50 protein-coding genes, 2 pseudogenes and 1 riboswitch are annotated in these 52,200 nt (G+C 39.3%); of the genes and pseudogenes, 34 read left to right on the top strand and 18 right to left on the bottom strand.

Annotated elements, in window-relative coordinates; genetic code table 11:
• On the bottom strand, window positions 1-449 hold a 449-nt coding region (locus tag ADA55_RS18180), incomplete at its 3' end, for an MBL fold metallo-hydrolase (protein ID WP_048686458.1).
• A 267-nt stretch (window positions 450-716) separates the two neighbouring features.
• Here ADA55_RS18180 and ADA55_RS18175 point away from each other — a divergent pair.
• Entirely contained in the window at window positions 717-1,460 is a 744-nt protein-coding gene (locus ADA55_RS18175) for a type II toxin-antitoxin system SpoIISA family toxin (RefSeq protein WP_226990501.1), read from the top strand.
• Entirely contained in the window at window positions 1,461-1,640 is a 180-nt protein-coding gene (locus tag ADA55_RS18170; protein ID WP_048686455.1) for a hypothetical protein, read from the top strand. It abuts the gene before it with no gap.
• A 277-nt stretch (window positions 1,641-1,917) separates the two neighbouring features.
• On the opposite strand, the gene ADA55_RS18165 is transcribed toward ADA55_RS18170, so the two are convergent.
• Window positions 1,918-2,877 (bottom strand): sensor domain-containing diguanylate cyclase, encoded by a 960-nt coding sequence (locus ADA55_RS18165; protein WP_048686453.1) that lies wholly within the window; start codon window positions 2,875-2,877, stop codon window positions 1,918-1,920.
• Window positions 2,878-3,406: 529 nt separating this feature from the next.
• Between ADA55_RS18165 and ADA55_RS18160 the strand changes: the two genes are divergently transcribed.
• A complete protein-coding gene (locus ADA55_RS18160; RefSeq protein WP_048686452.1) occupies window positions 3,407-5,977 on the top strand; it encodes a helicase-related protein in 2,571 nt (856 codons plus the stop codon).
• Window positions 5,978-6,037: 60 nt separating this feature from the next.
• On the opposite strand, the gene ADA55_RS18155 is transcribed toward ADA55_RS18160, so the two are convergent.
• Window positions 6,038-6,247, bottom strand: a complete 210-nt coding sequence (locus ADA55_RS18155; protein WP_048686465.1) for a YqaE/Pmp3 family membrane protein — start codon at window positions 6,245-6,247, stop codon at window positions 6,038-6,040.
• A gap of 317 nt (window positions 6,248-6,564) precedes the next feature.
• Between ADA55_RS18155 and ADA55_RS18150 the strand changes: the two genes are divergently transcribed.
• Window positions 6,565-7,236, top strand: a complete 672-nt coding sequence (locus ADA55_RS18150; RefSeq protein ID WP_048686450.1) for a hypothetical protein — start codon at window positions 6,565-6,567, stop codon at window positions 7,234-7,236.
• 76 nt (window positions 7,237-7,312) lie between these two features.
• Window positions 7,313-7,528 (top strand): hypothetical protein, encoded by a 216-nt coding sequence (locus ADA55_RS18145; protein WP_048686448.1) that lies wholly within the window; start codon window positions 7,313-7,315, stop codon window positions 7,526-7,528.
• A 98-nt stretch (window positions 7,529-7,626) separates the two neighbouring features.
• On the opposite strand, the gene ADA55_RS18140 is transcribed toward ADA55_RS18145, so the two are convergent.
• Window positions 7,627-7,938: a hypothetical protein gene (locus tag ADA55_RS18140; RefSeq protein WP_034312065.1), complete on the bottom strand. Its 312-nt coding sequence runs from the start codon at window positions 7,936-7,938 to the stop codon at window positions 7,627-7,629.
• Window positions 7,939-8,149: 211 nt separating this feature from the next.
• Complete coding sequence (locus ADA55_RS18135) at window positions 8,150-8,479, bottom strand: four-helix bundle copper-binding protein (protein WP_048686446.1); 330 nt, start codon at window positions 8,477-8,479, stop codon at window positions 8,150-8,152.
• Window positions 8,480-8,647: 168 nt separating this feature from the next.
• Between ADA55_RS18135 and ADA55_RS18130 the strand changes: the two genes are divergently transcribed.
• Window positions 8,648-9,037 carry a DUF948 domain-containing protein gene (locus tag ADA55_RS18130; RefSeq protein ID WP_048686444.1) on the top strand — a complete coding sequence of 130 codons (390 nt, stop codon included), beginning with the start codon at window positions 8,648-8,650 and terminating at the stop codon, window positions 9,035-9,037.
• A 94-nt stretch (window positions 9,038-9,131) separates the two neighbouring features.
• Window positions 9,132-9,497: a DUF948 domain-containing protein gene (locus ADA55_RS18125; RefSeq protein WP_048686441.1), complete on the top strand. Its 366-nt coding sequence runs from the start codon at window positions 9,132-9,134 to the stop codon at window positions 9,495-9,497.
• 206 nt (window positions 9,498-9,703) lie between these two features.
• On the opposite strand, the gene ADA55_RS18120 is transcribed toward ADA55_RS18125, so the two are convergent.
• Entirely contained in the window at window positions 9,704-9,895 is a 192-nt protein-coding gene (locus tag ADA55_RS18120) for a DUF3934 family protein (RefSeq protein ID WP_034312059.1), read from the bottom strand.
• Window positions 9,896-10,075: 180 nt separating this feature from the next.
• Window positions 10,076-11,407 (bottom strand): oligosaccharide flippase family protein, encoded by a 1,332-nt coding sequence (locus tag ADA55_RS18115; protein ID WP_048686439.1) that lies wholly within the window; start codon window positions 11,405-11,407, stop codon window positions 10,076-10,078.
• Between the two features lie 384 nt (window positions 11,408-11,791).
• Between ADA55_RS18115 and ADA55_RS18110 the strand changes: the two genes are divergently transcribed.
• Window positions 11,792-12,070, top strand: a complete 279-nt coding sequence (locus ADA55_RS18110) for a hypothetical protein (RefSeq protein ID WP_141236111.1) — start codon at window positions 11,792-11,794, stop codon at window positions 12,068-12,070.
• Between the two features lie 260 nt (window positions 12,071-12,330).
• Here ADA55_RS18110 and ADA55_RS18105 read toward each other — a convergent pair whose 3' ends face one another.
• The 3 genes from ADA55_RS18105 to ADA55_RS18095 form a co-directional block, all read right to left on the bottom strand.
• The gene (locus tag ADA55_RS18105) at window positions 12,331-13,767 is read right to left on the bottom strand and encodes an amino acid permease (RefSeq protein ID WP_048686436.1); all 1,437 of its coding nucleotides are present in this window, start codon (window positions 13,765-13,767) and stop codon (window positions 12,331-12,333) included.
• A 368-nt stretch (window positions 13,768-14,135) separates the two neighbouring features.
• Window positions 14,136-15,086 (bottom strand): arginase, encoded by a 951-nt coding sequence (gene rocF, locus ADA55_RS18100; RefSeq protein ID WP_048686433.1) that lies wholly within the window; start codon window positions 15,084-15,086, stop codon window positions 14,136-14,138.
• Window positions 15,087-15,638: 552 nt separating this feature from the next.
• Entirely contained in the window at window positions 15,639-16,370 is a 732-nt protein-coding gene (locus tag ADA55_RS18095) for a hypothetical protein (RefSeq protein WP_048686432.1), read from the bottom strand.
• Window positions 16,371-16,555: 185 nt separating this feature from the next.
• Between ADA55_RS18095 and ADA55_RS18090 the strand changes: the two genes are divergently transcribed.
• From ADA55_RS18090 to ADA55_RS18045, 10 genes and pseudogenes are all read left to right on the top strand, one after another.
• A complete protein-coding gene (locus ADA55_RS18090) occupies window positions 16,556-17,440 on the top strand; it encodes a hypothetical protein (RefSeq protein WP_048686430.1) in 885 nt (294 codons plus the stop codon).
• Window positions 17,441-17,737: 297 nt separating this feature from the next.
• Window positions 17,738-19,357 carry an amidohydrolase gene (locus ADA55_RS18085; protein ID WP_048686428.1) on the top strand — a complete coding sequence of 540 codons (1,620 nt, stop codon included), beginning with the start codon at window positions 17,738-17,740 and terminating at the stop codon, window positions 19,355-19,357.
• A 102-nt stretch (window positions 19,358-19,459) separates the two neighbouring features.
• Window positions 19,460-20,692 carry a Zn-dependent hydrolase gene (locus ADA55_RS18080; RefSeq protein ID WP_048686426.1) on the top strand — a complete coding sequence of 411 codons (1,233 nt, stop codon included), beginning with the start codon at window positions 19,460-19,462 and terminating at the stop codon, window positions 20,690-20,692.
• A 134-nt stretch (window positions 20,693-20,826) separates the two neighbouring features.
• Entirely contained in the window at window positions 20,827-21,027 is a 201-nt protein-coding gene (locus ADA55_RS18075; protein ID WP_105718858.1) for a DUF3311 domain-containing protein, read from the top strand.
• Window positions 21,024-22,508, top strand: a pseudogene (locus ADA55_RS18070) (sodium:solute symporter family protein). The gene ADA55_RS18075 and the pseudogene ADA55_RS18070 overlap by 4 nt, the downstream one beginning before the upstream one ends.
• Before the next feature lie 52 nt (window positions 22,509-22,560).
• Window positions 22,561-23,427, top strand: coding sequence for a carbon-nitrogen hydrolase family protein (locus tag ADA55_RS18065; RefSeq protein WP_048686424.1), 867 nt, complete (start codon window positions 22,561-22,563; stop codon window positions 23,425-23,427).
• A 322-nt stretch (window positions 23,428-23,749) separates the two neighbouring features.
• On the top strand, window positions 23,750-24,067 hold the full coding sequence (locus ADA55_RS18060; RefSeq protein ID WP_034312026.1) for a DUF3870 domain-containing protein: 318 nt from the start codon (window positions 23,750-23,752) through the stop codon (window positions 24,065-24,067).
• A gap of 161 nt (window positions 24,068-24,228) precedes the next feature.
• On the top strand, window positions 24,229-25,389 hold the full coding sequence (locus ADA55_RS18055) for a DUF819 domain-containing protein (RefSeq protein ID WP_048686422.1): 1,161 nt from the start codon (window positions 24,229-24,231) through the stop codon (window positions 25,387-25,389).
• 15 nt (window positions 25,390-25,404) lie between these two features.
• Entirely contained in the window at window positions 25,405-26,487 is a 1,083-nt protein-coding gene (locus ADA55_RS18050) for a dipeptide epimerase (RefSeq protein ID WP_048686420.1), read from the top strand.
• Between the two features lie 16 nt (window positions 26,488-26,503).
• The gene (locus ADA55_RS18045; RefSeq protein WP_048686418.1) at window positions 26,504-27,514 is read left to right on the top strand and encodes an NlpC/P60 family protein; all 1,011 of its coding nucleotides are present in this window, start codon (window positions 26,504-26,506) and stop codon (window positions 27,512-27,514) included.
• Between the two features lie 330 nt (window positions 27,515-27,844).
• Here ADA55_RS18045 and ADA55_RS18040 read toward each other — a convergent pair whose 3' ends face one another.
• Window positions 27,845-28,219: a DUF2294 domain-containing protein gene (locus ADA55_RS18040; RefSeq protein ID WP_048686417.1), complete on the bottom strand. Its 375-nt coding sequence runs from the start codon at window positions 28,217-28,219 to the stop codon at window positions 27,845-27,847.
• Window positions 28,220-28,462: 243 nt separating this feature from the next.
• Window positions 28,463-28,604: riboswitch (cyclic di-AMP (ydaO/yuaA leader) on the top strand.
• 600 nt (window positions 28,605-29,204) lie between these two features.
• Here ADA55_RS18040 and kdpA point away from each other — a divergent pair.
• The 6 genes and pseudogenes from kdpA to ADA55_RS18010 all read left to right on the top strand — a co-directional run bounded on the left by kdpA (window position 29,205) and on the right by ADA55_RS18010 (window position 39,576).
• Window positions 29,205-30,877 (top strand): annotated as a pseudogene (gene kdpA / locus ADA55_RS18035) (potassium-transporting ATPase subunit KdpA).
• 22 nt (window positions 30,878-30,899) lie between these two features.
• Entirely contained in the window at window positions 30,900-32,939 is a 2,040-nt protein-coding gene (kdpB, locus tag ADA55_RS18030; RefSeq protein ID WP_048686415.1) for a potassium-transporting ATPase subunit KdpB, read from the top strand.
• Window positions 32,940-32,968: 29 nt separating this feature from the next.
• Window positions 32,969-33,526, top strand: a complete 558-nt coding sequence (gene kdpC / locus ADA55_RS18025; protein ID WP_048686413.1) for a potassium-transporting ATPase subunit KdpC — start codon at window positions 32,969-32,971, stop codon at window positions 33,524-33,526.
• A gap of 53 nt (window positions 33,527-33,579) precedes the next feature.
• Complete coding sequence (locus ADA55_RS18020; RefSeq protein WP_048686411.1) at window positions 33,580-35,892, top strand: histidine kinase; 2,313 nt, start codon at window positions 33,580-33,582, stop codon at window positions 35,890-35,892.
• A gap of 116 nt (window positions 35,893-36,008) precedes the next feature.
• Window positions 36,009-37,808 carry a S9 family peptidase gene (locus tag ADA55_RS18015; RefSeq protein WP_048686409.1) on the top strand — a complete coding sequence of 600 codons (1,800 nt, stop codon included), beginning with the start codon at window positions 36,009-36,011 and terminating at the stop codon, window positions 37,806-37,808.
• A 217-nt stretch (window positions 37,809-38,025) separates the two neighbouring features.
• Window positions 38,026-39,576: a histidine kinase N-terminal 7TM domain-containing diguanylate cyclase gene (locus tag ADA55_RS18010; protein ID WP_048686407.1), complete on the top strand. Its 1,551-nt coding sequence runs from the start codon at window positions 38,026-38,028 to the stop codon at window positions 39,574-39,576.
• 119 nt (window positions 39,577-39,695) lie between these two features.
• Here ADA55_RS18010 and ADA55_RS18005 read toward each other — a convergent pair whose 3' ends face one another.
• Entirely contained in the window at window positions 39,696-40,409 is a 714-nt protein-coding gene (locus ADA55_RS18005) for a class I SAM-dependent methyltransferase (protein ID WP_048686405.1), read from the bottom strand.
• A 409-nt stretch (window positions 40,410-40,818) separates the two neighbouring features.
• Here ADA55_RS18005 and ADA55_RS18000 point away from each other — a divergent pair, with 409 nt between their 5' ends.
• The 5 genes from ADA55_RS18000 to ADA55_RS17980 all read left to right on the top strand — a co-directional run bounded on the left by ADA55_RS18000 (window position 40,819) and on the right by ADA55_RS17980 (window position 45,049).
• Window positions 40,819-41,616: a DUF2935 domain-containing protein gene (locus ADA55_RS18000; RefSeq protein WP_048686403.1), complete on the top strand. Its 798-nt coding sequence runs from the start codon at window positions 40,819-40,821 to the stop codon at window positions 41,614-41,616.
• A gap of 160 nt (window positions 41,617-41,776) precedes the next feature.
• Window positions 41,777-42,427 (top strand): GntR family transcriptional regulator, encoded by a 651-nt coding sequence (locus tag ADA55_RS17995; RefSeq protein ID WP_048686401.1) that lies wholly within the window; start codon window positions 41,777-41,779, stop codon window positions 42,425-42,427.
• A gap of 113 nt (window positions 42,428-42,540) precedes the next feature.
• A complete protein-coding gene (locus ADA55_RS17990) occupies window positions 42,541-43,329 on the top strand; it encodes an SDR family NAD(P)-dependent oxidoreductase (RefSeq protein ID WP_048686399.1) in 789 nt (262 codons plus the stop codon).
• Window positions 43,330-43,363: 34 nt separating this feature from the next.
• On the top strand, window positions 43,364-44,116 hold the full coding sequence (locus tag ADA55_RS17985; protein ID WP_048686397.1) for an SDR family NAD(P)-dependent oxidoreductase: 753 nt from the start codon (window positions 43,364-43,366) through the stop codon (window positions 44,114-44,116).
• A gap of 48 nt (window positions 44,117-44,164) precedes the next feature.
• Complete coding sequence (locus tag ADA55_RS17980) at window positions 44,165-45,049, top strand: glucose 1-dehydrogenase (protein ID WP_204375308.1); 885 nt, start codon at window positions 44,165-44,167, stop codon at window positions 45,047-45,049.
• Window positions 45,050-45,138: 89 nt separating this feature from the next.
• On the opposite strand, the gene ADA55_RS28700 is transcribed toward ADA55_RS17980, so the two are convergent.
• Window positions 45,139-45,294, bottom strand: a complete 156-nt coding sequence (locus ADA55_RS28700) for a DUF4021 domain-containing protein (protein ID WP_082609346.1) — start codon at window positions 45,292-45,294, stop codon at window positions 45,139-45,141.
• A 156-nt stretch (window positions 45,295-45,450) separates the two neighbouring features.
• Between ADA55_RS28700 and ADA55_RS17975 the strand changes: the two genes are divergently transcribed.
• Window positions 45,451-46,101: a lysozyme family protein gene (locus tag ADA55_RS17975; RefSeq protein ID WP_048686395.1), complete on the top strand. Its 651-nt coding sequence runs from the start codon at window positions 45,451-45,453 to the stop codon at window positions 46,099-46,101.
• Window positions 46,102-46,188: 87 nt separating this feature from the next.
• Here ADA55_RS17975 and ADA55_RS17970 read toward each other — a convergent pair whose 3' ends face one another.
• From ADA55_RS17970 to ADA55_RS17955, 4 genes are all read right to left on the bottom strand, one after another.
• Window positions 46,189-46,740, bottom strand: coding sequence for a DUF402 domain-containing protein (locus ADA55_RS17970; protein ID WP_048686461.1), 552 nt, complete (start codon window positions 46,738-46,740; stop codon window positions 46,189-46,191).
• A gap of 153 nt (window positions 46,741-46,893) precedes the next feature.
• A complete protein-coding gene (locus tag ADA55_RS17965) occupies window positions 46,894-47,394 on the bottom strand; it encodes a VOC family protein (RefSeq protein ID WP_048686392.1) in 501 nt (166 codons plus the stop codon).
• A gap of 283 nt (window positions 47,395-47,677) precedes the next feature.
• Complete coding sequence (locus tag ADA55_RS17960) at window positions 47,678-48,091, bottom strand: VOC family protein (protein ID WP_048686391.1); 414 nt, start codon at window positions 48,089-48,091, stop codon at window positions 47,678-47,680.
• A gap of 58 nt (window positions 48,092-48,149) precedes the next feature.
• A complete protein-coding gene (locus ADA55_RS17955; protein ID WP_065421185.1) occupies window positions 48,150-48,617 on the bottom strand; it encodes a DinB family protein in 468 nt (155 codons plus the stop codon).
• 163 nt (window positions 48,618-48,780) lie between these two features.
• Between ADA55_RS17955 and ADA55_RS17950 the strand changes: the two genes are divergently transcribed.
• Together ADA55_RS17950 and ADA55_RS17945 are read left to right on the top strand one after the other, a co-directional pair.
• Window positions 48,781-49,116 (top strand): hypothetical protein, encoded by a 336-nt coding sequence (locus tag ADA55_RS17950; RefSeq protein WP_048686387.1) that lies wholly within the window; start codon window positions 48,781-48,783, stop codon window positions 49,114-49,116.
• Between the two features lie 354 nt (window positions 49,117-49,470).
• Window positions 49,471-49,851 carry a VOC family protein gene (locus ADA55_RS17945; RefSeq protein ID WP_048686386.1) on the top strand — a complete coding sequence of 127 codons (381 nt, stop codon included), beginning with the start codon at window positions 49,471-49,473 and terminating at the stop codon, window positions 49,849-49,851.
• A gap of 98 nt (window positions 49,852-49,949) precedes the next feature.
• Here the strand turns inward: ADA55_RS17945 and ADA55_RS17940 are convergent, their stop codons facing one another.
• Window positions 49,950-50,270, bottom strand: coding sequence for a 2Fe-2S iron-sulfur cluster-binding protein (locus ADA55_RS17940; protein ID WP_048686384.1), 321 nt, complete (start codon window positions 50,268-50,270; stop codon window positions 49,950-49,952).
• Window positions 50,271-50,527: 257 nt separating this feature from the next.
• Between ADA55_RS17940 and cdaS the strand changes: the two genes are divergently transcribed.
• Window positions 50,528-51,148, top strand: coding sequence for a sporulation-specific diadenylate cyclase CdaS (gene cdaS / locus ADA55_RS17935; protein ID WP_204375309.1), 621 nt, complete (start codon window positions 50,528-50,530; stop codon window positions 51,146-51,148).
• Window positions 51,149-51,373: 225 nt separating this feature from the next.
• Window positions 51,374-52,120, top strand: a complete 747-nt coding sequence (gene map / locus ADA55_RS17930) for a type I methionyl aminopeptidase (protein WP_048686380.1) — start codon at window positions 51,374-51,376, stop codon at window positions 52,118-52,120.
• Window positions 52,121-52,200: the final 80 nt, after the last annotated feature.

Below are 52,200 nucleotides of genomic sequence, written 5' to 3'. Positions count from 1 at the left end.
ATAGGAGGAAGCACATCGATATCAAAAGGCAGCTCCCCGCTAAAGCGCTTGTTCCCGAACCATGGAAAGGGAGTGGGTGCTTTGCCAAACATGGGATCCACTAAAATGGTTTTCCCATCTAACTCCAACATGAATGCAGAATGACCAAACCAGGTGATTTTATTGGAATTCTTAGAAGCGGGTTCTTTTGTTCCAATTACAATGGGACTGTCGGGCCTCCTCTTTGGATTAGGTTTTATGAAATCACGTAAAATGGAACCAGTATGTTTAAGACTCATCGCTTGACTGGCAGGAATCTGATTTTGGAATTTCCCTTTGGAAAAATTCTCTTTAGTAGTGAAACTTCTTACTTTTTCTTTGTTTGTCCGTCTTCCAAGCGGAGGATAGAGGTTAAGGAAAAGTAACAATAGTATAAAAGTAGAAATGAGGATCTTAATAATTTTCATCATGATAGCTTCCTCCAATAGTAATCATAGCTTTTATTAATACATATCATATCACAGAATTTATACAGTTATTTACTATGATGTCCCACAAGATAAATGATAAAGATATGATTCATAAACTGTAAAATTACATTGGGTGGAGAGTTTTTTCTTATGGCAAATGTTTAAGTTTCACCCGTCTCAGGCAGGGAATAGAGATATATATAATGAATAATATAGAGGACATAAGGAATGTAGCAGCTGAAGGGTAGGGTGATAAATCGATTGTTAATGTTTTTCAGAGTCTTTGTATGGGTAGTATTTATTGCTTTATTAGCCTATGTCATTCTTTCTTGGAAATATAAAGACAAGGTTAGTAAAAGGATTGAAGCGATTCGAAAAACCTGGTATATCATTTTTATACTGGGAGCACTGATTTATTGGAATTTCTATCCGATGAGCATTTTTAATGAGTGGAAAAATTTCTTGATCATGGCTATCGTATTCATCCTGATTGATATGTTTGTGTTCTTGAGCATGTATATATCGAAGATTGGCGATAACGAGCTATCCTATGCAACAAAAGCCGTTGCGGAAAGTGATAAACTATTAACGGATAATAGGGAAAAGGTCAAGAATATGTTTCATCTCCTAAAGAAAGAAGGAATACCTGAGTATTATCAAACGAATAAGGAATACTTGGCTTATTTGAGCATTCTCCTTCAAGCATATGCAGCAAAGGAAGGGATGAACGTGAAAATCCTTCCTTTCAAAACCGAACAGGACAAGCAGTCGGTGATAAATGGGCTTCCGAACTTGAATGGCAGTACCATTCGTGCTACATTGGAAAGAGAAGATACGTATTATAATGATGAAGAGAAAATGGCTTTGCAGCCTGTCAGTATTTTGATGGAACCCTATATCCTTGACGTTAAATCAGAAAGCTTCGTTTCAGAAGTCGATTGTTTATTGATAGCATTATTAATCATGATGTTCGATATGGTCATAAAACAAAAACCAGGTGGTGAAGGATAAATGAGCATTTATGATAAAGCCGGCAACGACGTGTCAGTTACCGTAATCAAACCACAGGTTAAAATACCCGATGTAGGTTTAAGTCCCCACACTAAAAAAGTGATGAAACAGAACGAACGCATTATCCTGAAACAAAAAGAAAAAGCTGCACGTTTCAGCCGGTTAAAAAATGTTTTATAAGAAGGAAGGGGTTTTTCCTTTCCTTATGATATTTAATGGTTAACCCGCATATACTATTCATAATCAAAGAATAGGAAGGGTCTTTCAGAATATGAACAAAAAGCCCGAGAGAGTTAACATCCCGGTCCCCTCCGCTTCACCATCCGAGAAACGGATACATAAGGCAAATGCCGACCTGCTCAAGCTTTTGCAAAGGCTGAAAGCGAAACGTTGGATTTTTTTAAGGTGAAAGAAAGCCAGTCTCCTAAGGAGACTGGTTTTTTTATTTTTTACATGATCACTCAGGGTGGAAGTATTGAATATTTTTCCGTCCAGACTCTTTGGCCATATACATGGACCGGTCCGCTTTTTTCAAAAGTGAGTCCATTTCCGTACCATGATGAGGATAAAAGCTAATCCCTATGCTAGCTGATACAAAATGATCATTTCCATTAATGGTAATGGGCATGGTGGATAAACTGTTCAATAATAATTCAGCGTTTTGCTGAGTGCTTTTCATTAAATCCTCACAATGCGAAGGATTTAATAATACAATGAATTCATCACCACCGATTCGAGCCACCTGACTGCCTTCGGGGACGGTTTGCAAAAAACATTCGGCAGCCTTTTTGATGACGTCGTCACCAGTAACATGTCCAAAGGAATCATTGAAAAATTTAAAATGGTCAAGATCGATGTAAAGAAGGGCCATTTCTTCGTTCGTCTTATCTTGATGATAATCAAAATAATTATAAATGAAGTTCCGATTATAAAGACCTGATAAAGGATCCCTGATAATCCCTTTTTCAAGATTGATGGCATGACTAATCAAAGCTGCCATAGACTTAATGAGGGTTAGGTCATATTCTTTAAAAACATGAGGATTAATGTCGAATGCACATAATGTCCCAATGATTTCACCCTCATTTATAAGGGGAGCTCCCATAAAACATCCATTCCCGATAATCCTCGTTGCAGGGTGGCCACTAGTCAATTCATGTTTCCCCAAATTCGGGATAACGAGTGGCTCCAAGCCATTCTCAACAACTAATTTACAATAAGCCATATTATAAGGAAGGATGTCACCTTCACAAATCAACTTTGCATTTCTATTGAAGGACTTGATCATGAAACTCTGGATGGGATTCACTATAGAAAGGAAAAATGTATTGACCTCAATGGTTTGAGCTAATAGTGCTAATACTTCTTTAGCGATGGAATCAAAATTTTTATAATAGTTGATATCTTGCTGAATCATTCTCAGGCTCCTTTTTTGTCTATATTCTTTTTAGGTTTTCTGGTGATATTTCTTATATTCAAAGCAAAGAAACAAAAGCGTAATCTGAATATCGTGACAGTTGCCCGGATTTCCTCTAAACTCAATTAAGGGGTTGGAATTGTATTATGGATGAATCATGTATCAAGAAAGTTGAAAAATGGACCTTTACTTTATTTTCGGCTTTTTTTTATTATCATTAAATTTTCCTGATTACAAAACGATTCTGGCCAAGGCTGGGTATCTCTTCATAATCCATAAATTCTGATCAGTATTTATAGCATTATACTGTAAATGAAAAGGTTAGAGTAACTTTAATGTGCATATTTGGCATATTTATGATATTTACCTAGAGAGTAAAGCAACCTGGCATTTTTGCATCCTCTCATGTTAACGGAGCTCATGAATTTAAATGATAAAACGAATGTACCAAGCTCATTTTAAACAAAAATTTGGGGAGGATAAAAGGAAGTAATAAAGTACATATTGGATAATTCAAAAGGGGATCACTATGGGAAAATTAGAAAGTATATATCCTATTGCTATAGAGAATACAAAAGAAAAAATCATCCAGGATATTGATTTTTATTTAGAGAATCAAGAGACAATGCCTTCTTATTCAGCATATATTTCAGACAGGACGACTTTTATTGAGCAAATTTGGATTAATGTTTGGATAAATAAAGCATCAAATGATGTGCCTAGAAAGGAAAAAAAGGCTTTTTTAAGCGAAAGGGGATTTGTAACGGAAGGTTCAGATCATAAGCTGATCAATAGCATGTTCCGGAACGAATTAAAGAAGTATCGCCCATTTGATGGCTTAACGTGGATTAAAAAAACCTTTGCCGACAATCAAGAGGATTGGCTGAAGAGATATAAAAATGCAAGGGAGAAATTCTTTAGGCGACAAGAAGAACAGCGGCTTGCCAAGCAGCGTTGGAAAATACGCGCAAGGCTGCAAGAAGAGGCCAATTCATTTTTCGAAAATAACTCACTTCTTTTATATTTACATGTCAGGTATTATATTGCCGGTATTTTGGCAAAAGATCTTAAGAATAAGCCGAAATTCCAATATGTCGATCCGTACTTGCTTGAAGAACAATTGGTTGAAGAGGGCGGCTTTCAAGCTGCCGAATACCTAATGGTCACTGACTTTTTCGAAGAGCTGACAGGCGATATCCACTCGTTAATCGGTTGGGGCAGGAACCGTTATGAATATGAAAATTACTACTACAGGTATGAAAGGTTAGTTTCGGATTTCATAATGAAATTAGCCCCTGACAAATACTTGAACCATCTATCTGCCGCACTGCATCAGGATTTTTTGGAGTCCTATGGGGAAAGGCTGACGGTTGATGCCCTTCAAGGTATACTAAGCGATGAATTGGCCGAGTTGTCTCAGTCCTGTTTTGATGAGCTTCAGGAAGAATACCTTTCTGATTTACTGAAGCTTGAAGGAATTCCTTTTAATGAAATATTGCACGAAGAAATATTTGAAATAGACGTGGAAAACAGAGAAAGAAGAAAAGCTGAAGTATTGGCAGAAGAAGCCAGGAAGCGGGCAGAAGAGCAAAGGATGATCGATGACATCATCGGTAAGGCCTATACTCCATCATTAGGAAAAAAAGTTAGATATGTTTTGCATATCGGTGAGACCAATACAGGGAAGACGCATAAGGCCCTGGAAAAAATGAAACAAGCGGAAAGCGGTATGTACCTGGCTCCACTTAGACTGCTTGCACTTGAAGTGTTTGATAAATTAAATGCGGATGGTGTACCTTGCTCATTAAAAACCGGTGAAGAAGAAAAGGCTATTGAGGGTGCTAATCATGTCTCCAGTACCGTTGAAATGTTTCATGAAAAAGACTACCATGAAGTAATCGTCATAGATGAAGCCCAAATGATTGCCGATAAAGATCGAGGCTTTTCTTGGTTTAGGGCAATTACGCAAGCTAATGCGAAAGAAGTACACATAATCGGGAGCAATAATATCAAAAAGATGCTTCTGAACCTTCTGAATGAAGCCGACTTAGAACTTCACGAATACAGACGGGAAATACCGCTTGAGGTGGAACAAAGGGAGTTTGGACTGAAGTATACCAAAAAAGGGGATGCCCTCATTTGTTTTTCTAGAAGGCAGGTACTGGAAACAGCATCCCGGCTTAAAGAGAGTGGACATAATGTCAGCATGATATACGGCAGTATGCCTCCTGAAAATAGAAAACGGCAAATAGAATTATTCAATCGCGGTGAAACATCAGTTGTCGTTGCGACCGATGCGATTGGAATGGGATTGAACTTGCCAATACGCCGCATCGTCTTTCTTGAAAATGAAAAATTCGACGGGACACGAAGAAGAAGATTGACTTCTCAAGAAATCAAGCAAATCGCAGGCCGAGCGGGTAGAAAAGGGATTTATGACACGGGGAAGGTAGCTTTTACAGCAGAAATCAAAATCATGAATAAGTTGCTGGAACAGGTAGATGAGCCAGTTCAAACCTTCACTATCGCACCAACCTCTGCTGTATTTGAACGTTTTCAAAAATATTACCGGAACCTGGGGACATTTTTCGAAATGTGGGAGAGGTTTGAGCCTCCTAAAGGCACGAAAAAGGCTTCGCTATCGGAAGAAAGGGAGCTTTACGAACTGATACGGGATACAGAAATCGAAGCTCGTTTTTCTTTAATGGATTTATACGGTTTCCTGCATATTCCTTTTTCGGCAAAAGAACCAAGTCTGATCAGACAGTGGCTGGAAACGGTCGAAGCGATTGCCGAGAACAGTGACCTTCCTGAACCGATCATCAAGACAAGGAATCTTGAGGAATTGGAGCTATCTTATAAAGCGATAGGTCTTCATCTATTATTTTTATATCGGATGGGTAAGCGTACGGAAGCTGTTTATTGGGAGCGTATCCGTGAAGAAATCAGTGATGGCGTTCATGATCAGTTAAAAGATGAAATGTTGAATTATCAAAAAAAATGCAAGCGCTGTGGAAAAAGGCTTCCTGATGACTCACGTTTTCAAATATGTGACGCTTGTTATCATAGAGGGATTAGAAAGACGCACAGATTCAATTAAACGAATTCTTTTGATAATAACCCGAATGAATTGCATTCGGGTTATTGGTGTTTGCATAAATCACTTAGTCGTTCGTTTCGATTTAGCTATAATTACTGCTTGCTGCTTCATTCGTTTATCCGCTTTCTTGTCATGCACCACTAGGATTGCATGAATTAATCCAGGGACATAAAAAAATAGTGTGAGGACCAAATTAAGCACAGCCTGAATGGGTTTACCGGCCAATAATACGGCTAATGGAGGGAAAATAATCGCAATTAAGTAAAGAATGGTGAACACTCTCCAATATAATGATTTTTATCTGACTTCGGTTTGTTTCTCTTAATGGTTACTTTACTTTAAATGAGCAGCAATTTGATTACTGATGTTCCAGTTTCCTGATGATTCCTCTAGTAATCGCCTTGATAAATATATGCTCAATAGCCCGATTCATACCTACTGAGCAATCTGGCTCAAAGAAGCAGTCTTTTTACCCCGATATAACAGGAGGGACATGGTTAATCATCGTTTTTGCTGCCATCGGTCAATGTGTCGCGGTTTTTTGTGTTAGAATAATCAGAATACTAACTGACGAAAGCGGGAGATTTATGAAAAAAAAGATAGGCTGTTTGCATGCACACTATACAAATATAGAATACATAGAAACCGCATTCTCGAAATTCGATATTGAATGGCTTCATTTTGTAGATCCGGGATTAATGCAGAGGGTGTCAACGGATGAAAATTTTAATTATTCGGTTGCTCAAAAAAAGGTTAAACAACAGGTCGAATGGATTGCCGAATGTAAAGTGGATGCCATCCTGATTACCTGTACAAACTATATTGCTTTATTAAACGAAGAACAACTATCTTTACCCATGCCCGTCATTAAAATCGATGAACCATATTTTGAGCAAATTTGCCAATTGCAGCAACCGCATATGATATTATTCACGAACCCTGCCACTGTTGAAGGAACAGTCAAACGTTTAACTGCACATGCTGAAAAATATGGGACTGTGGATTTTGAAGTCATCATTATCGACGGTGCCTTTGAATTCATTATGCAAGGATTGGGAGAAAGATATAATCAGGAAATCATGAATTGCCTATCCCAGTTTAAAAACGAAAATAGACGGCTGTCTGTAGCTCAACTATCAATGGTCGAAGCAGCAAGGAGATATGAACTTCAGACAGGACAGACAGTTTTAAATCCATTGCATGCATTAGTTGATTCCATGATACATCAACTAGAACTAAGTTCCTTGAGTGGCGTTTAAATCCTAGGGTGTATGGTGCCGGATGAACGGAATGATTGTTAAATTCAAAAAATGTCTTTGAGTATGAAAAAAAATCATGCATGATCTGGTTTATCGCAATGCAGGGATTTCAGACGACAAGCTCGAAAAAAAGGCGAGTTTGACTGCCGTTTTTTATTTAAAAAACGTTTCAGTTGATTTCGGAAATCCATTCCCTTTCCGCCTATTGTCTGCCAAGCCACATCAAAGCGGCTGCGGTGTCCGGCTAGCCAGTAAATCGGCAGGAGTGTCGCAAATTTGTTCAATCCAATAAGGATTACAGTAAAAAAACATGAAGGATATTCTAGTCTTATTATATATTTTAGGTAGCACACCATTCTACAAACTGAAATCCCTATGCAGGGATTTTTTTTATGCCTTTGTACGGATTTGTTCACGGATGTTTTCAAGTTCTTCAAGGGATAGATCCGTTAGGGAATTTTTAATTTCCTCTTCGACCCGTTTTCGGTCAAGCTCCCTATATTCGCTCCACCAATCCCGCAGCCCTTCGGTGTTTTCGAGAAGATACTCTATATCTATTTCTTCTTGCTCATCATCTGATAAATATCGCATGACCGCACCTAATAATCGATTGAGTTTAGCTGCTTCACTTTCCTTATCAGGTGAAGCGGGGGTATCTTTCACTTCTAAATCATCTTTAGCAGGAACATTCCGAGGTGTCATAATATCCTCCTGTTTTTAGTACTAGTGTGCCTAAAAAGGGTGGTTTTCAATAGCTGTTTTTCGTATTTTTGAAAAATTCTTGGTATATAAATTTCAACAAATACCTCGCTAGAATATATAAAAAATATCATCATCCTTTAATAGGTTCAAAAAGTAGTCGGTTAGTAAGGCGAAAGGATAATAAAAGGAATAGCTAATGCTATTCCTTACATCAAGCGACTAATTTTCTGCATTCTTCTGCGCATCTCAAACAAGCCTCGGCACATTTTTGACAATGTTCATGATCGTGTTTTTTGCATTCATTTCCGCAGCTTTCACAAATCTTGACACAAACTTCAGCCAACTCTGAAATAAACGGGGTTCCTCTCCCTATCGCCTGTGCTAAAAAAGAGCAAATATCCGCACATTCCCGATCCAAGCGAATGCATTTCACCATCATGTTTACATGTTCTTCTTTTAAGCATGCGTCGTAACAATGATTACACGCGGTGATACAATCATTTAAAGTTTGGATAACAGATGAATAATTTTCATGTGACATGAACAATCTCTCCTAATATGGTCTTCCCTTACTATTATCCATTAAACTATCCTTTAAACTTCTATTGGGAAAAGGTAAATGGTTCTTTAAAACTGATTGGACAAGTAATGGACTATAGGGAATGAATGAAAGGGACAATGCATAAATTTAAATGAAAGGAGTGGATATATGAAAATGTTCATTAAATTAAGTGTTGCCAGTGTCTCCGGAGCCGTCGTGTATTTGATATATAATGTCAACCAGACGCTGCGTAAAGGAATGGGAACGCTGGAAGAAACAAATAAGACACTGGAAGAGGTAAGAAATGCTGTACATGGATTGACGCAAGAGTCCAAACAACTGATCCACTCTGCCAATCAAATCACATCGGATGTAAAAGGGAAGATGGAAAATGTAGATCCATTGTTGGAATCCGCTCAAGATGTTGGGGAAATGATTCATAATGTAACCAATTCCATGAAAGAAGCCAGTTTGGAAAGCCGACCCAAGGATTTATCCACACCGTCAGCTCCTTCAACTCGAACTAAAGGTGGGGGGGTTCAAATAAAACTCAAATAGAATCATCATTTATCTTTAAAAACAGGCACCCCGGGATTCACTAACCTATTAAAATAATCGTTTCTACTATTTAATTCAGAGGGGGAGCTTTATCTTGATTATTCAATATAGTGTGGCTGCAATCGCTTTAGCCTTCATTTGGTTGGTCGTATTTTTAATAAGTACACTTCAAAAGGGAATGGTCACGATAGGGGAAGCCAATCAAACATTGGCTGAGGTGCGAAATGCCATCCACGATTTGTCCGGCGAATCGAAACAACTATTGCAAACTGCAAATGAAATCACCGACGATGTAAAAACTAAAATGAAAACGGTTGAACCATTATTGGATTCTGCACAGGATGTTGGTGAAGCGATACATTCAGTTACAAACTCTGTTAAAAAAGCCACTAACGGCTTCCGTACAGAGTTTTCCCCGAAAAAAATCAATGCTATCAAACCCAAAAGCCAAATTAGATAAAAAAGAAAAAAATAAAAATGAAAGACACTGCCCTGTTTTGGAGTGTCTTTTTTGATGGTATGTATAATGGCCGTACTCTTATGCCTCATATGGATATCGCCAGTGGTTTATATCTATAAGACCCATTTCTCTCATACAGATCTCTTAACACCCTGTATGAGAATATGGAACAAACATAAATTTTGTATGTTTTGTAGGACAAGAAATTATTTTTCTGTCTTGTCACCTGTAGAATGGCCGGATGTTTTTGAATCACTGGAATGCTTGACGCCTTTACTAACATATGGTTTGGCGCTTTTTTTCTTGTTGGCACTTGTTTTCCAACGATTCCAGCCCTTCTTGCCCGTTCCAGTGCCCGTACCTTTACCTGTTCCGCTCTTAGCCTTAGCTTTACTCATGAAATCACTCCATTACTATTGTATGGTTAGTTTAAACCATTTTACTTGATTATTACCCAAGTATGTTGAAATATACAGTAACGAAGGGGATATGTACAGGGAAAGGCTCAATATTTTTAATCTAAATCTTTATAAACCAATAACAGCAAGGTTTTTGCCGTGCGGAACTTGCTTTTGGCTTCACTTTATCGATATCGATCTTGATTTCGTCAGTAAGATGCTTATGCCGATTTTTTTGCAAATGGTCAAGTAGTGCATGAAGGTTAATAATACCGCACCAGTGTTCATTCCTAAAATGATTCCTCCCATATTAAGAGAAGCCTGAGACCCTAGGATATACATCATTAAAAAGGCAACAATATGGGACCATACCGTATGGATGAAAGCATCTTTCACTAAACCCAGGCCGATGAGATAGGCTTGCATGGGAATGACAAAAAAATGAAAAAGGAAGTAAGGACATAATAATTTTAAATAGTATGCGGCAGATGTTGAAGAAAAAAAGAGGGAGGTCAAAGGTTCCGCAAAGAAATAAATGAAAATCACGGCCGGAACTCCATACAATACGGTGAAAGACATCGATTTTTGCAATAAAACCCTCAATTTTTCTTTATCCTGCCTCTTGTAAGCATTCGAAACATTCGGAATGAGCATGATCATTAAGGAATGCGCGATAAAGGCTGGAAAGAAGCCGATCGTCATTGCAACTCCAGTAAGCATCCCAAAATGCTCTGTAGCCACTACCGCACCGAATCCTGCCGAGAGAAGGGCAGTGTGGATCAAAAAAGGTTGGATGGCATTTGTTATCGCATGGAATATCCTTAACCCCATGGTGGGCAGAGAAACCGCCAATAACTTTTGCCGTGCATGTTTACCGGTTGTCCATGAGTTCGTACCGCGCCTCATGATCCGCATTTGAAGAATCAAAAGGTTGATCAAGTAAAGAAAAACGAGGAACTCACTGCCGATCAAAACAAAAAAGGCCATCAATAATGACTTTTCCTGGTTAAAATGAAATAAGTTAAAGATGAGGAAAAGCAAGCCGAATTGAATGATATCTTTTAAAAAGTTGGAAAAGGCGATCTTCCCCATTTGCTGGACACCCATGAAATAGCCTCTTGCAATCGACGAAAAGGCAACTATTGGGATCAATGTGATGAGCAGCCATTTAATATAGGGATGGTATTTGTCCATTATGGATGAGAAGGAAAGTATGAAAGGCATGACTACACACATTACCAATACGACGACTGCAGCCATCTTAAGTGCATGAATGATAAGATTATAATGCATGGCCTGTTTATTTTCCGCAACGAATTTCGAGATGGAAATATGTAATTCAAGGCTGGCGATCACATATATCAAAAAGAAAATTGGCAATATGGACATATAAAGCCCCATGCCCTCCTCGTGTAATTCCCTGGCTAGGAGCATGTTCACTAAAAATTCGATACATTCACCAAAAAACGCTGCGACAATCAAGATGAGCGTTCCTTTATAAAAAGATTTCATGTTGGTCCACTCCTAACAAGGTGTTTGTATAAAGATATGAGACATGCCATGGAATATTCATGAGGAACTGCAGATCTCGGCAATACAAAATGCGATTATGCCTATGGCAATCCTTCTTGATCGCTGTTGAAAGATAAAAAATTAAATAAGGGTAAGCTCGGGAATTGGAAATGAAATCGATTTGGTTACATTCATTTCTTATGGAGAAATCATTAGCCATGACATTTATCAAAAGGCTTCATAAGGTGATATTCCAAACGAGGGCTTTTCTGTTGCCATGGTTCCTTCGGTCGAAAGTGTCAGAAGAACATAAGAGTGGGACACGAATTTCGCTTTGAAATTCATGCTTTATTTTGCTATCCTTTAGCAGAGGGGATGATCAATATGAAATTCACATCTATTAGTCAATCAAATATAGATGAATTGTGCATTGCGTTTGAAAGTTGTCTTACGAAACATGACATTGCATTTAAATATGTAGATATGACGGAAGATAACGGAATCATATCGTTTATTTTTTGTGATGACCCGGAAAATGCGAGATCGGTCGACATGGAAAGTGAACGCTTCATTGGATTGGATACCGATTACATAGCCAAGGAAATTTTAGAGCCAATCCTGCCTAAATTAAAGGAATTTGCACAATATAAAATCATCGATTAAGATGATTTTTTTGTTTTGATATTTGTTTTTATTGCCCAGATGGAGCTTGAAATTTAACTTCCTATTTATATACAGGGGCAGTTAGGGGAACTAAAAAAGCTGGAAAGCGGTTTACCATTGGGTAGCTCGCAGGAATGGTGACTAAATAAAAGAAATACCCTGGGTGTGTAAACATCCAGGGTATTTCTTCTTTGAAAAGCAATCTTGATGGATTGTAAAAATCGCTTTTCACCACTTACTATACTTCGCAGCGTTCTGGATTAAATGACCATTTTTTTACCGGCATTTAATTCAACTTCCTGCTTAGGCGTTTCTATGGTCTTGTTTTTCTTCACTCTAAAGTGATAAACCGCATAACATCCAAGGAAGAATGCTCCCCCGCAATACAAGGCCATTCGCTGCTCAGGAACAAATGCTAAACTGATCATGACGATGCAGTTTGTTACTAAAGCAAGAATGGGGATGAATGGGTATAACGGAACTTTGAATTTCAGATTTTCTATCTTTCCACCTTGGCGGGTATATGATCTTCTAAAAGCAAGAAGACTAGCAGATATGGCAATCCAGCCAATTTGTGCACCTAATCCTGCAAGGGAGAGAAGAAAGACAAATATAGTGTCTGCAGCTACTACACTAGAAAGTAAAGACAAACCGGCAATCGCCAGGGTGATGAGCAGGGCATTAAGCGGAATTCCTCTCTTATTCACCAAACCAAGCTTCGGACTTGCCATACCTTCCCTTGAAAGCGAGTAAAGCATACGCGTTGCAGCGTAAAGGCCGGAGTTCGCCACTGACAATAGTGCTGTAAGAATGATGAAGTTCATGATGTCAGCTGCATACGGAACCCCGATACTATCCAGTACAACAACAAATGGACTTTCTGAGATACCTGCTTTTTCCCTTGGAATCAACGCCGAAAGTACAGTGACCGAAAGAACAAAGAAGAAAAGGGTTCTCCACACCGTTTGTTTGATGGATTTTGGTATGACCTTTTCAGGGTTTTCACTTTCTCCAGCGGCAATTCCGATTAACTCTGTGCCCTGGAAGGAAAAGTTCACTGTAATCATTGTGATTAGCAGGGCCGATATCCCATTAGGGAAAAGACCCTCAGCGAAAAAGTTTGAGAAAAATGGAGTCTCTTGTCCACCTTTCATATCAATCAAACCAAACATAGCAGCACCGCCAACGATGATGAACAGAATGATGGCCAATACTTTTATGCTAGAAAAAACAAATTCCGATTCGCCAAATGCCTTTGCTGATAAGGCGTTTAGTGAAAAGATGAGAAAAGCAAAGATTGCACACCACATCCAAACGGGTGATTCAGGGAACCATCTTTGCATAAGCTGGCCAGCTGCCAGGAACTCCAAGGCAACTGTAACTGCCCAACCTAACCAGTAAAGCCATCCAATGGCAAACCCGGTGCCAGGACCGATGAACTTTGTTGCATATGTCTGAAACGAACCGGAAACAGGCATCGCAACGGAAAGTTCACCTAGACAAAGCATCGTTAAATACATGATGAAGCCGCCGACTATGTAAGAGAGGATAGCGCCGAAAGCTCCTGCTTCATGAATGGTATAGCCCGAACCGATGAAAAAGCCCGTACCAATACATCCCCCTATTGAAATCATAAATAAATGTCTTGCTTTCATGCTCCGTTTTAATTCATTTGGTTGATTTTCTGCTGTTTTCATTGAAAAACTCCTTTACCTGATGGGTGCAAACGGTTTCATTTATGGACGTTATTAGGGAATTTTTGTTTTCACAAGTCTAATAGCTTAGAATCTGATTCTTAGATGATGTCGAATTCCCTCCGAAAGGAGATTACTTCTGCATTAAATAAGCATGAGTCAATATACATAGGTACCTATGCAGAATTAATTTCGAAAGCGCCGCTTATTAAAGAAAAGGAAGCCAAGCGTCAGGAAACTAGGGATGTAAATTGATTCAAGTCGATCATCCGCCAATGGAGGAAGAAGCTCATAAATGAAGTATGGGCTTTTTCCTATGGAGTATCACTTTAAAGGACTCTCTATCTTTCTATCAAAAACAAAGTGTCCGATTATTTAACTTGAGCCAATAAATCAGGAGTGATATGTTCTTCCGCTCCATAAAGTAATTTTTCCCCAAGCAATGAGCCTATTAATGCGACAGCAACTTCAGCCGTTTTATTATGCTCGTCCAATATTGGGTTTATCTCAACAAACTCTGCCGATGTAATGATATTAGCTTCAGCCAGCATTTCCATGGCAAGATGGCTTTCACGGTAGCTAATGCCTCCCATTACAGGCGTACCGACCCCTGGTGCATCATCTGGATCAAGACCATCAAGATCAAGTGATAAATGTACAAGATTCGTACGTTCTTTCAGATAGGCAATCGATTCTTCCATCACTTTTGTCATACCCATTCTATCAATCTCATGCATCGTATAGACTTTAATTCCTTTTTCCCTGATTAACTCTTTCTCACCTTGGTCTAAAGAACGGGCACCAATGATGACAATGTTCTCTGGTTTGACTTTTGGAGAATATCCGCCGATGTTAGTCAGTGCAGGGTGGCCAAGACCCAAACTTACGGCTAGGGACATACCGTGTATGTTTCCTGATGGGGAAGTTTCGGCAGTATTTAAATCTCCATGTGCATCATACCATATTACCCCTAAGTTTTCAGTAGACTTCGCTAAACCGGCTAATGTCCCGATAGCAATGCTGTGATCTCCCCCTAAAACTAAAGGAAAACGATTTGCTTGGATGACTTCATCCACTTTTTGACTTAATTTTTCATTACCTTCTGCTACATCCTGCAGATTCTTTAAATTTGTGTCACTATCACTTTGTGCTCTTTCCTGTATTTCTACTTTAATATCACCTTCATCACGGACAGTATAGCCAATGTTTTCAAGTCTTTCACTTAATCCTGCATATCTGATGGCACTTGGCCCCATATCCACTCCTCTTCTAGTTTGACCAAGATCCATTGGCACACCAATGATTGAAATTTCCTTTTTCATATGTAATTCCTCCTTCGATTTTTCTACCCTAGTATAAGGGTAAAAGGATAGATGACTCAACTCGACATTTTTTTGAATATTTATACGATTGAAAAAAGGGTAAAAGTCCTGGGTTAAAATTCCTATTATTGATTATTTATGAATAGAGTATATTACCACCGAGGGTATAATGAGGATTGGCTGAAATCCTTTGAAATCTGAGATTGTTAAGATTTTTATTCCAGGAATGGAAGTGATAGCGTTACCAATCGGAATCGGTGGCCGAAGGAAGATTCTGAAGATATTGAATATATTTTACTAGTTACATTTATTCATAAAAAGTAGCGGTTTCACCTTAAATGCATGGAAGGATTCTTCGTTTTTATATTAAAAAAATTTTTTTGACGTGAGAATAAGAACTTTTCGCCAATGTGGTTAACCGCGATAAACGATTCATTTCAAAAAATTGGATAGTTTACTAGAGGAAAGAGCCATTTTGAAGGGTTTGTTTCCCATATACAAAAAAGGTAAAGAGCAACTGCTCTTTACCTTCCTGTTAAACTATATGATGGTTTAAAACTTTTTATGCCATTCGTCATCTTCAAGTGGCACACCATTGGTACTAATATTTTCTACAATCATATTTCCATGTTTAAGGATTCTATCTTTTTTTAGGGCATTGATAACTGAGGTAAAGCGGTCTTCATCTGCATCCTGTTTCTTACGTGAAAGGGTAATCCGAATGGTTGGGGAAACTTCGTAATCTTTATAGCTGGCTGGTTTATTCGGATCAATCTTCAATTCTTTACCGATCCCCTCATCAAAGACCAAGAGTAATTGATTATAATCGCCTATTTCTTCTTGAATCTCCTCCCAATCTTCGCTTTCTGCAATATCTTCCATTTCTTTCGAAATCAACACGTCACCCAGTTCTTTTTCAACATATGGCCTAATTTCCTTCTCTGCATCATCTTGCCATTTATCAGAAAGAAATGTATCCTCCATTTCCCCTGTTTCACCATTAAAGAAAACGAGAAATTTCGTACCATATTTTTCATGTTTCACTTTAGCTGCGTATTCAAAATAGCCCCGGTTTCCCATATTGTCATATAGGACATCATATATTTCGGTTCCTTCATCAAAAGTTTCCTCTAAATATCTTTCAGCTTGAACCCGGATCTTCTTTTCTTCATCAGGATCTGCTTTCATGCTCTGTGTGAATGAAAACAAAAGGATCACCACACCGACCAAGATGATTGAAAAAACACCTAATAAAGTAAGTAAAATCTTCTTTGTTTTGCTCAAGGAACACCCTCCTGTAATTACTTAAAATAATTCCCATATTATTCTAACATCTTTATCGCTCATTTTTCTATGGAAATTGAGCCTATCTTTTCCCCAGTGCGAAATCTAAATTACCAGCCCTCCAAAAGATCGGGATACTTTGTTACAATAAATAAATCCTTAGTACCCTAAAGGGAGAGATTGACTTGGAAACCTATCAAAGAAAAATGAACCATAATCGGGATGAATACAGAAAGTTGCGGTGGAAACAGCATCGTATACAAGTTACAGGTTTATTCGATGCCGTTTTTTCGAAAAAAGCGTTCGTAGATAAAGTGGCAATCGTCGGAGCAGGCAATTGCGATGATTTGGATATAGAGTATCTGGCAACTAAATGTAACTCCATATTCCTATTTGATATTGATATGGAAAGTATGGAAAAGGGTACGGCAAATTTGCCTGAACGGACCCGGGAGAAAATTCAACTTATTGAAATTGATGTAACAGGCCTCGATAAAGTGGATTTTGATCACCACCTATCTTCCATGCTGAATCGTGGTGAAACGGCAAAGGGAATTATTCGGTATCTAAAAGATACCGAGAATCGGTTAGGTCAGCTTTCTGACCGTGTTTTTGCTAATTATTATAATGATTTTGATATCGTGGCAACTTCCGCCATTTATACTCAACTATTTTATAATTGGGCCATGGAGCTTCTTTCCGATCATGCAAACCACTATCGGAAAGAAGATGCAGAAGAGATGAAGAATGGAATTTTGGATGTAAGGGATGAAATCGTTCGTACAGTGAATCACTCTATTTCTAAATGTACCAAGCAAAATGGATTCTGTATTACATGGACTGATATCTTAAAAATCGAACCTGAGTATATGGATACCATTAACGAAGGGCTGAATGCCATCTTTGCATTGGCCTCGAACGTGGGATATGGGGCAGCCTTGATAGGGGTAAAAACGTTTATTGAAAAAGTGGATAAAAGCGAATTAACCCTTCGATACTGGCCATGGGATTTTCAAGAAAACAAACAGTATTTGACCATTGGCATTATCGGGAGAAACAATCGGTTGTAATTGAATAATGGTGGGATAGATAAGCAAATAAGCAGCTGAATCTATCCTTTTTTGATTGGTTATAGTCCCCTTAGGAATAGAGGGGGCTGGTGCCAGCAAACCATGGGAAATAAGACATAATTATATAAAAGGTATAAAAAAACGATGATATTTTTAACTATTTGTCTAATGATTTCACAATCTGTTGTGGATATAATGAATCTGTTGAAAACAGAATATTCCGATAAGTGGCGACGGGGACAGCAAAGGAAGAAGTGGCAGAACTGAGGGTGAAACAAAAAGGAAGGGGTGTGTTGGTTGAAAGCTCATATCGTGTTCATAAACGGCGAAGTCATAACCGTAAATCAAAAAAATGAAGTCGCGGAAGCCCTGGCAATTAACGGTGACCGTATCTCGGCAGTCGGAACGAATCAGGAAATCAAGGTATTTATCGGAGAAGAAACAAATGTGATTGATTTACAGGGAAAGTCATTACTTCCTGGGTTTATAGATTCACATATTCATCTTATCTTGTATGGTGTCAATCAATTGGCAGTAAGCTGTAAAGCTGAACATATCAAATCTGTAGAAGATTTGTTAATCGATCTGAAGAAAAAAGCTTCGACGATCCCTAAAGGTGAGTGGATCCGCGCTTGGGGCTTCAATGAGACCACAGTGAAAGAAAAACGTTATCCAACAAAAGCGGAATTGGATACTATTTCAACAGACCATCCCATTATCGTGAACCGCACATGCAGCCATATAAGCGTGGTGAATAGCAGGGCGCTAGAGATTGCTAGAATTGATGAAAACTCAGAGAATCCCACTGGAGGGATCATTGAAAAGGATGGAGCGGGGAGGATTACAGGAAAACTCATTGAAACAGCAAATATGATAATGGCCGACAGCGCAAGCTATTCAGAAAGTGAACTGTTGAAGGCAGTCAAAATAGCATCGGAGCATTTCATTGAAGCAGGCATTACAAGCATTCATGAAGCTGGTGCTCATGGTCCTGAAAGTTTCCGTTTAATGCAGCAGGCCATAAAAAATAAGGATATTCGTGTCCGTATCTATGCGATGGTCGGTTCATTGAATAATTCTCATGAATTCGTGAATAAAATGGTAGATTCGGGAGTGATAACCGGAACGGGGGACGAAAGATTCAAAATCGGACCAGCCAAATTGTTTACGGATGGCAGCAGTACCGGTCCGACAATTGCCACCCGTGAGCCTTATACGAGTGATCCTGGTTATTCCGGCATTCTTTATTATAAAGAAGAGGAGATCTATCAAGTATTAGGTCAGGCACATAAAAGAGGCTTTCAGATCACAGTCCATGCCCAAGGAGACAGGGCAATAGAGATGTATTTAAATTGCGTGGAAAAGGCTTTGAATGAATCGCCCAGAAAAGATCATAGACATAGAATTGAGCATGCTGGAATAGCTTCGCCAGATTTACAAAAGAGGATGAAAGAACTTGGAGTCATCCCAATCCCCAACCCCCCATTTCCTTATGAATTCGGTGATATATATATTGAACATTACGGCAATAGGGTCAACCATATGTACGCTGCCCGTGATTTTATTGATAATGGCATCTTGGCCGCAGCCGGTTCAGATGCTCCCGTTACTGATCACGACCCTATATTAGGCATACACGTTGCTGTTAATAGAACAAGCAGGTCTGGTACGGAAATAGGTGCGATTCAATCGATTAGCGTATTGGAAGCCATTAAACTTTACACATGGAATGGTGCGTTTGCTAGTTTCGATGAAGAAGTCAAAGGCAGCCTAGAGGCAGGGAAGCTGGCCGATCTAGTAGTATTGAATGATAGTATATTGAAAGTGGATTCCCAAAATATCAAGGATTTGAAAGTTGAATCGACGATTCTGAATGGGGAGATTCTTTATCATAGGGAAACAATGGTGGAAATATAATCTAGCGTGACTATTCTAAAACAACAAGACCTTCACTTACATTTTTTTGGCTTAAGCGAACGAAGAGGATTTAGCAGGTTATCTAAAAGGGGGATATTCGCTATGAAAAAGCAAAAATTATTAATTAATGGTGAGAGGCTGAGTCGTACGCTAGAGAAATTTGCTGATTTTGGACGCACAGAAAACAACGGGGTCACACGGCTATCCCTTTCCGACGAAGATCGATTAGTCCGTGATTATTTTTGCGCTTGCTGTAAAGAATTGGGTATGACCATTAAGGTTGATGATATGGGGAATATTTACGCCACTTTAGCGGGACTTGAAAACAAACCACCTATTGTAATGGGATCCCATATGGATACAGTAAAAAAGGGCGGGCGGTTTGATGGTATCTTGGGTGTAGCTGCAGGCTTGGAAGTCGTGCGTACTCTGGTCGATAATAATATCCAGCCTAAAATTCCGGTAATGATCGTCAATTTTACGAACGAAGAGGGAGCCAGATTCGAACCTTCCATGATGTCTTCGGGAGTTCTTTCGGGTAAATTCGAAAAATCCGTCATGCTGCAAAAGACGGATAGTGAAGGAATCACTTTCGAAAGTGCTTTGAATGCCATTGGATATGCAGGGGATCAAGAGTCTCGTTTAAAAGAAGCGACTGCATTTCTAGAGTTGCATATTGAACAAGGGCCCATTCTTGAACGTGAATCTCTCACGATCGGTGTCGTTGAATGTGTCCTTGGTATGGTGTGCTATGAGATAGAAGTTACAGGCGAATCCGATCATGCAGGAACCACCCCGATGAATATGAGAAAAGATGCTTTCTTCACTGCGAATAGCTTGATTATGGAGGCTCGTCAGAAGCTAGGCATGCTTGGTGACGATTTGGTTTTTACGATGGGCAGAGTGAATGTGTTTCCGAATATCCATACGGTCATCCCTAATAAAGTGGTTTTTTCGCTAGAGGCAAGACATAAAGATTCCAAAGTCATCGAAAAGGTGGAGGAAGTCATTAAAAGCCTTATAACTACAGGTTCAGAAGACGGCTGTGACATCCAAGCGAAAAAATTGTGGGACAGGGATACCGTTTGGTTCGACAAATCCATTTGCAATTTGCTTGAGCAATCGACCAATTATCTAGGCCTACCCTATAAAAGAATGGTAAGCGGTGCAGGACATGATGCACAGTTTATAGCCAGTTATATACCTACTGCCATGGTTTTCGTCCCAAGCATCAACGGAAAAAGCCATTGCGAAGAGGAACTTACTACTTGGGAAGATTGTGAAAAAGGCGTCAATGTAATATTGGAAACGGTCCTTGCCATCCAGTCATCTTAAGCGGAAATATGGTTGGTTGAATACAGTAAATAACAGTGACCGAAGGGTGCTATCAAACCATCAGTTCAGTATGAAAGTCAGCTTGACTGATGGTGATGCATCCTGTAAGGAACCTAAATGGGGGAGGGTATAATTTGGATGCAATTAAGCTATTGCTTTTTGTTCCATTTATAGGGTTTTTAGGTTTATTGCCCTATGCAAATAAAATAGAACCGTACATATTGGGAATGCCTTTTTTGTTATTTTGGGTTGTATTTTGGATGGTGATGGCATCGATTATCTTAATGATCGTCTATAAGTTCGATCCTGATAATAAAGGGAGTGAATCTGAATGAATCTCTCATTGTTCATTATTGCCATATTCTTGGTTCTAGCACTTTATTTAGGGATTAAAGCAAGAAAAGGGAAGGATATGGATATGGAGCAATTTGCCGTAGGGGGCAGGGGCTTCGGTACATTCTTCATTTTTCTCTTGATAGCAGGTGAAATTTATACTACTTTTACATTCCTGGGCGGAAGTGGGTGGGCATACTCAAAAGGTGCCGCTGCTTATTATGTTCCCGCCTATATTTTCTTAGCTTATGTCCTATCATATTGGCTCGTCCCTAAAATATGGAGATATTCAAAACGACATTCCATTATCTCTCAACCAGAGTATTTTGCATCTAAATATAAAAGCAGGTCTATGGGGATGATCGTTGCTGTATTGGGAAGCTTAGCCCTCGTGCCGTACATAGTCATACAGCTCAAAGGATTGGGTATCATTGTTTCAGAAGCATCATACGGAGCAATTTCACCAGTTGCTGCAAGTGTGATCGGTGCTGTGGTCGTAACTACCTATGTAATGATTTCAGGCATTCATGGTTCCGCATGAACAGCCATACTGAAAGATTTCATGATTTTGGTGGTCGTCATCTTTTTAGGGATTTACATTCCAGTTCATTACTTCGGAGGCATACAGCCAATGTTCGAGTCCGTGCAAGCTGCTAAACCGGAAATGTTGGTTTTGGCGGATCAGGGATTGAGTCAGTCCTGGTTTGTGTCCACCGTTTTGCTGAATGCACTAGGATTTTATTTGATGCCACAAACATTCATGGTCGTATTATCGTCCAATGGGGAAAGGACCCTTCGCAAAAATGCGATTGCATTACCCTTATACACATTGTTGCTGCTGTTCGTTTTTTTCATTGGATTTACAGCCATCATGGAAATCCCGGGTTTGCAAGGGGCGGATGGTGATCTCTCACTTTTAAGGCTGGCGATTCAAACATTCGATCCATGGGTGATAGGGGTTATCGGAGCTGCAGGTTTATTGACGGCACTAGTACCGGCTTCAGTCATGCTAATGGCTGCATCTGTAGGTCTGACAAATAGCTTTTTCAAAGTTCTGGTCCCTGCTGCGACTGAAACACATCAATTGATTGTCTCAAGGATAATCATTATTGGTATCTCAATCATTGCTTTAATTGTAACGGTTACAGGCGGCGAGGCTTTGGCCATCCTGAATATCATGTCTTACAGTTTAATTACGCAACTGGCCCCGTCCTTGTTTTTCAGTTTGCCAAAAACCAATATAATCAATAAGTATGGTGCGATGGCTGGAATATTGGCAGGTGTCCTGATTGTTTTATATGCGACAATTGCAGATGTGAAGGTTGCTACATTCCTGCCAAATACCCCACATGTAATTAATGATATCAGTACAGGCGTCATTGCTTTGTTGATTAATTTACTAGTAACATTCCTTGTAAGTGCCCTGACTAAACATATCTCCATGCAACAGACCGAAATGACTGATTTGGACAAGATATCCTGATTTCATTTAAAAGTCTGGAAGAACTGAAAAAACATGATATGGGAGGGCTTTTGTGAAAATTAAAATAACGGCTTGTCAATTTCGTGTAGAAAAAGTGTCAACTTTCCTTGAATTTCAGGAACAAGTAGAAGACTTGATCACCCAAGTTCCCGTAAACTCGGATTATATCATTTTTCCTGAACTGTTAACTATCGGATTATCAGCGGCCTTTGGAGAACAGGATGCTTCGTCCGTTATCAGGATCGATGAATATACCAATCAATACAAAGATCTTTTCAGGTCACTTTCAAGAAAAAGAAAACAGGTCATCATTGCAGGCACTCATCTGGAGCGCCGCGAAAATGAATACTACAATATTGCTTATATTTTTGATGAAGACGGATCAGTCGTTGAGCATAAAAAGACTCATATCTTTCCTGCTGAAGCGAATTGGCATACTTCTGAAGGTGATGAACTGGAGGTTTATTCCGTGGGTCCGGTCAAGATAGGAATAGCGGTATGTTATGAAGCGGAGATACCTGAAATTTCAAGGATATTATCAGTGAACGGGGCCGACATCATTTTTTGCCCATCATACACATTTACAGAGGCTGGTTTTTGGCGAGTTCGCCATTGCGCACATGCGCGTGCAATCGAAAATCAGGTATATTTTGTTCATTGCCCCACTGTTGGTGAACCAGGATCACCCTTACCAAACGGATATGGCCGTGCCAGTATCCTTAGCCCCTGTGACAGCGCTTGGCCTGCTAATGGAATAGTGGCCGAGGCGGTAATGAATGAACATACCATCATTACCGGTACAGTGGATATGGACGAACTTTATGAGAATCGAAAAAGTGGTGCAGCAACCACCTTCAAGGATCGTAATCGCCGAAAAGGTATGTATGCGAAATATGAGCCATACGAAGGGCTGAAATGATGTGTTGGATCCCGAACCATTGTCGTCCGAATGTAGGTCCAATAAAGTGCGGGGGTAGGTTAAAAAAAATGACCCCTGAAACGAGTCCTTTTACAATACCTGGTTATTCTTCGTGATTTTCCAGTTTGATAGGTGTATTAGTTATAGAACTTATCTATGCTCTGGCCGAAGGAATCGGAAATTGACTTAATATACAAAATATATTGTCAAATGATTGCTATATATATTAAAATATATATAACCATTTCATATTGTAATAATATAGATAGTCACCCTATTTATACCTGTTATGATGTCTGTAATGGCAGGAGGCACAACAATCATGTTTCAACAGAATACAGTATATATAGTTGGCGAATCGAAGGCACCGTCCAATAATCCAATTACACAGCAATTCAACTGCTTTTTCATCGGGTTCGTCATTGATCGTGATACGCATGAAATAGTGGATGCGGAATGCTCGACCACGATATCGATTACATCACGCTTCATTCAATCCATGTTAGTTGGTAAATCCATTCTTCGGCCCGATGAATTGGAGACAGAAATTGAGCAACGGTATTTTGGTTCATCTCAGAAAGCACTGACCGTCGCCCTAAGGAATGCCAGCATCAAATATCAGCAACTTTATAAGTTATAGCTGCTTCTTTTGTCAGTCGCAATTGAAATCCAGCTGTTAAAGAGTGCGTACGCGCTCTTTGGCAGCTGGATTTTTCTATTTAGTGCCATGCAAGAATTAATAGATGAGTGTGAATAAAATGGAAATTACCTTATGTTATAAAATTTAAGGAGGTATGGAATATGATTCAAGATGGTGTGATGTTTGTCTGCTTTTTATTGGCATTTACTGCCGTGATTGCGGTTGTGGAAAAAAAGATAGGAGGAAAGTTCTTCAAGTATGTTCCTGGTATTGTCCTTATTTATATTGGAGCGGCTCTGATGAAAACATTCGGGGTCTTTTCAGATAGTGAGTCAGTCGAAAGTGCATATGGCACCATACGGGGGCTCCTGCTGCCTGCCATGTTGATGCTTATGCTTTTACAATGCGATATGCGGAAAATCATCAGGCTTGGACCAAAGATGATTTTAACTTTTTTTGCGGCTTCATTCAGCATTATTGGAGGGTTCACTCTTACTTACGTTTTAATGAACGGCTTTTATGCGGAAGGAACTTGGAAGGCATTCTCGGCTTTGAGCGCAAGCTGGACAGGGGGCTCTGCCAATATGGTGATCTTGCAAGGAATACTCGATGTGCCTGAAAATATTTTTGGCTATGCGTTGATCATGGATACAGTCAATTATTCCATTTGGGTCATGTTCTTGTTTTGGCTGGTGCCTCTTGCTGGTAAATTCAATATTTGGACAAAAGCGGATACATCTTTCATTGATCAAATGACTTCCGAGCTTGAAGCGGGGGAAACCGCCAAGACGGAATTTGGATTCGTGGAATTGATCGGTTTCTTGGCGCTAGCTTTAATTGTTTCAGCAGGTGCAACCAAAATTGGGGAGAGACTGCCGGTACTCGGTGCCGCTGTGAATGGAACCACTTGGACGATCATCATCGCTTCGACCGTAGGATTAATTCTGGCTGTCACGAAGGTTGGGCGTATTGCCGGTTCCATGGAAATTTCCAAAGTCATGCTTTATATCGTCATTGGTTTAATTGCTTCCCATGCCGATTTTTCACAGTTGTTTCAAGCACCTGTGTATATTATTTCCGGCTTTATGATTCTATTCTTTCATGGATTGATCATGGTCATTTTGGCCAAAATCTTTAAGTTGGATCTATTTACAATGGGAGTTGCCTCTTTGGCCAACATAGGGGGCGTGGCATCGGCCCCCATATTGGCAGGTGCATTCAACCGGGCGCTAATACCGGTCGGGATATTGATGGCAGTACTTGGCAGTCTTCTGGGCACCTATTTTGGAATTCTTACATCATATATCCTCTCAAGCTTTTAAGGAAGGGTTGTTAATATGAAGATTGAAAGTTTACAAGTATCAGTGGAAACCTTGCCACTTGTCAAGCCATTCAAGACTGCATTGCGCACTGCAATGGAAATTGAAAACATCATGGTTTCCGTAAAATTGGAGGATGGAACGGAAGGTTTGGGGGCTGCAGCCCCAACGGTTGCCATCACAGGTGATTCTACAAAAGGAATCATGACGGTCATTGAAGAAGTAATCACACCACATCTAATTGGCCGCAACATCGAGAATATCAATGCATTGTCTCAGCTGATCCAACGATCCTGTGTAGCTAACACAAGTGCAAAAGCTGCTGTTGAAATCGCATTGTACGACGCAGTCAGCAAACGATGGCAGCTCCCATTATATCAATATCTTGGCGGTAAATCTAATGTCCTGAAAAATGATATGACAATCAGCGTTGATGAACCTGAAGAAATGGCAAAGGCGGCATTGTCCCTTATCGAAAGCGGATTCTCTACGATGAAGATAAAACTGGGGAAGGATTGGAAGAATGACGTGGAGCGCGTTGCCTGCATTCGTGCTGCCGTTGGCGAACAGGTTATGATCAGAATTGATGCAAATCAAGGGTGGACAACAAAACAAGCGATTTCCATCATTCATGAAATCGAAGAAAGAAAGCTGAACGTTGATTTGGTGGAACAGCCCGTGCAAGCCCATGATATCGAAGGATTGAAAGAAATAAAACGCTCTGTCCAAGTGCCGATCATGGCCGATGAAAGTTTGTTTTCCCCACGTGATGCCATGAGGCTCCTGAATGAACATGCTGTTGATTTCCTTAATATCAAATTAATGAAAACTGGCGGAATTCGACGTGCACTCCAAATCGCCGATATGGCAGAAGCAGCCGGGGTGGAATGCATGATCGGGAGTATGATGGAATCATCCGTTAGTGTAGCGGCCGCGGCTCATCTGGCAACCGCCCATCCAAATATAACGAAGATTGATTTAGATGCCCCATTATGGATTAAGAATGAGCCATTTGAAGGCATTCAATTTATGAAAGATCAACTTCTCATTTCCGATAAACCTGGACTGGGAGTCAAGAGGAAATCCTCTTTTACTCAATAAAAACAATTTCGAAAGGGTGAATGATTTGAAAAGGTTAACCGTTTTTGTTTTATCTTTATTTGCTTTTGGTATTTTAGTATTCAGTCCCAATGAAGCTAGTTCCAGGGAGAAGCAGAGAATTGCCTATGTTGATGTGAACGTGGCCACTCTTTGGACTGAGCCGGGATTATTAAGGGAAATCGATGCCCCTTCTGCATCGAATCCCGCTGATTTGAATGAATGGATCGGCTCAATGAAATATGAAGACAAGCTGTGGCTTGTAGGTAACCTGGAAACACAAGCTTTATATGGTTCTAAAGTGACGATTCTTGAAGAACGGGGTGGATGGGTGAAAGTAGCCGTTGCCAATCAACCTACACCCCGTAATGATATTGGTTACCCAGGATGGATGCCAAAGGCACAATTAAAAGACGGGCATTCTTTTGAGAAGCAATTTAAACGAGGATTTGCCCTTATAAATGCCCCAAAGACATGGCTTTATTCGGATTCGAAACTTCGGTCCAAATTCATGGAAGTCAGCTTCAATACCCGCCTTCCGCTATTGCAGGTGAAAAGAGATAAAGTGAAGGTGATGACACCGGGTAATGGGGCAAAATGGATGGAAAAGCAAGACGTGTCAGTCTATCAAAATGAAAATCAAATACCAGCCCCGACCGGTAAGGACATCGTTGAATCAGGAAAAGCTTTTTTGGGGCTACCTTACCTATGGGCTGGAATGTCCGGTTTTGGATTTGACTGTTCTGGATTTACGTATACGATGTACCATGCTAATGGAATAACGATCCCAAGGGACTCTTCCATTCAGGCTCAGCATGGCAAAAAGGTTGAAAAAGAAAATCTACAACCAGGTGACTTACTATTTTTTGCCCATGATAAAGGGAAAGGAAAGGTGCATCATGTCGGAATGTATATTGGTGGCGGCAAAATGATCCATTCTCCTAACAGCTCAACACATGTAAGGATAGATGAAATAAAAACATCAGGATACGGAGAGGAATATGCCGGAGCAAGAAGATATATCGATTGATGCTCAATGGAGATAAACTAGAAATAGATTATTATTTTAATAGTTTAAATTACTACAGAATCCAAGGTGATGATTCTGACAATAATCGAAAAATAAGAATTTTTATTGGTATAAGAATTTTTGGAATTTTAAAAGAAGATTAATCTACCGTTTATATTCGTTTTTTAGCAGGTGGTTTAATGGGAGAATGTATGAAAGATGGTTAAAAGAAAAATTATCCATAAAAACCATCAGTAGGGGAAAATAATGATTTTCCCCTACTGATGGTTCTAAATACAAGTTCAGTTAAAAATATTTTAATATAATATTTAACTAGAAGAATTGCACCTTTTATTTGATGGTTTCAAAAAGACGTTCCAAATCCTTATCCATAATGAAAACTTCGATTCTTTCACCTGTTTTAGTGCTTATATCACTGTGAGATGAAAGTACTTTACACCCCGTAAGATCTTCAACTATTTTTTCATAATCCTTAGTGTACATTTCACGAAGTAATGAACGCATTTTTTTCACAAGTTTTTTGCCTGAATTGTGACTCACAAGGTGCTTTTCCTCTACAGTAAGGACTCCCTTGAAGCGGGTTATCAACATATCATTGATTATATAAGTTTTCGTTTCCTGAGGTCCTCTTCCAATCAATTCACGCTGGAATTTAATGAATGCTTCGCTTATTTCAGCTTCGATCCTTTTCTTTGTACTTGACATAATGCCTCCAGTTCATCGACGAATTTATGGGATTTATCATAATGCCACGTCTAAGTTCCTGTCAATAACTGTTTGTAAAACTTTAGAAAAAAGTGAAAAAGTTAGTAAATTGAAGAAATACATCATTTTTAACGATGAATTGGGTGAATATCGTCTTAATTAATCAAATATGAAGGTTTTTAATGGTTTTTATGAGTTTACAAACCTTGAATGAGGAGCGTACAATAATCCTCATGAAAAACAATTAGATACCGGCCAAATCTCAAGTGATTGAGAACGGAGGACCCACTATTTATGGGGTTAATTCTGCATTTGCAGAAGGGATGAGATACTCTTTCGCCATCCTACCCGTCAGCTAACTTCGTCGGCTAAAGCGAAGGAGGTCATAAGACCACCTTGATTCAGGAGGCTTTTTTGTTATGCTATAGCAAAATGGCAATCTGACATTTCCGTAGGTCTTTTTATTATGCCTATAATTGAAAAGGTTTCTTGGAAGACGGATCGTGGAGTAGGCGCTAATGCTTGCTGGGCGTTAAGTAGACCAATGATTACTTTTTCTCCAACTAAATGTTTGTTTCTGTATATCTTTCTTTTTCTGATTCGTCATGGTTCATGACGCTGTAGGAAGGAGATTGCATTTGTGCAGTGCTGCAAACTTGGGGAAAAGTAACATTGGTCTATTTTTTTATGCCTTAAAGGACGTCTGTCTGAGCAAAAGAACAGTTTAATGGAACCTATCTTAAAGGAGGTGAAGGAGAATATAGGCTTTATTATTGCGGGAAAAGAGAAGGGGATAGATAATATATCCATTTCGTTGGTGGCTATTACAAAAATGAATGAATCCTAAAAAGAATATAAACGGTAATTGCAAAGGGAGCGTAGGGAGATGTTCTTATTGATAATCGTCGGGGCGGTAACGTTGTATTTAATACATGCCTTCATATATCCGGAAAAATACTAAGGGTGACTTACGGAGGAGAAGTAAATGGATTTATTGCAAATCGTTGTGGTATTGGCAATTGCGGTTGTATTAGCGATACCAATGGCTAAATATTTAACGGATGTTTATTCCCTTGAATTAACGAAACAAGATCGCGTGTTTGGAGGGATGGAAAGGTTTATCTTTAAGCTATCCGGCTTAAAGACGGGAGATATGAAATGGCAGCAGTACACCAAGGCACTTCTGATAAGTAATTTAGTGATGTTTATTATCTCTTATATTATCATTCGCTTCCAAGGGGAGTTACCTGGCAACCCCAGTAAGATTGCCAACATGGAGCCATTGTTGGCATTGAATACGGCTGCAAGCTTTCTTACGAATACCAATTTACAGCATTATAGTGGGGAATCGGGACTTACTTATTTATCTCAAATGGCAGTGATCATATTCCTGATGTTCACGACCCCAGCTACCGGCATTGCTTTATGTATGGCTTTTTTTAGGGGCTTAACCAGCCAGCGGAGTCTAGGAAACTTCTATGTGGATGTAATACGAACGATTATCCGGGTTCTGCTACCATTATCGATATTGATTGGTTTAGTCCTAGTATCCCAAGGCGTACCGCAAACATTTAGCCCGACGGCAGTAGCGACAACATTGGAAGGAGACACCCAAAATATAGCAAGGGGACCTGTAGCGGCACTAGAATCCATTAAGCACTTAGGCACTAATGGGGGAGGGTTCTTTGGGGTCAACTCTGCCCATCCATTTGAAAATCCTAATGGTTTCACGAATGTTTTGGAAATACTATCCATGTTTCTTATACCCGCTGCCCTTCCGTTGACTTTTGGATATATGGCGAGGAATAAGAAACTAGGCTGGATCCTATTTTCAGCGATGGCATTCATGTTATTTATCTTCTTAAGCATTACGTATATTAATGAGAAAAATGGTAATCCAGCTTTGGAGCAAATTGCCTCTCACAAACTGAGGGAAGTATGGAGGGGAAAGAGGTGCGCTTCGGGGTGGCTCAGAGTGCATTATTTACAAGTATAACTACAGCTGCAACTACAGGATCGGTAAATAATATGCATGATACCCTAACACCGCTGGGAAGTATAGCTCCACTTGCAATGATGATGTTGAATTGTGTATTCGGCGGGGATGGTGTGGGTACGGTCAATATTCTCATGTACTCAATATTGGCTGTATTTCTTGCCGGACTTATGGTGGGACGTACACCTGAGTTTTTGGGTAAGAAAATTGAAGGCCGGGAGATGAAGTTAATAGCTATAGCGATTCTGATCCACCCATTGATCATATTAGTTCCATCTGCCATCGCTTTAGCGACACAAATGGGTTCAGCTGCTATATCAAACCCGGGCTTTCATGGTATTACTCAAGTAGTTTATGAGTTTACTTCATCAGCAGCAAATAATGGTTCGGGTTTTGAAGGATTAGGAGACAATACCCCTTTTTGGAACGTTTCCACTGGTTTAGTCATGTTATTCGGACGTTATTTTTCAATGATTGCCATGATTGCCGTCTCAGGATCATTACTGGTAAAGAAGCGTGTTCCTGAGACTATAGGAACGTTCAAAACGGATAATGGTACGTTCTTTGTCATTCTTTTGGCTTCAGTTTTGATTATTGGAGCTTTGACTTTCTTTCCAATCATTGCGCTTGGACCGGTTGCTGAGTGGCTTACGATAAGATAAATGTTGAAAAGGGGCATTTCAAATGAGCATAGAGCAAATAGCGAATGTAAATAAGAACATGGTTTACGAGGCTGGTATAGATGCACTTAAAAAAATGAATCCAAAAGTTATGTCACGCAATCCCGTCATGTTTGTAGTAGAAGTGGGGTTTGCCATTACGCTTCTTCTATCAATATTTCCTGCGCTTCTTGGCGGAGTGTCTGATAGAGGGTATAACGTTGCAGTATCCATCATTTTATTTGTAACGATCATTTTTTCTAATTTCGCCGAAGCTCTTGCAGAGGGACGTGGAAAAGCACAAGCCAATAGTCTCAAAAAGACAAAGCAGGATGCTAAAGCTAGGTTGCTTCAGAAAGATGGTTCCGTAATGATAGTCGATGCCTTGCAATTACGCAAAGGCGATATTGTTTTAGTGAAGGCAAACGATATAATACCGGCGGATGGAGAAATCATTGAAGGAGTGGCTGCTATCGATGAATCAGCGATTACGGGTGAATCGGCATCCGTAATAAAAGAACCAGGGGGGGATTTCAGTTCTGTGACAGGAGGTACAAAAGTCATTAGCGATTTTATCAAAGTGAAAGTCGGTGCAGACCCTGGTGAATCCTTCCTTGATCGCATGATTAATTTGGTTGAAGGAGCAAAAAGGCAAAAAACACCGAATGAAATCGCACTTGGTACATTACTGATTAGCTTAACCATCATCTTTATACTTGTATGTACCACTCTGGTACCGATTGCGTCATATATTCAAGTTACCCTTCCAACCGCTACCCTGGTAGCTTTGCTGGTTTGCCTGATTCCCACAACAATCGGGGGCTTACTCTCGGCGATAGGAATAGCAGGTATGGATAGGGTAACTCAATTCAATGTAATTGCGAAGTCTGGAAAATCGGTGGAAGCCGCAGGCGATATTAATACGATCATCCTTGATAAAACAGGAACAATAACACATGGTAACCGGATGGCATCTGCCTTAATCCCGGCTATCGGCATTAGTCAGGAAGAGCTTAACCAATATGCCGTATATGCATCTTTACATGATGAAACCCCAGAGGGCCGGTCTGTTTTGGAATTAGCCAAAAAAAATGGATTACCTGAAAAATGGCTGGATAAAAACGGTACGGAAGGTATTGAATTTACGGCGGAAACCAGAGTGAGCGGAACGGACTTTCCTGACGGAAAAAGGGTCAGAAAGGGTGCAGTTGATACGATAATGAAATATATAGTGCAAGAGGGAGGGAAAGTGCCTATCGGTTTGAAAGACACTTGTGATGAAGTGGCCAAAAAAGGCGGCACTCCATTGGTTGTCACAGAGGGATGCCGTATTCTTGGCACTATATATTTGAAAGATACAGTGAAACCAGGCATGAAGGAACGTTTTGATGAATTAAGGAAAATGGGTATTAAAACCATTATGTGCACAGGGGATAACCCGTTAACAGCTGAGACAATCGCCAAAGAAGCTGGTGTCGATGATTTTATCGCCGAGGCTAAGCCTGAAGATAAAATCTCTGTAATCAAGCGTGAACAAGCGGATGGCAAGCTTGTTGCTATGACTGGAGACGGTACAAACGATGCGCCAGCATTGGCGCAGGCAGATGTGGGATTGGCGATGAATACAGGGACAAACGCAGCGAAGGAAGCCGCTAATATGGTGGATTTAGATTCAGATCCCACCAAAATCATTGAAGTGGTAGCAATTGGTAAACAGCTGCTCATGACCCGGGGGGCATTGACAACCTTTAGCATCGCTAATGATGTAGCTAAATATTTTGCGATAATACCAGCCATGTTCATGCAGGCAATACCTCAAATGGAAGCCCTGAACATTATGGGATTGGCGACACCCCAAAGTTCCATATTGTCAGCTTTAATATTTAACGCCATCATCATTCCCTTGCTTATCCCCTTGGCAATGAAAGGTGTTAAATATGTTCCCATGAGCGCATCAAGATTATTGACCAGGAATTTGTTCTTGTATGGATTAGGAGGCGTGTTAGTCCCCTTCTTGGGAATTAAATTAATTGATTTGCTTCTTGTAGTCTTAAAAGTGGCTTGAAAATATAAAGTAAGGACGGGTGGAAATACATGTTGAAAAATTTCCGATTTGTTATGGTGCTTCTAATCATTTGTGGAATGGCCTATCCGATTTTGATGACAGGAATGGCACAGTTGATGATGCCCGCAAAAGCAGAGGGCAGTTTAATTAAAAATAATTCGGGTGAATTGATCGGTTCGGAAATGATCGGTCAAACTTTTAAAGATCCTGGGTATTTTCATGGCCGTGTATCTTCTATTGAATATAATGCGGCTGGTTCAGGTACGCCGAACTTTGCTTCTTCAAATGAAGAATTCATAAACCGGACAAAAAAAGACATTTCAAAGTTTTTAAAAGAAAACCATACTATCGATAAGGCAGAGATACCTTCTGACTTAATGACGAATTCGGGTTCAGGTCTTGATCCCAATATTACCCCAAATGGTGCGAAGGTACAGGTTCCTCGTATTGCTCTTAAAAGGGGATTATCCGAAAAAACAGTATATCTTCTAGTGGAAAAACATACGAGCAGCCGATCACTTGGGATTTTTGGTGAACCCCGAATTAATGTTTTGGAGTTGAATATGGCATTGGATGAATTGAAATAACCATGTTCTGGAGAGTTTAGTAGACTTCCTTTTACTAGAATTGGAGGGCCAATATGTCGGAACAATTTCGAAGGAAAACACCAGGCGAAATTCTAGAGTCGATTTCCAATATCAAAAGGGGAAGGCTCAAAATTATACTTGGTGCGGTAAGCGGTTCAGGCAAGACCTACCATATGCTGCTTGAAGGAAATGAATTGAAGGAACGTGGGATTGATGTAGTTGTCGGTGTGGTCAACAAGTCCTGTAGTGGAACACTTAAACAATTAGGCAGTCTTGAACTTATTCCGACTATAGAATGGGAGCAAAATGGACACATAGAACAGGATATTGATTTGGAAAAGATTTATAAACGGAATCCCGAAGTTGTTTTAATTGATCGATTGGCACATAAAAACCATATACATGCAAAAAACGCCACCCGTTTGGATGATGTAAAGGAATTAATTAATAATGAAATCAGTGTTATTACTACCTTGAATATATATGAGTTGAAAGGAGTGAAGAAAGTCGCAGAGCAATTACTGAATGTTTCACTCCACGTAGAGGTTACGCTTCCAGAGGATACATTGACCAAAGCTGATGAAGTACGTTTATTGGACGTCACCCCTGAAGCCATATTAAAACGTCTGCAAAAAGGGGAGATAAGTGAACAAGACGAGTGCCCATTACAGTTTTACAACAATGGTAATCTAGCCACTCTTAGGGAATTGTCACTCAGGTTTTTAGCGGAAGAAGTGGAAGTGGACCTGACTGAACACAGGGAACAAGAAGGGCTAATGGGGCCTTCTGGTGCTACGGAAAGAATATTGGTCTGTGTACAATATCATTGGAATGGCTCCATATTAATAAGAAGAGGAGATCAAATTGCCAAGCGGTTGGGCGGTGAATTTTTAATCGCCAGCTTTATCCCACTAGCAAAAAAATTATCAAAAGAGGAAGAAATCTTTAAAAGCTCCATGCAAAAACTGATCAATAAATTAAATGGGAGATTTTTTGAGATTATAATGAATGGAGACGAAATAGCTGAAGGAATAGTCGTATTTTCCATGCAGCATCGAATAACACGAATTATCCTGGGTCAATCAAAAAAGTCAGTGTGGGAAGAAGCGGTCAACGGTTCAATAGTCAATAAAATAATGAGAAAGTCCAAGAGCATCGATGTATATATTATGGCAGACCTTGTAAAAGCATTTGGTGAGAGGATTATCCCCGCAATCAAGACGGATAAAAAGAAGGAAAATCCATATCGCAGACTCTCCAATGATGAAATGCACGATAAAGTGGAACGGGTAAAAAAAGGGACATTTAAGATTTTTATCGGAGCTGCTCCTGGTGTTGGTAAAACCTATACAATGCTAAGGGAAGCAAATCAGTTGAAGGAAAACGAAATGGATGTAGTGATTGGTCTATTGGAGGCACACGGTCGAAAAGAGACAATTGCCCAAGTGGGAAACTTGGAAATCCTGCCTAAAAAACGAATTCGATATAAAAACGTATTATTGGAGGAAATGGATCTAGATGCCATTATCAGTCGGAATCCTGAAGTGGTCTTAATTGATGAATTAGCACATACGAACGTACCGGGTAACAAAAATCAAAAAAGATATCAAGATGTTATGGACATTTTGGACGCTGGAATTTCGGTTATTTCCACGATGAATATTCAACATATAGAAAGCTTGAAAGATAGCGTAAAGCAAATTACAGGTGTTTCTGTAAGAGAAACAGTACCAGACAGCATTCTCCAATTATCGGATGAACTTGAGCTGATCGATATTTCACCAAATGCGCTTAGAAAAAGGATGGAGGAAGGTAATATATATGCCATGGATAAAGTGGAACAGTCCCTTAGCCATTTTTTCAAGACACAGAACCTTATAGCGTTGAGAGAACTTGCGCTCCGTGAATTGGCGGATGATGTGGATGACAGATTAGAATCAAAGAAACGTAAGGAAGGAGTAAGGGGACCATGGCGAAAAGATGAAGTGATTTTTGTCTGTGTCAATCTTAGAGCGGATTCTGAGCGTTTAATTAGAAGGGGATTCCGCATAGCCTACAGACTTAAAGCGGAGTGGTATGTTATTTTCGTCAAACATCCAAATGAACGGCAAACTGATGAAAAGTTGATACTTGATAAACTGATAAGCCTTACACACCGCTTAGGAGGCACTTTTGAATTATATACAACGAGGGATAGACGATCTGTGTTCAAGGAGATCAAGAAACAATTACAGACCAAAAAAGCAACACAAATCATTTTAGGACAATCAGCAAGAACGAGATGGCAAGAAATTGTCGGTGGATCTATTGTAGCTCGTCTTCTACGAGAAGTCAGACATCTTGATGTTTTGATCGTAGCTGATTAATTCATTTATCAGGCGGCAATTTTTGCGGGAGTATATTTACCTGTAGCACAAGGAAAAATATGGTATAATTATTTACAGATATTTCTTAATATTATAAAAGTAAGGGGTTGCCAATGATGATCACTTTTCCAAAACCTGATGTTGAGCAATTTTTACGAACGTTTTCCATTGCTGATTTTGCTGTAAGTCCAGATGAAAAACATCTGGTTTTCAGTACCAATTTGAGCGGCAAGTATAATTTATGGGGAATGGATTTGCCAAACTCCTTTCCTTATCCTCTAACATCCATCGATCAAAGCTGCCAAGGGCTTATATATGATAAGAAGAGCCGGTTTATCATTGCTGGTTTCGATCAAGACGGTAATGAAAATACCCAGTTTTACGGAGTTCCTTTGAATGGAGGGACAATGAAGGAAATCGTTAATCATGAAAATACACGTAATTTCATGCCAAAATTATCGAATGACAGTAAAAAGCTCTATTACACGACATCCAGAGGAAACCCTTCCTTTCTGAATTCCTATTGTTTGGATTTAGAATCAGGACAGGAAAGGCTGGTACTGGAGGGGAAAGATGCAGCGACCTATTTATTTGGCTTCAGCCCTGATGAAGAAACCTTACTTTACTATAAACACTTTGCTAATACATATACTCTTCTCTATGCAAAAAAAGGGAACGAAGATATCCTGCTCACTCCGCCGACAGAGAAACAACACACAGTGAATGATGGGGTTTTTGTTTCGGATTCGATGATATATTTATTGACTGATTATGATTCGGACTTTACCTATTTGGCTTCATACAACCTTGAAACAAACAAATTCTGTAAAGTTAAAGAATTGGAGAATGAGAGTTTTACTGCCATTACTTATAGTAAAGAGAATCAATTATTATATATAACCAGTCAAAAGGGTGTAGAGGATCAATTATATGAAATCAATCTGCAAAATGAAAATTGGAGAAACATCCCCGTGCCATGCAGTGTCATTAATAAACTTGAAGTTGCTGCATCAGGCACGCTTTACTTATTTGGCATGAGTGCAACCATGCCTCATAATATCTATAAAAATACAGGTGATGAGTGGGTATTATTAACTAAATATACTGTTCCTGGCGTCGATTCTAATGAATTGGTTGAACCGGACATCATTACATACCCTTCCTTTGATGGCCGGGAGATCGAATCGTTATTTTTTAGGGCAAAAAAGGAAAATGACAATGGTGAAGTCATTTTTTGGCCTCATGGAGGACCTCAAGCTGCAGAACGGAAGTTTTTTAGAGCTTCATTTCAATTTTTCCTGAATAACGGTTACAGTATTTTCGCGCCAAACTTCCGTGGTTCTACTGGTTATGGTTTGGAATTCATGAAAATGGTAGAGGGAGATTGGGGAAATGGACCGCGACTTGATAATGTAGCCGGCCTTGATTGGCTGATAGACCAAGGGCATGCACAAAAAGGCAACATTCTTTTGATGGGCGGAAGCTTCGGAGGCTACATGGCCCTTCTGCTGCACGGGCGACATGCGGATTATTTTAAGGCGGTTGTCGATATCTTCGGCCCATCCAACCTATTCTCATTTATCAATTCTGTACCTGAAGACTGGAAGCCAGTCATGGACCAATGGGTAGGAAACCCGGAAAAAGATAAAGAAAAACTAATCGAGTTTTCGCCTATTACCTATCTAGAATCCATGATAAAGCCAATGCTTGTCATTCAAGGGGCAAATGATCCCCGTGTCGTCAAAGAGGAATCGGATCAAATCGTTCAAGCGTTGAAGGATAAAGGAAGAGATGTCGATTATATGCTTCTAGAAAATGAAGGACATGGATTTTCCAAAAAAGAAAATGAAATTGCCGTCTATCAAAAAATACTCTCCTTCTTAAAGCGATTCACAGCAGTAACAGAGAAGGTATAATACGTTTTTTTATAAGTGAAGAAACCCTGCCGCTCACGTTCAAAGTGATGAAGCAGGGGTTTTTAAGTTTTGGGAGTTAGTAAATAGCTTCCTAATACGGCATATAAATCAGTCATTTAAAATTCAGAATTCCCCGAATAAACGCTAGTCACCTAGTCATAAAGTGCTATATAATATACGAAAAAAGTATTTTTTTGTTAAACGGAGTTGATTCGCAATGCCACGGGAATTATCGTTATACATACTCGTTATTATATTGGCAGGTGCTTTAAGTTTGTTCCTGTGTTTATTTGCACTATTAAAGATCAAGGATGCACCTGGAGCAAAACCCTATATTATCGTGACATTATTGTCTTCCATTTTTACTTTTTCCTATGCTTTAGAACTTTCCAGTACATCTTTGGAACAAATCATATCCTGGTTAAGGGTCGAGTACTTGGCCTTGCCTTTCATTCCAGTCTTCCTTTTGTTGATGTGCATAGAATATATAGGGCATAGAATCAAGAAGGTATGGAAATATGCACTCTTCATCATACCGTTCATCACCATTTTCATGCATTATACAAATGATTCTCATCACTTTTATTACAAATCAATGGGATTGAGAGGCGATAGCCCTTTTCCAATAATTAAACTGGTGGGCGGCCCTTGGTTTTACGTTCACTCCCTGTTTCTTTTTTTATGTGTGATGATAAGTATAATCATATTGCTAAGGCAGTTGAAAAATTCTTCATTCAGATTCAGGATGCAAATATCAATGATGGTGGCAGGTCTGCTTATTCCTATATTAGCAAATTACTATTATATAAATGGATTAAGCTCATATGGTATCGATCTTGGTCCTGTATCCATGAGTATCACGTTTATCTTTCATGGTGCGGCACTATTGACTTTTCAAATGTTCAATGTAGCACCGATCGCCAGGGAAACGGTTTTTGAAAGTATGAAAGAGGGTGTCATCGTTTTAAATCAACAGGGTTTGATTGTTGATTATAACCATCGAATGCGCAAAGTCATACCTTTGTTGGATGAACATACTATAGGTAAATCGATTACAAGTTTGCTAAATGGGAATCAGCATCTTAGGGAAATAATCGACCTTAAGCAAGACAGTGATTTTACATGCAGCATAAATGGTGATATGGTACATTACCATATTGGTTTTTCACCCGTGTTCAATAAAAGCAACCTGCCTATCGGACAGATCATTACCTTCGCCGACGTAACTGAAAGAGTGCTCATGCTGGAAAAGTTGAAACAACTTGCCAGCTTGGACGGATTAACCCAAATATTGAATAGAACATTTTTCATCAAAAAATCGGAAATTTTATTCGATGCTCTAAGCAGGGAAGGCGGCAGTGTTTCAATCATCATGTTTGATATCGATCATTTTAAAAATGTTAATGATACTTTTGGACATGAAGCAGGGGATGCAGTCATAATGCATGTTGCAAATACTGCAAAAGAATATATTCGGGAAGGAGATCTATTGGGGCGCTATGGTGGTGAAGAATTTATCGTAAGTTTGCCGAATACCGCTTTACCCACTGCATATGAGTTGGCCGATGTTATAAGGGAAAAGGTTTCTGAAAGTATTTCAGAGGTTAATGGAGAGAAGATTTCCGTTACCTGCAGTTTCGGTGTGACTCATGCATCAATTGAAGCTGGAGATCGAGGCCATTCCATCCAAACATTGATGCCACTGGCCGATCAAGCCTTATATGCCGCAAAGAAGAATGGCCGAAATTGTGTACGGATCATAGCCTAAGACTATATTATCATTCCTTTAAACCTTGAACTTGTTCTAGGTTTTTTCATTGTGCTCATAATTGCTATATTCAGTAACCCGTGTATAAAAACAAATTCCGTATCTTTTGAATCTGGAGATTACTTTTTACTAGCTCTGTATACTCTATAACCGAGGTTGTTTCCGTAAGAAAAAATGAGGCGGTAATGTTCGTCCATGACTCGTTCCAAAGATTCATTCAAAGGCTGAAGGGGGCTATTTGGAGCTGAAGAATTCATTAATTCCTCTAAGACGGTACTCGATCTCAAGATTTTTACATCTGAAAATCCGTTTTGTCGGAAGGAATTTAACCATTCGGATTGCATCAATAATTCTCTTAAATGATAAAAGTTCATGATTTCCTTTTTTGAGGCAGAATCAAGGCTGGCTTCCGCTGTCATATCAATGGATAACAAAGTTCCTTTTAGTTTGAGGACCCTGTAAAATTCACTGAGTGATTTTTGTATATCAGTGAATGCAGTCGTTGATTCGGCTATGATCAAATCAAAAGAATTATCGTCAAAAGGCAGTTCTTCTATTGAATGCTCATATAGGTCGATGCTTAAGTTAGCTTGTTGGAATCTTTTTTTTGCATGTTTCACCATTTCAGGGTGATGATCAAGCGCTGATACTCGGCAAAGGAACGTTTTTGCCAAGAAAGCTGAGGTTTGCCCAGTTCCGCATCCGGCATCAAGGATTTTTGACGAATGATCGATTTTTTCATTTTTTAAGAGTTGCTTAGTCAGTTCAAATCCACCAGGGTGTGCCCCTTCGATTCCAATAATGGCTAGTGCGTCTTGGTATGAATGGTTCATGGAATTATCTCCTTTGCAAATGTATAAATGTATTTTATGCTTTGGTTTTAAAGAGTGATTAAACCATTGACAAGGAATATGGGAAAGGCTTTTTCATTAATTCCTTTGACAATCTACCTTCCTCCTATCGACCTGATTTGCAAATTTCACCACTCGAAGAACACTGGTTTTTTAGTTATACTGCCACAGATTTAATTTAGAACACAAATGAACGTTTTGGGAGAAGGATGAACACGTTTGACTCACTGGGGATGTGACAGGATTTTGTCTCGGTCGATGTACAATCATGCGGTTAATGAATCAATTTTAGATTGATTACGCCCCATATAATTTATATTAATATGTTTGTAGGTTTAAGAATACAAATTATAAGTGAGTTTCTTATACTTTAAATTATGGGGGAGAGCAAATGAACGAGTTTTTGGAGAAAACAGCAAGATTCGAGCATCGGTTTTGGCTGCAAATCTTAGGAGACCATGGCAGGTTCATCCATGAGTCATTAGCTCCGGTCGAAGTGGAATACATTGAAATTGCCTCAGAATTCATTCGAATTTTTGATACTCTCCTTGGTAAAGCCAATTCGGAAGAGATTTCGCAACTTACTGCCACAGCAGAACAAGAGACATTAAGATTTCGGGAGTTTAAGCTATGTCTTATAAAAGAGCATCTGGTAGGTAAAATTAAGATACATCTTTCACCTTCATTCATTAATCATATGGTGAACGAATTAGAAGAATATTTAAGATTATTGAAATATTTCAATGCAAATCAAATGCCACCGGTTTTTCATGAACTTCATCATCATTTGCTTTGGCTGCTAGATGCAGCAGGACATGCAGGTGCAATATCATCCAATATGGATGATGTTGAAAAAAGATTAAAAGAGAAAAGTGAGCAATATAAAAAACATTTTAATGATTTTTATTTAAAAGCTGTTGAAATGGGTGGATTTTTACGAACCAATCTGTCAACATTCCCAGCATTGGAAAAAATGAATGCGGACGTCACATTGGAAATTAAATTCTTCCAGCACTTCCTGCTTGAATTGGAGGAGCTTGACCTCAGTGCGCAGGCTCTTGGAACTCTTTCGCCATTAATGGCCGATCATATGTGGCGCGAAGAATGTTATTATTTAACGAAACTCGCTGAATCGACAGACATGGAAAAGCCAAACTGCGATCCAGCGAAACCGAGGCTAGTCGAATAAAAAAGCACCTCATGGAGCCCTTTCTTAAATGGGCTCTTTATATGTGCTTTTTTTTGTTGATTACCATTAATGGATGTGATTTATAAAGGAAGTTAATTCCTATCCTTATGTTATACTAGAAGAACTAAAATTAATTATAGATGTATAGGAGTGCTGAAAGATGTTTGGAAATTCTTCCAATTTGACAGATGGCATTTATTTTGGAGAATCGTTACCACAACAAATCGCTAAACACATTTTAAAAAAAATCATTGAAGGTGAAATAGAAGCTGGAGAGAAAATCGTCGAAGAAGACATTTCCAAAGAATTGAACACTAGCCGTGCACCCGTACGGGAAGCCCTTTATCTATTGCAGGTTGACGGTATTGTTGAGAGGATGCCGCGGCGAGGAACGATCGTCAAGCCATTTTCACAAAAGGAAATCATTGAATATAATGATGTTACGATCGGGCTGATCCAGATGGGCATTGATTTTTCCAAAGGGAAGTGGCACGCAGAATATAAACAATCATTACAAAGGCATTTGGAAAGTGCGACAGATGAGTGTGAAAATAGCAATGTAATCGAGTATCAGAAAAGGGCAACACAGATATTTCGCTATATTTTTTCAATCGCTAATAATAAAGCATTATCAAGATTTTTTGAAGAAGCCAGTCATATTCTCATGGTTTTTGCCCAAAGTCAATGGAATACGGAAACGATGGAAAACTTCCATTTCAGATTAAAAATGTCCGTTGAGGCCATTCTAGAAGATGATTTCGTTAAAGCAAAAAATGAAATTCATGAAGCCTTGAGTCGTGGAGTGATGTAGAGTCTTTGACTCTAAAATCAAATTGTCGACAATCGACAAAATTAATGTTATGATGTAATCGTATTCAAACAAGAATATCATCATCAAGATTAAAGGGAGAAAGGGAGAATATTATGCAAGCATTCGATTTTACAGAAAAAGTAGCAATTGTTACCGGCGGCGGCGGGGGTATCGGCCGGGCAGCGTCTATTACACTTTCAGAAAATGGAGCCAAAGTGGTTGTTGTAGACCTTTCCGAAGAGGCTGGCTTGCTAACGGTAAATAAAATCAAAGAAAACGGCGGCGAAGCGAAATTCGTAAAGGCCGATGTTACAAAGGAAGACGACATTAAAAATTATGTTCAAAAAACGATAGATTCCTATGGCAAAATCGATATTTTCTTGAATAATGCCGGGTGGGAAGGCAAAATAATGCCTCTTATCGATTATCCTACTGAGGTTTTCGATCAATTAATGTCAATAAATGTACGCGGCGTTTTCTTGGGCTTAAAACATGTATTGCCCCATATGATTGAACAAAAAAGCGGGGCAGTCGTGAATACAGCTTCTGGAGCGGGTTTACTGGCAACGCCAAACATGGTGGCGTATGGCGCAAGTAAACATGCGGTTCTTGGAATGACGAAAACAGCTGGTGTCGAAGTTGCTCCACATGGTGTCAGGGTGAATGCGGTCTGCCCAGGTGTCGTCAACACGGCTATGATGCGGTCGATTGAAAGCGGATTTGGCCAAGGTGATTCCGCGGCAGCAGAAACGGCTAGAAAACAGTTGGAAGCAACGACTCCGGATGGCCGGTATGCTGAGCCTCAGGAAATCGCAAATCTAATGATGTATCTAGTATCCGATCTTTCCAGCCACATTACTGGTCAAGAACTTGTAATCGACGGAGGGGCCATTTTAATCTGATAAGCAAAAATCTTTATTAAAGGGGGACCCATACATGAGTTTAAAAGGAAAAGTCATAATAATTACAGGAGCGGGCAGCGGAATTGGTAAGGAAACGGCATATAAATTAGCTGAACAGGGAGCTATTGTCGTAGCGGCTGATTATAATGATGTTGCCGCTAAGGAAACGGCTGAATCTATTCAACAAAAGGGAGGTACGGCATCTTTTGTGAAAGTGGACGTAGCTAAAGCGGAAGAAGTGGAAGCGATGGTCGAATCAGCAATTGCCAATCATGGCACCATCAACGGCATATTCAACAACGCTGGAATTGGGCTAGTAAAACCATTTTTGGAAATGGATCCAGAATCATACCACAGAGTTGTTGATGTTGACCAACACGGCGTATATTATGGCATGTATTATGCAGCAAGGAAGATGGTGGAGCTTGGTGTAACTGGGGCAACGATCGTTAATACTGCTTCTATATATGGGACGATGGTTTCAATTGGCAGCTTTAATTACCATGCCGCAAAAGCTGCAGTCATCGCCATGACTAAATCCGGTGCAATTGAACTTGCGCAATATGGGATTCGTGTCGTCGGCGTTGCACCAGGTTTTATCGAAACGCCGATCATTGGTGAAGATCCAGAGTTCCTGCACAGTTTGGCTCAGCTTCATATGAGGAAAAAATTGATTCAGCCAGAAAAAGTTGCTGAAGTTGTAACGTTCTTGTTCTCTGAAAAAGCGGACGCCATTAATGGACAGGTCATCCCTGTTGATGATGGATTCTTAAGCTTTAAAGGATAATTATAATCAAAGGATTTTCGAGAAAACTTAAAAAGGGAGTTTTGACAAATGAGCGAACGATTCGATGGCAAAGTTGTAATCATTACTGGGGCAGGCTCAGGCTTAGGACAAGCAGCCGCATTGGAATTGGCTAAAGAAGGGGCTAAACTTTCATTAGTTGATTTAAACGATGCATCTTTGGAAGTGACAAAAAAATTAATCTTGGAAATTGCACCAAAAGCGGACGTGCTTCTGGTCACTGCAGATGTATCGGATGAAGAAGCAGTAAAGAACTATGTAGGCAAAACAGTCAGCAAGTATGGCAGAATCGATGCATTCTATAATAATGCGGGTATTGAAGGTAAACAAGCCCCTATGGCTGAATACGATAGCAAAGTTTTCAACAAAGTAACGGACATCAATATCAATGGTGTATTCTATGGTATGAAATACATTCTGCCAATCATGAAAGAACAAGGATCAGGGGCAGTGGTAAACGTGGCTTCCGTAGGTGGAATTCGTGCTGTGCTTAACCAAAGTGCGTACGTTGCGAGTAAGCATGCTGTTGCAGGCTTAACGAAAACAGCTGCCATAGAATATGGTCAATATGGAATCAGCATTAATGCCATTGCACCAGGAGTTATCTTAACGGCAATGGTAGAAGGTTCATTCAGGCAAATAGGCGGGGAAAATTGGGAAGAAGCAATGGCGGATTTCATCAGTGTGAATCCTATGAAACGCTTTGGTAAACCTGAAGAGGTCGGCCGTTTAGTCGCCTTCCTATTATCAGGGGAATCGGAGTTCATCACGGGGCAGTCATTCCGATTGATGGCGGACAATCTTCACAATACTAAACGTGTAAAGGGAGTGACAGTATTAGGTCACTCCCTTTTTAATCGTATCCTTTTAGTTAATGACCAAATGAATTCAAACTTTAAAAATCAAAACATATGAAACGAAATAGGAACCATTAGAATAGTAACGGAACTCATAAAAAAAAACGCCATATTAAGGCGCTTAACAAACATTTAAGAAGCCAATCGTTACTTTTCTTTATCATGAAGCTTATCTTCATATTCAGTTTCCAACATACCATACAGACCGTTCATTTCTTGTTCATCCGGATCTGCTCCAAACTCGTTTCTATATTTTTTCTTTTTATCATCAAGGATTTCTTCTTTTTCATTCTTCTTGTCCATACATATCACCTCCAACCAATAGGGTGTCTCATTGTTCGATAAAATATGCATGGTAATCTCATTTGCAAAACATTTAATTGGGTATTCTAAATAGTTATTAGTCTTACTATTTGTTAAGATATAAATATATTAACTTAGAGATATCGGAGAGAGAATGTGAAGAAGAAGAAACGTAAGAAATCAAAGAAAGTTTTTGTCATATTTATCCTGGTTTTTGCATTTTTGCTCATTAAGGAAATCATGAAAACCCCCTATTCCGAAAATGTTTCCACATCAGTAAATAAGCTTGATTCTTTCGCGAACGTAAAAAAGTATAGCTCACTTCTTCAAGGGGAGTTGGCTAAATACGGACTTGAGGAGCATACTTCGACATTGATTGCTTTGATGCAGCAGGAAAGCCGAGGACGGGGCGGTGACCCAATGCAGGCATCTGAGTCAGCGGGTCTTGATCCAAATACAATCACAGATCCAACGGAAAGCATTAAGTATGGGGTGAAACATTTTAAGAGGATCAATGAATATGGCAATGAAAAGGGCGTGGATTTTGCCACGATCATTCAAGCATATAACATGGGAATTGGTTATATTGATTTCGTGGCGAATGAAGGGGGCAAGCATAATGAAGAGCTTGCGAAGAAGTTCTCCATGCTTCAGGTCGAAAAGAACCCCAAGCTCTATGATTGCGGCGGGGACAAGGATAATTTTCGGTACCCATATTGTTACGGTGACTACTCATACAGTGCAAAGGTATCTAAGAACATTGAGGAGCTTGGCAACAGTATATCGGCTCAAGCTGATGGTGAGTGAGGGGAACAAAAAGCCTACTGAATGAAGTAGGCTTTTTTTCATGGTAATGCTACCTCTTTTGCGGAGTTCAAAGAATCAAAACCATTGTCATTTATTGTTCAACCATGGAAGGAGGTCGTAATGTTTATAGAGTTTCCCTGATTCCTCAATGATTTGTGAAAGAAGGATATCAATGGAATCAAGTAAAGAGTTTAAGGCTTGTTTAACAGAACCACTCTCAAATTGCTCTAAGGGCACAGGTAACTCTTCCTCGTCCAAAATAAAATGTGACCCATCCGGAAGCACCATGATATCAATGATCAAATCTTCAAAGGATAACAACTTATCAGCCATATATGTATTTTTTACAATATTAAAATAGGAACCTAAATAATTGCCTTCATTATCTCTCCAAATGTATAAATTATAAGGGCGGTCCTTCCAATAATAAGCAATCGTATAACTTCCAATGGGTATGTTTAATTCTATAGGACCCGCTTTCATCGTGAACGCATCCATGATTTCATGAAAAAGCACAACATGCTGATTTTGTGCGTTTAACAGCAAACAGGTATGTTCTACAACTAAAGAGTCATAGCGGATTTTTCTTTCAATTATTTCATCGCCACGTTGAAGTGCTGTTGTGAATATTTTGTCCATCATTCTATTTCTCCCTTAAAAACCATCTAGATCATTATGCCATTTGTTTCTTTTCTACATTGGTAAATTTCAAAACCTAATTTCACAAGTACCGAGAAATTAGGCTTTAACTATTTCAAAATCGTTCACTACCAGAATGTTGTTTATTGGAACTTATCCTTGATACGCATGCTCTAAAGTTTTAATGTCAATTTTCTTCATTTGGAGCAGCGCTTTCATCATTCTTTCCGATTTTTCAGGATTGGAGTCGTTTACCATCTCGGTTAGGTTTTCTGGGATGATTTGCCATGACACGCCAAATTGATCTTTCAGCCAACCGCACACTTGCGCCTTTTCATCTCCGCCTTCTGAGAGTTTCCCCCAATAATAGTCCAATTCTTTTTGATCCTCGCAATGGATGATAAATGATATTGCCTCTGTGAATTTGAATTGCGGACCGCCATTTAATGCTACGAATGTTTGTCCTTCCAATTCAAATTCCACGGTCATCACTGAACCCAATGTCTTTCCATGGATTTGATTTCCTTCATTTCCATAGCTAGTGATTCTTCCGATTTTAGAATTTTCGAAGATGGATGTGTAGAACTTTGCCGCCTCTTCGGCTTGTGAATCAAACCAAAGGTTAGTTGTGATTTTTTGAATTTTGTTTTTCATCATTTTTCTCCTTTTTTGTTTTCACCCTTGCTATATGATCATGGAAATGAGAATGGATTCGATAAGATTAAATACCTTGAAAGTACCCTTTTACTATACACCATTTATGATGAACCAAGATAATGATGTATGGTTAGGTTGTGTTTTGTGTATTCCAACCGATCATTTAACTAATCCCCTTTTTCCTTTGCTTGTTACGATATCCTTGACTCAAGGTGATGGAAATACAAAAGGATATAGAAACTTTTCAACCGTGAAAAGTCCTATATCCAAATTCCGTTTCTCAGCTTTCGAAGTTGAATTGCCATTGGATTCCGAATTTATCGGTTAACTGACCGTAAATTTTACTCCAGAATGTTTCCTGCAGCTCTAGACCAACCGTGCCGCCTTCACTTAGTTTGTTAAAGATCGATTTAATTTCCTCCACATCATTACCGACATATGCAAGGCTGATATTATTTCCTTCTACAAAAGGCATACCAGGAAAAGTATCTGAAAACATGATATTACTACCATTAATAGTAAGCCTTGTATGCATGACTAAATCTTTCGCTTCTTCTGGCAGGGGAAATTCTGGATTAGGCGGTGTTTCCCCAAAGGTCATGATATTTGGTTGTTCCGTTCCAAAAACCTCTGCGTAGAACTCTACTGCTTGTCGACAATTCCCATTAAAATTAAGATATGCATCAACTGACATGTATCTCACTCCTATTTTCTTATTTTTCATTGCGCCCAATTTATTACTTAATGCATGATTACCTTACGAAAAATTCCGGTGGTTCAATTCCAAGGGTTCTAAGATAAATATAACCCTGTCCCCTATGGTGGATCTCATTTTCCAGGGCATATTGAAGTCTATCAAAGTGGCTTTGTGAGGGACCGAAAAAAGGATCTTTTTCAACCACTCCAAGCGTTTCCTCGGTCATTTCCTCCCACAATTTCCTCGTCTCATCCCTTACTGCTTCGCATGCTGATACGAGTTCTTCTTTGGTGGAAATTACGGCAAAGGAATCTGGAAACTCCCAAATACCCAGTGCAATTCCACGCATATATCCAGTCTCAATGTTCATGACTTCTTTAACCATCTCTGCGAAAGGGCGAAGCTTCCCGGCCGGTGTATAATGGAATAATTCCTTTTCAGGGAAAGCTTCAACCACCCGCAACGTCAATCTCCTGTTGCCTTCCAATATATTTAACAAACCCTCTTTCGAAAGAACCACCATTTCACTCTCCTTTGATCAATACTCTGTATAGAAGTTCTGTGAAAAATCGAAAAGTCCTGCAAATTCCTGAATATAAAGATTGCATAGCTTTTTTACTAAACAATGGAGCAATTCCATTAATGTATAATTAACAAATCGATAAAGTAAAAAGGGGAAATGTCATATGTTCGGTTCCTTAAATAAAACTAAATTAATAAAAAATGATTTAAAAGGCATTGCGAAATTAATGTATCAGGATGTGTCAGATGACAATTGGGATCAAGAGAACCTAACAAAGAGAAATTTGGATTTTACTATTGAAAGCATTCGTTATATAGATGCTTATACGAAAAGATTAGGCACTACTCAAATGGGGAGAGAACTTTTAAAGAATCATTTTGATAATTTTGTGGTAAGGATAGGTGCGTATATTGGAGAAGTTATAAAAAGGAATATATATCAAGATTATAAATGGTATGAATATGATTCTGTATATCATTTTTCTTCTGCACTTGATTGAAGTGAATAGGGGCATTAAAACAGAGACGTTTCTTTACTCCAAAAAGAGAGATAGAGTTATAGTGCCATTGACTGTGGTAGCTCAACATCTGGAAGGGAGTTCGGCACATATAGATTTCTTGGAATATGTAGAAGAAACAATTAAGCGAAATTCGTAAGAGATATCTGCTTTCCTTAAACAATTGTGTTGGTTTTCAAAAATCTTCCCAAAAGAGGGAAAATTCAATTTTTGTAAATATTGATTAAATCTTTCATTTATTATACGATTTAATCAGTTATATTTTTCCAACCAGCATGATGCTTATACATAAACGATTCAATTAATTACGGAACAAGCAGAAAGGGAGAGAAGCCAATGATTAATAAAGTCGGTCAAATTATGTTATACGTTAATAACCAAGATGAGTCATTGAAATTTTGGACGGAAAAATTCGGATTTAGCGTAATTTCTGAAGAAGATAACGGCCAAGGGCTAAGATGGATTGAAATAGCCCCAACAAAGGATGCACAAACGAGCATCATCCTGCATAATAAGGAATTCATTGCTAAAATGCAGCCTGAATTAAATCTTGCTACACCTTCATTAATGTTTTACTCGGAAAATCTTGATGAATTATATAAAGACTTTTCGGAGAAAAATATCAAAGTGGGAGAACTTGTAAATATGCCATCTGGAAGAGTCTTCAATTTTGCTGATAATGAAGATAATTACTTTGCGGTCATGGAAAAAAAGTAAATCATTTAGCTTTAGGTAAAAAACATCAAAACGACTAGAAAAAATATTTTTAGTCGTTTTGATGTTTTTTGATAAAACTACCCTCTTTATGTAACTAGTTAGTCTTCAGGCCTTGGCCCAGCAGGAAGTCCAGAGTTCTCAACCGTTTTGATCGGCCGAATGGTTATGTCTCCATTCACGTAAATTTGACAAGATAAACGCAAATGATCTTCCATTCCTTTTTCCTCAAAGACCTTTTTTTCTTTATGTGTGACCTCCAAAAAATCACCTGCCAATATTTCCACTCTGCAAGTTGTACACTTAGCTTTCCCACCGCATCGGTGGAGAATATTTATTCCGTTATCTTCCAATGCCAATACTAATTTTTTTCCCATTTCAACTTCAAACGTTCCTTGGTCAAATACTGTTACATAAGGCATCTTATACCACCTCTTATTATAGGATATCTATCAACAGGTCATTAATATAACTATTCTCTTAACTTGTCCATATGACATAAAAAAATGTGAAGTCACTGCTGATTGATAGTAAAGATGAATAATTAATTATCGTGAAGACAAACTTTAAGTACATTCATAATTATTAATGGAACAAGGGATAAATAAAGCTAGGGAAAATAAGCATGGTCTTTTAGAGGCAATTAAGATGTCGAATAATTAAAGGGAGGTGCATGCCTGTGAATAATGGCCATTGTGATTTTTCACCAATGAAACAAACGTTAAAAGAGGAGATACGCCAAGTAATATCGGCATTACAGGATAACTTAGAAGCAATGGGTGATGAAAATTATTGTCTTCTTGGAAATTTCGAGAAAATAAAGGATAAATTCATATACATTGATATGAAAGCAGCAACATTTTATTTAAACTGTTATTTGTCACCATTTACGGACAAATATCCCGAATTATCAACTTGCGTTCAAAATTTATCGAATTTGAGACATGGCGGGTTGATTATAATTCAACGGGGAGATCCCCTTGATTCATTGATTCAACCCGGCATTTCAATAGGAGCGGAGTTAACCCATTCTTTATTGGAATCTATTTTTTTTCCTGGAAATCCACTGCATGATGGTGCCGTTTTGGTTAGTCAAAATCAGATTGTTTCCGCAGCAAATGTCCTTCCGCTTTCAGACAGGTCAACCGGGGGAAAGAAACTGGGAACACGCCACCGCTCTGCTTTAGGTTTATCTGAACGGAGTGATGCCCTTGTATTGGTAGTATCAGAGGAAACAGGAAGAGTTTCATTTGCATTGAATGGGAAACTGTACCCAATTAATACACACGGGCCTATATAGATTCACACCTGGAATATTCAATCGGGTAAATAAGTAATCGCTAGATCCTTTTTAGGCTTTTGTAATTTATAGCTTAATTTATCAGAATTACAGGTACAGAAAATTTCATGAATTCATCAACCCGGTGATTTTTACCGGGTTTTTGGTTGCTTTTTATATAAAAAAAGGCATATGATAAATAAGGAGTCTCAAGCAGATAAGTTATAAAACGAAAGAGGATTTTACATGATAACCATTAAAAGTGAACGAGAAATAAATTTGATGCATGAAGCGGGCAAACTTCTTGCTGCGACGCATAGAGAAATTGCAAAAATGATAAAACCGGGAATCACGACTTGGGAAATCGAAGAATTTGTCGATAAGTACTTGGCAGAGCATGGTGCTACCCCAGAACAAAAGGGCTATAACGGTTATAAATATGCAACATGTGCATCAGTGAATGATGTGATTTGTCACGGGTTTCCGCAAAAGAAAGCCCTAAAAGAGGGAGACATCGTCACGATCGATATGGTGGTGAACCTTAACGGCGGTTTGGCGGATTCAGCTTGGACATATGCAGTCGGAGAAGTTTCCGAAGAAGCTCAGCGCTTAATGGATGTAACCAAGAATGCTTTATATAGAGGCATTGAAGTTGCACGGGCAGGAAATCGTCTCGGGGACATCGGGCATGCAATCCAGTCATATGCAGAAGGTGAAAAGTTTTCTGTTGTCCGCGATTTTACAGGACACGGAATCGGCAAAACCATGCACGAGGACCCTACCGTCCTACATTATGGTAAGCCAGGTAAAGGTGCCCGTTTAAAAGAGGGCATGGTCATCACGATCGAGCCTATGCTGAATGCAGGAACATGGCATATGAAAATGGACCAAGACGGCTGGACGGCGAGAACGGCAGATGGAAAGCTTTCCGCCCAATATGAACATACCCTCGTCATTACAAAAGAAGATCCGATCATTTTAACGGAACAGTAAGAAAAAAAAGAAACGGCCTTATCATAGGCCGTTTCAGACTGTAGACAAACTCGATGAAAATCGAGTTTGTCTATTTTTAT

This window comes from Bacillus sp. 220_BSPC (assembly GCF_001054655.1).
GTDB lineage: Bacteria > Bacillota > Bacilli > Bacillales > DSM-1321 > Peribacillus > Peribacillus frigoritolerans.
This window is presented reverse-complemented; position numbering and strand designations above follow the sequence as displayed.

Coding starts and splice junctions, on each gene's coding strand:
- ADA55_RS18040 (WP_048686417.1), bottom strand. CDS start 28,219: ATGTCAAGTACAAAGAAAAGGATCGAAGCTGAAATAAGCGAAGCATTC.
- ADA55_RS18140 (WP_034312065.1), bottom strand. CDS start 7,938: ATGACACCTCGGAATGTTCCTGCTAAAGATGATTTAGAAGTGAAAGAT.
- ADA55_RS18160 (WP_048686452.1), top strand. CDS start 3,407: ATGGGAAAATTAGAAAGTATATATCCTATTGCTATAGAGAATACAAAA.
- ADA55_RS18105 (WP_048686436.1), bottom strand. CDS start 13,767: ATGAAAACAGCAGAAAATCAACCAAATGAATTAAAACGGAGCATGAAA.
- kdpC (WP_048686413.1), top strand. CDS start 32,969: ATGTTGAAAAATTTCCGATTTGTTATGGTGCTTCTAATCATTTGTGGA.
- ADA55_RS17945 (WP_048686386.1), top strand. CDS start 49,471: ATGATTAATAAAGTCGGTCAAATTATGTTATACGTTAATAACCAAGAT.
- ADA55_RS18115 (WP_048686439.1), bottom strand. CDS start 11,407: ATGAAATCTTTTTATAAAGGAACGCTCATCTTGATTGTCGCAGCGTTT.
- ADA55_RS17960 (WP_048686391.1), bottom strand. CDS start 48,091: ATGTCAGTTGATGCATATCTTAATTTTAATGGGAATTGTCGACAAGCA.
- ADA55_RS18005 (WP_048686405.1), bottom strand. CDS start 40,409: ATGAACCATTCATACCAAGACGCACTAGCCATTATTGGAATCGAAGGG.
- kdpB (WP_048686415.1), top strand. CDS start 30,900: ATGAGCATAGAGCAAATAGCGAATGTAAATAAGAACATGGTTTACGAG.
- ADA55_RS18135 (WP_048686446.1), bottom strand. CDS start 8,479: ATGTCACATGAAAATTATTCATCTGTTATCCAAACTTTAAATGATTGT.
- ADA55_RS18050 (WP_048686420.1), top strand. CDS start 25,405: ATGAAGATTGAAAGTTTACAAGTATCAGTGGAAACCTTGCCACTTGTC.
- ADA55_RS18170 (WP_048686455.1), top strand. CDS start 1,461: ATGAGCATTTATGATAAAGCCGGCAACGACGTGTCAGTTACCGTAATC.
- ADA55_RS18080 (WP_048686426.1), top strand. CDS start 19,460: ATGAAAAAGCAAAAATTATTAATTAATGGTGAGAGGCTGAGTCGTACG.
- ADA55_RS18165 (WP_048686453.1), bottom strand. CDS start 2,877: ATGATTCAGCAAGATATCAACTATTATAAAAATTTTGATTCCATCGCT.
- ADA55_RS18055 (WP_048686422.1), top strand. CDS start 24,229: ATGATTCAAGATGGTGTGATGTTTGTCTGCTTTTTATTGGCATTTACT.
- ADA55_RS17955 (WP_065421185.1), bottom strand. CDS start 48,617: ATGGTGGTTCTTTCGAAAGAGGGTTTGTTAAATATATTGGAAGGCAAC.
- ADA55_RS18020 (WP_048686411.1), top strand. CDS start 33,580: ATGTCGGAACAATTTCGAAGGAAAACACCAGGCGAAATTCTAGAGTCG.
- ADA55_RS17940 (WP_048686384.1), bottom strand. CDS start 50,270: ATGCCTTATGTAACAGTATTTGACCAAGGAACGTTTGAAGTTGAAATG.
- ADA55_RS17950 (WP_048686387.1), top strand. CDS start 48,781: ATGTTCGGTTCCTTAAATAAAACTAAATTAATAAAAAATGATTTAAAA.
- ADA55_RS18060 (WP_034312026.1), top strand. CDS start 23,750: ATGTTTCAACAGAATACAGTATATATAGTTGGCGAATCGAAGGCACCG.
- ADA55_RS28700 (WP_082609346.1), bottom strand. CDS start 45,294: ATGGACAAGAAGAATGAAAAAGAAGAAATCCTTGATGATAAAAAGAAA.
- ADA55_RS17965 (WP_048686392.1), bottom strand. CDS start 47,394: ATGAAAAACAAAATTCAAAAAATCACAACTAACCTTTGGTTTGATTCA.
- ADA55_RS18010 (WP_048686407.1), top strand. CDS start 38,026: ATGCCACGGGAATTATCGTTATACATACTCGTTATTATATTGGCAGGT.
- ADA55_RS18130 (WP_048686444.1), top strand. CDS start 8,648: ATGAAAATGTTCATTAAATTAAGTGTTGCCAGTGTCTCCGGAGCCGTC.
- ADA55_RS17985 (WP_048686397.1), top strand. CDS start 43,364: ATGAGTTTAAAAGGAAAAGTCATAATAATTACAGGAGCGGGCAGCGGA.
- ADA55_RS17980 (WP_204375308.1), top strand. CDS start 44,165: ATGAGCGAACGATTCGATGGCAAAGTTGTAATCATTACTGGGGCAGGC.
- ADA55_RS18145 (WP_048686448.1), top strand. CDS start 7,313: ATGCATGATCTGGTTTATCGCAATGCAGGGATTTCAGACGACAAGCTC.
- ADA55_RS18120 (WP_034312059.1), bottom strand. CDS start 9,895: ATGAGTAAAGCTAAGGCTAAGAGCGGAACAGGTAAAGGTACGGGCACT.
- ADA55_RS18000 (WP_048686403.1), top strand. CDS start 40,819: ATGAACGAGTTTTTGGAGAAAACAGCAAGATTCGAGCATCGGTTTTGG.
- ADA55_RS18150 (WP_048686450.1), top strand. CDS start 6,565: ATGAAAAAAAAGATAGGCTGTTTGCATGCACACTATACAAATATAGAA.
- ADA55_RS17995 (WP_048686401.1), top strand. CDS start 41,777: ATGTTTGGAAATTCTTCCAATTTGACAGATGGCATTTATTTTGGAGAA.
- ADA55_RS18110 (WP_141236111.1), top strand. CDS start 11,792: ATGAAATTCACATCTATTAGTCAATCAAATATAGATGAATTGTGCATT.
- ADA55_RS18175 (WP_226990501.1), top strand. CDS start 717: ATGTTTTTCAGAGTCTTTGTATGGGTAGTATTTATTGCTTTATTAGCC.
- map (WP_048686380.1), top strand. CDS start 51,374: ATGATAACCATTAAAAGTGAACGAGAAATAAATTTGATGCATGAAGCG.
- rocF (WP_048686433.1), bottom strand. CDS start 15,086: ATGAAAAAGGAAATTTCAATCATTGGTGTGCCAATGGATCTTGGTCAA.
- ADA55_RS17970 (WP_048686461.1), bottom strand. CDS start 46,740: ATGGACAAAATATTCACAACAGCACTTCAACGTGGCGATGAAATAATT.
- ADA55_RS18015 (WP_048686409.1), top strand. CDS start 36,009: ATGATCACTTTTCCAAAACCTGATGTTGAGCAATTTTTACGAACGTTT.
- ADA55_RS17990 (WP_048686399.1), top strand. CDS start 42,541: ATGCAAGCATTCGATTTTACAGAAAAAGTAGCAATTGTTACCGGCGGC.